We start from the raw sequence: 57,671 nt of genomic DNA, 5'->3' as shown, positions 1-57,671 counted from the left end.
GACCGCGGGCCTGATGCCCTTGAGATACTGGTCGTAGAAGGAGAGTGTCTCGTCGTACCAGCCCTCACGCCCCATGGACAGGCGCCCGTCACTGGTGCGGTCACCGCCGCGTACGTGCTCCCACTGGCCGACCCAGCCGCGCTCGGGGCCCTTGTGGTTGTCCAGGTACTCCTGCATCTCCTCGGGCTTGGTGTTGTTCTCGATGAAGCCCTGTGTGACGAAGAGCGGGGTGTCGGTTCCCCTGGCCGCCTTCGCCAGGTCCCGTGAGGTCCAGAACGCGTCCTTCTGGTCGGCGATCCGGTAACCGGCCGCATTCTGCGTCAGGCACTCCGGATGGTCCTCCTCGTAACGGGAGTTGGCCAGGTAGTGCGGGTCGTCGTCCGGCAGCTGGCCGAGCGTGGCGATGGAGTTGTAGGCGTTGGCGGTGCCGGTGACGTTCGGGCGGGGCACGCCGTTCGAGTAGATGTACTGGTACATGTCCCAGACGGGCTCCTGGGCGACGACGGCCTTGAGGGCGCGCTGGTCCAGGTTGTTGCCGATGAGACCCGTCGAGGCGTCGTAGGACTTCCCGTACAGGCCCACGGCCCCCGTGGACCAGGACTGCTTCGCGGCCCAGTCGATCGCCGCCTTCACGTCCGCCTGCTCGCCGGGGCCGCCCCAGTCGAGGCAGCCGGTGGAGCCGCCGAAGCCGCGCAGGTCCACCATGACGAAGGCGTAACCCTGGTCGAACAGGTCCGTGCCCTCGATGAAGTCCTGGAAGCGGGAGGAGGGGCCGGTGTGCGTCCAGCCCTCGGCGTCCGACTGCCCGGAGTGCCCGAAGTAGGGGCCGACCGACAGGATGACGGGCACCTTGGCCTTCTTCGGCAGCCCCTCCGGCAGCAGCACGTCGGCGTGCAGTTCGGTGCCGGAGCGGTCCGAGGACGGGAAGTAGTGCTGCGTCCAGAGGGAGCCCTCGGGGACGCGGTCGTTCTCCTGATGTGTGACGGGGTCGGGCGCGGTGGCGACCGGCCCCGTGCGGTCCTGCGCCTCGGTGGGCGCGGAGGCGGCTGCGGGACCGGCGAGTACGCCGGTCAGCGCGAGGGTGGTGACGAGGGCGGAGGCGGCCCAGGTGGCCGTGCGACGTGCTCTCACATGCTTCTCCCGGCTGGCTGGGTACGGGGTTTCGCAGTGGTGCAGGCCGAGCAGCGGCCCCGCCCGACGTGAGGAGCGCACCGGTGGTCGCGCACATCCACGCAGCTGGATCACGGACGCGGACGTGAACCGGAGCCGACGGCGGTGAAGTCTATGATCACATCGGGAATGCTTCAACAGGCACGTATGTCACGCGTGTTACTGATTCCGGGCGGACAGGCGACCCCTGCGGGCCGCGCTCACGCATCGCCCGTTCAGCGCGCCGGATCTCCCGGACCGGGAGGCGCGAGGGCGGGCGTGCTCGCCAGGCCGTTGTGGACCAGGGCCAGGAACTCCTGGTCCGTGAGGCCGAGTTCGCGCGCCCGGCCGATGAGCCCGTGCACGGCCTCGGTGAGACGGGCCTGACCCGCGGCGCCGGGCGCCGCGGTGATCACCGCGCCCCGGCCGCGGCGCAGCTCGATCAGGCTCTCGTCACGCAGGCGCTGGTAGCCGCGGAGGACGGTGTGCACGTTGACGCCCAGGGACTCGGCGACCTCGCGGGCGGGCGGCAGCCGCTCACCCGGAGCCGCCGTGCCGTTGGCGATCGCTCCCCGCACGCAGGCGGCGATCTGCTCGCCCAGGGGTACGGGCGAGCCGGGGAGCACCCGGAACAACATGGTTAGTCGAGCTCCCTTGCGTGACGTTCCGCCAGGCCGTTGAGCAGCGCGGCCGCGGTGGGCGAGTCGTCGACGGTGACGACGTACTCGCGTCCCTTCGTCGTACGGACGGAGAGTGCCTCTCCCGAACGCAGCAGCACGCCCCGCCGGTTCGGGCGTATGCGGTAGCCCCAACCGCCGAATTCTCCCACGGCGTCGACCTCGACGCTGTCGGCGCCGGTGATGCCGCCGAGCGGCAGCGCGAGCCGGGGCCGGGGCAGGACCGTCGAGGTGACCGTCAGGCCGCGGCGGTCGACGGTGACCCGGACGCCGGCGGAAGCGACGAGGACGGGGCCGAGGACGAGCGGCAGCAGTCCTGCCTGCCAGGTGCCGAGGGCCAGCGTGAAGACCCCGACGAGCGTGACGGCGCCGCCCGTCGACAGCAGCACGCGGGACACCATGGTGCGGCTCCAGGAGGCCGCTTCGCCCTCGGCCAGGGGCAGCGAGGGCGCCGGTGGCGTGGGCTCCGGCCGCGGAGCCGGGCCCATCAGCCACCAGGCCAGGGCGCCGGTGGCCACTCCCGCGCCGAGCAGCACGGCGACGTGCCACAGGGGGAGTTGTGCCTCGGCCGGGTCCTGGACGTCCGTGTTGACGAGGACGGTGAGGACCAGCGGATAGCCGACGGTGACCGCCGTACCCGCTCCGACGGCGGCATTGAGCCTCGATCCCGCACTCTCCTTGGAGGCCAGGGTCAGGACGGTGAACAGCAGCCCGAGACCGGCGAGCAGCACACACCCGAACCACAGTGCGGTGGTCCGGCTCATGTAGTCGTTCGCCCCGCCGCCCGAGGAGAAGTGGGTGGCGATCCGTCCGGGCAGCCGGTCGTGGTGCGCCAGGAAGACTCCGGCGTACGCGGCGGTGGCGACACCGAACGGCACGGCCGTCAGGGCACCCCTTCTGATGGCGGTCATCTGACTCTCCCCCGAAGTTGTTTGCATTGAAGTAGAACAATAGCAGCAAGCTTCGGTGCGTGCCCGGGAACGGGATGTCCGCCCTACCCGCTGCCCGGGGGCCGGGTGGCGTGGGTGATGCGGTCGATCCGGTAGTAGTCGGCGACGCATCCGCCGGGCCAGTAGGAGTCCTTCCGCCGGTTGAACGGCTCCAGCATCTGGCTGATCACGAGACGCTCGTACGGAAGGACCCTGGCCCCCGCGCCCGCCCCCTCGCGCAGCCGGCGGTCCTGGGCGTCCCACTTCACGGCCCGGTCGCGCATGGCCGTGTCGAGGTCGAGCAGCGCCACGGCCGGCCCGAAGCAGACCAGGACGCAGAGCACCGCGCACGCCGCCCGCAGAGGGCCGGTCCCGCGCGCCCGCTGCCGGGCAACCGACCCCAGCAGCGCTCCGGCACCGACGAGCAGGGCCACGTAGGCCAACAGGTAGTCGTTCCAGAGCCGGTTGGCGCTGGGATCACTCACCCGGTCCTGGAACACCGGATAGGTCACGACCGTGCAGAGGAAACCGGATACGAGGAGTGCGGCCACCATCGCGCAGGCCGTCGGACGCCAGTGGGCGGGCAGGACGGGCGCGCTCCCGTCCGGGCGCCGGCACAACAGCCCCAGGAGCACCCCCACCGCGACCGCCCCGGCGTACTGCCAGGTGGTGGCCACGGTCAGCGCGATCTCCGCGAATCCCCGCAACGAGGCGGCGAGCGACTCCGGCGCGACCATGGACGTCGTACCCGCCCCGAACCGCTCCCGCCGGTTGTTCGAGCCGGGTGAGGTGATCAGGACCAGGCCCCCGGCGGCGACCCCGGTGACGCCCGCCGCGCACCAGAGACGGAGGAAGGACCGGGAAGAGCCGGCGGCGGCACGGCCGCTGAGGACGAGGACGGTGACCAGCAGCACCGCCACGACGATGGCGGTCTCCTCCGAGAGGGTGCCGATGGTCAGGCCGGCGAGGAGGGCCACGGCGACCGCCACACCCCTGCCACGGCGCGAACGGGCCGCCAGGAAAGGCAGCAGCGCGGCGCAGGCCAGCACCGGTGGCATCGTGTGCGAGACCGACGCGGCCGGCCAGTAGAACGTCTTGTACGTGTTGGGCGTGGCGAACAGGAAGAGCGCGGTCGCCGTGGCCGCGATCAGCAGCGGCAGCCCGCGCGGCACGGTGAGCCGGAGGCGGCGCAGCGCGAGGACCGCCACCGCCCACAGCACCACGAGCGTCAGCACACCGGTGACAGGGCCGAACCACTGGTGGCCCGGGACCTGGAACTTCGCGTAGGCGCCGACCAGTACGGCGTTGGCGACCCGCCCGTTGTCGTCGAGGTAGAACCGGCCGACGAGACCCGTGACGCCCTCGTCCCGCACCGTCGGGAGGAAGCACCAGTCGTCCGCGCCGGGCCGGACCGACCTCCCGAACCACGCGGCAGCGGCGAGCAGGGCGAGAGGGGGGAGGGAGAGGGCGGTCAGCCAGAGCGAGGTCCGCGCATGGGGCCGGGAGCCCTTCCGCGGATGTCCGGAAGCGCCCCGTGGGTCGTGCACCGTGGCGTCCGGCCGGTCAGGCGCCGCGGATTCCGGTGTGCTGTCGGACATCGGTGCTCACCGGTCCTCGGAGGCACGCAGGGGCAGGTCGTGGACGGGCGTGCCCACGGGCCGTTCCGGAGGCGGCGCGGAGGGCCCGTCCGGGGCGGGCGTGGCACGGCGGCCCGACATGATCGCCCACCGGGCCAGCAGGAACGAGACCGGGGTGACGAGGACACCGGCGACGAGCGCGGCGAGGTTCTTGTCCATGCCGAGACCGCTGACCGCCCCGTAGAGCAGAGCACCCGACGCGACGAGATTCACGACGCTCGACACGGGATAGCGCACGAAGGCGCGCCACGTCGGCTTCGTCCGGCAGGTGACGTACGAGTTGAGCAGGAACGAGCACACGATGCTGACCGCGTATCCGAGGACATGGGCGACCAGGTAGGGGATCCATCGGTTCAGGACGGCGTAGACACCGAGGTAGACGGCCGTGTTCACGAACCCCACCAGGACGAAACTGCCGAACTGGCGCACGGTGCGGTTCCGGGGGGAGACGAGCGCGGTCACCGCGGGCGGAGGGCGGGTCGCCTGCACCGGACGGTTCTCGTCGGTCTCCCGCACCACGTACGGCGGCCGGTGCTTCGCCTCGTGGTAGATGCGCCCCACGTATTCGCCGATGACCCCGAGGGTGACCAGCTGGATACCGCTGAGGGCCACCACCGCGGTGAGCAGAGTGGCGTAACCCGGTGTGTCGGCGCCGTGCAGGACGACGGTCACCACCGTCCACACCGCATAGGCCAGGGCCGAGAGGAAGATCCAGAAGCCGGTGTAGATGGCCAGCCGCAGCGGGCGGTTGTTGAAGGAGAGGAGCCCGTCGATGCCGTAGTTCAGCAGCCGCCTGCTTCCCCATTTCGAGCGGCCGGCCGCACGTTCGCAGTTCCGGTAGCGGAAACTGACCGTGTCGAAGCCGATCCAGGAGAAGATCCCCTTGGAGAAGCGGTTGCTCTCCGGCATGGACAGGACGCTCTCCACCGCCCGCCGGGACAGCAGCCGGAAGTCCCCGGTCCCGTCGAGCAGCTCCACGTCCACGCAGCGGCGCACGACCGCGTAGTAGGCATGGCTGAGGGTGCTGCGCACCATGCCCTCGCCCGAACGGTCACGGCGCGGGACGACCTGGTCGTAGCCGTGCCGATGCAGTTCGAGCATGCGGGGGATGAGCTCGGGCGGGTGCTGGAGGTCGGCGTCCATGATCACCACGGCGGCGCCCCGGGACATGCGGAGCCCGGCGAGCATGGCGGCCTCCTTGCCGAAGTTCCGGCTGAACACTGTGTAGCGGGTCCGCTCGTCCCGGGCGGCGAACGCGTTGAGCAGCGCCCGTGTGCGGTCGTCGCTGCCGTCGTCCACGTAACAGATCTCGAAGGTGTCGTCGAGCCCTTCCAGGACGGCGACCAGCGACGCGTGGAAGGAACCGAGGCCCTCGGCCTCGTTGAAACAGGGCACGACGACCGACAGCTGAAGGCCGGTCACGCGACACCTCCGGACGTGCGGGGACCCGGAGCTCCGGCGCGCTCCGGCCCACCACAGTCGCCCATCCGGTGGTGAAGACCCCCTCATCCCGCTCCGGACGCGCGAGCCGCCGGGCTCTTTCGCACGAACGGCGCACGGTCAGGCGGGGCACGCGCCGCCGGGCGGGCGGGTCACCGGTGGCTCACCACGTTGACCACGCGGCCGTCGGGATCACGGACGAAGAACCGGCGCACGCCCCACTCCTCGTCCTGCAGGGGGTGCACGATCTCCGCGCCGCTCTCCCGCATCACCGCGTACGCCGCATCCACGTCGTCCACCTCCACGCTCATGTCGGGCACGACCGGTGCCGTCCTGTCGTGGCTCATGAAGGTGACCTGTGCCGTGGGGTTGGACGGTGAGGCCAGCGTCATGACCCAGCCGAGGTTCATGACCTCCTCGAACCCCAGGCGTCCGTAGAAGTCCCGGCTCTCCTCCATGGACTCCGACCGGATGTCCGGCATGACGCGGCGGATGGACATCGTGACCTCCTGCTGGCGGGCGAAAGCGGACGCGCGCCGATTCTGTCCGGTGGGGCGCCGCGACGCACCCACCCCGCCCGGGTCTCAGCGTCGCGTGCGGACCAGCAAGTAGAGGAAGTACGGCGCACCGATGACGGCGGTCATCAGTCCGGCGCCGAGCTGGGCCGGAGCGATCACCGTGCGTCCGGCCAGATCCGCCAGACAGACCAGCACCGCCCCGAGCAGCAGCGAGACTGGGACGACCCGTACGTGCCGCCGGCCGACGAGAGCGCGCGCCGCGTGCGGGGCGACCAGTCCGACGAATCCGATCGTTCCCGCGGCCGCGACGGCGGTGGCGCTCAGCAGGACCGCCACCACGAGGAAGCCGAGGCGCGCCCGGGGGAGACCGAGGCCGAGGAGCCGCGGGGTGTCCTCGTCGAGCGCGACGAGGTCCAGTTCCCGTCGGCGTACCACCGCCACGACGATCCCGACGGCGAGCACCAGGGCCACCGGCAGCGAGTCGGGCATGTTGCGCCCGTACGTCGAACCGGACAGCCAGGTGAGGGCCTTCGTCGTGTCGAACGGGTCGCTGAGCACGATGATCAGGCTGATCACCGCCGCCGCGGCGGAGGACACCCCGACCCCGAGCAGGACCAGCCTGTTCTGCCGGAAACCGCCCCTGGCGGCCAGCCCGAAGACGATCGTCGCGGTGACGGCCGCCCCGCCGAAAGCCGCTCCCGCGACCTCCCAGGAGCCGGGGGACTGCGCGGTGGTCACCAGCAGTACGGCGCCGAGGCCGGCACCTCCGGAGACTCCCAGGACGCCCGGTTCGGCGAGCGGATTGCGGGTCACGGCCTGAACCAGGGTGCCGGAAAGGGCCAGCGCGGCACCCGCGAGCAGTGCCGCCGTCACCCGGGGCACCCTGGTGTCGAGGACGAACGTGACGACCCGGCCGGCCCTGCCCTGCGCCCAGTTCACGACATCGCCGAGCAACAGCTTCGAGTCGCCGAGGAGCACCGCCGCGACCAGCACACCCACGAGGGCGACGGCGAGCACGACGACGGTGACGAGGAACGCGGTCCGCCCCGGGATCCGCAGCCGGTCCGGCGTCTCCGCCGCCGCGGTGTCACGGATGCGGAGCGCCATCACGACGAGGAACACCCCGCCGACCACCGTCGTGACGACGCCGGTGGGCACCTCCACGGCGGTGTCGGCGGGCACGACCGCACGCAGCAGCACGTCCGAGCTCAGCACCAGTGCGGCACCCACGAGTCCGGCCACCGGCAGGCCGATCCGTGAGCGGACGAGCCCGCGGAACCGGCGGGTGAGCGGCCTGACGAGCGCCGGCGCGCAGAGCCCGACGAAGCCGATCGGGCCCGCGAGCGTGACCGCCGCCGCCGAGAGCAGGGTGGCGAGCACGACGGTGGTCACCCGGGTCCCCCGTACGGGCACGCCCAGCCCGCGGGCGGCGTCGTCGCCCAGGGCCAGGGCGTCGACGCGCCGGGCGACGAGCAGCAGCCCGACCAGGCCGACGGCGATGACCGGGGCCATCTGGAGGACGCCGTCGAACCCGTTCTGGCCGACGCTTCCCTGGTTCCACCGGTAGAGCCCCTCGGTCTGCTGAGGGAACAGCAGGAGCAGCGCCTCGGTCACCGCGTTCAGCCCCAGCGCGAGCGCACTGCCCGCGAGGACCAGACGGACGGTGCCCCTGCCGAGCCCGGACAGCCCGAGCACGACCGCCGCGGCGGCGAGTCCGCCGACGAACGCGGCGCCGGACGAGGCGAGGAGCGGGAGGGCGGTGCCGCTGACGGCGACCACTCCGAGCGCCAGATAGGAGCCGGCGTTCACGGCGAGGGTGTCCGGCGAGGCGAGCACGTTGCGGCTCACCGCCTGGAGGGCGGCCCCGGCCATGCCGAGTGCCAGTCCGACGAGGACGGCGGCCACCATCCTCGGCAGCCTGGACGCGACGACCACGGAGGCGTCGCCCGCCCCGGCCTTTCCGGTGAGCGCGTTCCAGACCTCCGACGCCCCTACGTCGGCGGTGCCCTGGGTGATGTCGACGGCGGCGAGGACGGCTACCAGCAGCACGAGCGTGGCCGCCACGGCGACCGCGCCCGTCGTGGCCGCGGGGGTGCGGTCACGGCTCACCACGGTCCTGTCGATGACGGCCACGGCGCGCTACTTCGTCAGGGCTTCGACGAGGGAGTCGGTGTACGCCTCCATCGAGAGGGGACCGCCGAACATCCAGACGCCGTCGGGCAGCCGGTGGACGTTGCCGTCCTTCACGAAGGGCAGCGACTTCCACACCGCGTTCTTCGCGAGGGGTCCGGCGAAGGCGTCGCCGTCGGCGTCGTTCGCGACGTACGAGAACTGGACGTCGCCGAGGCCGGTGAGCCCTTCGACATCGGTGGTGGCGAGGCCGTAGCTCTCGTCCCCCTTCACGGTCCAGGCGTTCTTCAGGCCGAGCCGCTCGTTGACGGCGCCGAGCAGGGATCCGCTGGTGAATGCGCGGATGGAGACCTGGTTCGACGCGACATAGCCGTCGGCGGAGGCGATCTCGGCGCCTCCGAGGCCGGCGTCCGCAAGGGCCTTCCTGCCCTCGGCGAGGTTCGCTTCGAAGTCCTTCTTGAGCGTGTCGGCCTCGGCCTCCTTGCCGGTGGCCTTCGCTATGAGGTCGAGGCCGTCCGTCATCGTGCCGATCTGGTCGGACGCGTCGGCGGCGGTGAGCTCCACGACGGGGGCGACCTTACGGAGCTGCTTCACCACCGCCGGCGAGAGGTCGCTGGTGGCGACCACGAGGTCGGGCGCAAGGGCCGCGACGGTGTCGATGCTCGGTTCGCCGCGGGTGCCGATGTCCTTGGGGTCTCCGGTGAGCGGGGCCGCGGTGTTCCACGCGGTGTAGCCCTTCACATCGGCGACGCCCACCGGGGCGACTCCGAGGGAGACCAGGTCCTCGACCACGTTCCACTCGGTGGCGACGACCTTCGTCGCGGGGCCGTCGAGGGTCACCTTCGTGCCCTTGGCGTCGGTGAGGGTGATCTTCCCGGCGGGCTTGCCCGCAGCCGCGGAATCGTCGGAGGAGGGTTCCGTGGTTCCGCAGGCGGCCAGGGAGAGTGCGGCGACGGCGACGGTTGCCGTGGCGAGGAAGTGGCGTCTCATGGGGAGGTGCTGAGCCTTTCGGATCTGGAGTGGTGGCGGCCGACCGCGCGGGTGCGGAGCCGGCCGGTCGAGGGATCGGTGTCCACGTCGATGCGGATGCCGTAGACGTCGGACAGGAGTTCCGGTGTGAACACGTCCTCGGGCACACCGTCGGCGACGATGCGTCCCGCGTGCAGCAGGGCCACCCGGTCGGCGACGGCCGCGGCCTGGTCGAGGTCGTGGAGGACGACGCCCACGGCGATGCCGTGGGCGTCGGCGAGATCGCGGATCAGGTCGAGCAGTTCGACCTGGTAGCGGAGATCGAGGTAGGTGGTCGGTTCGTCCAGGAGCAGGACATCCGTCTCCTGCGCGAGACAGCTCGCGAGCCACACGCGCTGGAGCTGCCCGCCGGAGAGCTGTTCGACGCCCCGCCCGGCGAGATCCTCCACGCCGGTGAGGCCGAGCGCCCGGTCCACCGCCGCGGTGCCCCGGGGGTCGGGACGGCCCCAGCGGCCCCGGTGGGGGTAGCGGCCGAAGTCGACCACGTCCCGGACGGTGAGCCCGCCCGGTGTCGACCGGGACTGGGTCAGGAGCGCGACGCGGCGCGCGAACTCACGGGCGCCGAGCGCGAAGCCGTCCGTGGCCTCGTCGGTGCCCGGGCCGACCGTCAGCGAGCCGCTACGCGCGCTCTGCAGGCGGGCGAGCGTTCGCAGCAGTGTCGACTTCCCACTGCCGTTGGGGCCCACGAGGGCGGTCACCTCGGCGGGCCGCAGTGCGATGGCCGCCCCGTGCACGACGTCGACGCGGCCGTACGCCACCGTCACTCCGTCGGCGGACAGTCCGTAACCCCGCGCACGCGGTATCCGGGCAGCCACGGGGGCATCCACAGCACGGGAAGTGCTCTCACCAGCTCTCATGAACCTTAGGTTAGCCTGCCCTTATGTCGACGCCGACCACCCCCTCCCGTGACGGAGGGTGAGTGGGTGCGGGCAGGTGGACGCCCGCCCGTCCGGCCGGAGGCTTCCGGTGCCGCATGGTGCCGGGGCGGGCGGGGAGGGCGGTGACGTCAGGGACGGCTGGTCAGGTACCCGCCCATGGTGGCGAAGTACTCCGTCGCGGGCACTTCCCGGCCGTCCTCCGTGCGTACGCGCGTGATGGCCAGGCCGCGCTTGCGGCCGGTGTGGGCGTCTGCCCCGGCGACGATCACCACGCCGTCGCCCTCGCGGTAGAAGATCCGGCCGGGCGTCCCGCCGTAACGGCCCCGCGACACCACCGCGGCGAGCACCTCGATGCGCCGGCCCCGGTGGAAGGCGTAGGCGCTGGGGTACGGATCGGACTGGGCGCGGACGAGGCGTTCGAGGTCCTCCGCGGGCCAGGTCCAGTCGATGCGGATGTCCTCGGCGGACCGCTTGTGGAAGAAGGTCGCCCTGGACCGGTCCTGCCGGGTGAACTCCGTCCGCCCTGCCGCGATCAGGCCGAGTGCGCCGATGGTGACCGGACCGATGAGGTCGACGGTCTTGTGGAAGAGATCGGTGGCGGTGTCCGTCGGGCCGACCGGAACCGCCTCCTGCCGGACGATGTCGCCGGCGTCGAGTTCATCGTTCATCATGTGCGCGGTGACGCCCACTTCGGACTCGCCGTTGATCAACGCCCAGATCAGCGGGGAGAATCCGGCGTACTTCGGCAGCAGCGAGTCGTGGATGTTCAGCGTGCCGTGGCGCGGCAGGGCGAAGATGCGCGGGGGGATCCACGTCCGCCAGTTGTTGGCCACGATGATGTCCGGGTCGGCCTCCCGGAGGCGCTCGAACAGCTCGTCGTCGTCGGGACGGTTGCGGATCAGCACCGGGACGCCCCGCGCTTCGGCGAGGTCGGCGACGGAGTCGCTCCAGATCTTCTCGTACGCGTGCTCGCTCCTGGGATGCGTCACGACCAGAACCACGTCGTGCTCGGAGTCCAGGAGGGCTTGCAGGGTGCGGTGGCCCCAGGTCTGGTACCCGAACATGACGACCCGCATGAATCCTCCTTGGGGCACGGACTGGCGACAGCCCAGTAAAGCGAGGCTTACCTTAGTGCGCAACAGGGCCTCGGGGCGGCCTCGTTGACGCCTCCGCGCCCCGCGCCCTCGCTGTTGCCTATCGACAGCTCCGGGAGATGAGCTTAGGCTCACCTAAATTGCAACGGGCTCGTCCGGTTCGGCGTGCCCGCCTTCGGTTCCGCGCGCCTTCAGGCGGCCTTCCCCGCACGATGGGAGTGACATGTCACAGGTTCAGCCTGGCGACGCACCCGAGGTCCTGGACCTCATCGGCATCGGCTTCGGGCCGTCCAACGTGGCCATGGCGCTCGCGGTCAGCGAGCACAACGCCGGTGCGCAGCAGCCGGTCAGCGCCCACTTCTTCGAACAGCAGCCGCGCTTCGGCTGGCACCGCGGGATGCTCATCGACGACGCGACCATGCAGGTGTCGTTCCTCAAGGACCTGGTGACGCTCCGGAACCCGGCCAGCGAGTACAGCTTCCTCTGCTACCTCAAGAGCAGGGGACGGCTGGTCGACTTCATCAACCACAAGAACCTCTTCCCCCTCCGGGTCGAGTTCCACGACTACTTCGAGTGGGCGGCGGCCCAGGTCGCCGACATGGCTTCCTACGGCCACGAGGTCGTCGGCGTCACGCCCGTCGTGCGGGACGGAGCCGTCGAGTACCTGGACGTGACCGTCCGTTCGGGGGAGGGGCTCGTGGTCCACCGGGCCCGCAACGTCGTCATCGGGACCGGGCTGCGCCCCCTCATGCCCGAGGGCGTCGAGCGCGGCGAACGCGTCTGGCACAACTCCGAACTCCTGGCCAAGGTCGACGCGCTGGAGGGCACCTCGCCCTCGCGCTTGGTCGTCGTGGGCGCCGGACAGAGCGCCGCCGAGAACGTCGCCTATCTGCACCGCCGCTTCCCCGGCGCCGAGGTCTGCGCGGTCTTCTCCCGCTACGGCTACAGCCCCGCCGACGACAGCGGCTTCGCCAACCGGATCTTCGACCCCGGCGCTGTCGACGAGTACTTCGCCGCACCCGGAAGCGTCAAGCGCAGGCTGATGGACTACCACGGCAACACCAACTACTCCGTGGTGGACATCGACCTGATCGACGACCTGTACCGGCAGATGTACCAGGAGAAGGTCCTCGGCACCGAACGGCTGCGCTTCCTCAACGTGTCCCGGCTCGTCGCCGTCGACGAGACGCCGGAGACGGTCCACGCCACGGTGAAGTCGCTCGTCACGGGCGAGGAGACCGTCCTGGACGCCGATGTCGTGGTGTTCGCCACCGGTTACAGCCCGGTCGATCCCCTCGCCCTCCTCGGCGAGGCCGCGGACCGGTGCCTCCGCGACGAGGAGGGCCGTGTCCGGGTCGAGCGCGACTACCGCATCTCGACCGATCCCGGCCTGAACTGCGGCATCTACCTGCAGGGCGGTACGGAACACACGCACGGCATCACATCGGCCCTGCTGTCCAACACCGCGATACGCGTCGGCGAGATCCTGGACTCGCTGCTCGACCGGGGTGTCAAGACCGCCTCCGACGAGGCGCGGCTGGTGGCGGAGAGGCCCTAGACCGCCTGCCCGTGGCGGCGCTGTCGCGGGCAGGCCACTCCGGGCGCAGGACCCGACCGCCGGTGCGTTCCGTGCAGATCAAAGGGATATCGTACGTCGACATGAGCACGACTGCAGTGGAGCGTCCTGCTCCCAGGGGCACAACGGAAGCCCGCCGAAGACGAGTTGTGGGCTTGGGCGCGCTGGTGGCGGTCCTGGTGATCGGGACGGCCGCGTCGCTGGCCGTCGGGGCACGTGCGTTGAGTCCCGCAGAGGTCTGGCACGGGCTGTTCGCCGCTCCTGACGCCGACCCGCGGCTCACCGAGATCAGGCTCATCGTGCAGACCGTGCGGGTGCCCCGGACGGTGCTCGCGATCGTCGCGGGCATCGCCTTGGGGATCGGCGGCGCGCTGATCCAGGGGTACACACGCAACCCGATCGCGGACACCGGGCTGCTGGGTGTGAACTCCGGAGCCTCGTTCGCCGTGGTGACCGTGATCGCCGTCCTCGGGTTCGCCGACCCGCTCCAGTACGTCTGGTTCGGCTTCCTCGGGGCGGCGGCCGCCGGTGTCGTCGTGTTCGGGCTGTCCAGCATCGGCCGGGGGGCCGGCAATCCGCTGACGCTCGCCCTGGCCGGTCAGGGGGTCACGGTGTTCCTCGCGGCGATGACCACGGCGGTGGCGCTGTCGGACCTCCAGGCGCTGAACGCGCTGCGGTTCTGGAACGCGGGGTCCGTCGCCGGCGTCGGCTTCAAAGTGATCTGGCCGGTGGCCGCGTTCATCGCGGTCGGGGTGGTCCTGGCACTGACCACGCTGCCCTCCCTCAACCTGCTCAACCTGGGGGACGACGTGGCGCGCGGGCTGGGCGTGAACATCGCGCTGAGCCGGACCGTCGGCATCGTCGCCATCACCCTGCTCGCGGGGGCGGCGACGGCGGCCTGCGGCCCCATCGCGTTCCTCGGGCTGATGGTGGCCCACGTCGCCCGGTACCTGACCGGGCCGGACTACCGCTGGCTGGTGCCCTACGCGGGGCTCCTCGGGGCGGTCGTCCTGCTGGTCTGCGACATCGTGGGACGCGTCGTGGTGCGGCCGGGCGAGCTGGACGCGGGCGTCGTCGTCGCCCTGCTCGGCGCCCCGTTCTTCGCGGTACTCGTGTGGCGAGGAAAGTTCAGGAGCGCATGAACGGGACAGATGTGAAGCCCCAGGTGACACCTGGCGTGCGGCTCGGCCAGGTGTCGTTCGTCTGGCGGCCCTGGATGGTGTGCGTCACGCTGCTGCTGGCGGCGGCCACCTTCCTGCTGTTCTGCCTGTCCATCGGGATCGGGGACTTCCCCATCGGCCTGTCCCGGGTGATCGCCACGATCCTGGGCCGGGGCGAGCAGGTGGACGAGTTCGTCATCATGGATCTGCGGATGCCGCGGGCCCTGGCCGGGCTCCTCGTGGGCATCGCCCTGGGGGTGTCCGGCGCGATCACCCAGTCCGTGGCACGCAATCCGCTGGCCAGCCCCGACATCCTCGGGATCACGGGCGGAGCCAGTGCCACCGCGGTGTTCCTCGTGACGGTGTCGGGCGGGGCCGCCACCGCGGTCGTCAGCACCATGGGCCTGTCGGCGGCGGCGCTCGTGGGCGGCCTCGGCACCGGTCTGCTGGTGTACTTCCTGGCGTGGCAGCGCGGGGTCGACGGCTTCCGGCTCATCCTCATCGGCATCTCGGTGACCGCGGTGATGGAAGCGATCACCACCTGGCTCCTGACCAGCGCCGACATCAGGGACGTGGCGCGGGCTCAGGTGTGGCTGGTCGGCTCGCTGGACAACCGGTCGTGGGACGAGGTCCGGGTGGTGTTCTGGTGCACGCTCGTCCTCATGGTGGTCGTGGCGGGCGTCGCGTTCCAGTTCAAGCCCCTGCACCTGGGGGACGAGGTCGCCGCGGGGCTGGGTGTCCGCTTCTCCAGGGTGCGGGCGGTCCTGCTGCTGTGCGCGGTCCTGCTGGCCGCCGCGGCGGTGAGCGCCGCCGGCCCGGTCCCGTTCGTGGCACTGGTGGCGCCCCAGGTGGCGATGCGCCTGGTGAGGCACCCGACCCCTCCTCCGGTGGCCTCAGGCCTGGTGGGCGCTCTGCTGCTGATCGGCTCGGACCTCGTGGCGCGCTCGGCGTTGCCGATCACCCTTCCGGTCGGCGTGGTCACGGCTGCGATCGGCGGACCCTTCCTTGTATATCTGCTGGTGCGGGCGAACCTCAGATAGCTGACGACAACGAACGTACGAACCGGACAACGGGGGGACCTGTGGGCGCTGAACACTTCACGAAGACCGATTCGGCGGTCGGCGACGTCTCGCGGCTGGCCGCGAGGGACATCACGGTCGGCTACGGGGGCCGGACCGTCATCGACGGTCTCGACGTGACGGTCCCGACCGGCCTGATCACCACCATCATCGGTCCCAACGGCTGCGGTAAGTCCACCCTGTTGCGCACCCTGACGCGACTGCTCAAGCCCACCGCGGGGGCGGTCGTGCTGGACGGGGCGGACATCGCCGGGCTCAGGACCCGGGACGTGGCGAGGAAGCTGGGCCTTCTGCCCCAGGCCCCGGTGGCGCCGGAGGGGCTGACGGTGGCCGACCTGGTCGCCCGAGGGCGCCATCCGCACCAGAGCTGGCTGCGGCAGTGGTCGTCGGACGACGCCGCCGTCGTGGAGCGCGCGCTGACCATGACCGGGGTGTCGGATCTGGCGGACCGTCCGGTCGACTCGCTCTCCGGCGGCCAGCGTCAGCGCGTCTGGATATCGATGACGCTGGCTCAGGGCACCGATCTGCTGCTGCTGGACGAGCCGACCACGTACCTGGACCTGGCCCATGCGATCGATGTGCTCGATCTGGTCGACGACCTGCACGAGTCGGGCCGCACGGTGGTCATGGTGCTGCACGACCTCAATCTGGCCACGCGGTACAGCGACAACCTCGTCGTCATGCGCGAGGGTTCGATCCTGGCGCAGGGGCACCCGCGTGACGTGATCACGGCCGAACTCCTGCAGGAGGCATTCGGGCTGCGGGCCAAGGTGATCGATGACCCGGTGGGTGACCGTCCCCTCATCGTGCCCATCGGACGCACGCATGTGCAGCTCAACTGAGTATCGGCAAGAGGAATTTCGGCTAGTAAGGCTAGGCTAACCTCACTCGTTATGGATAAGGTTTGGCTGCCCTCAGACGGGGTGTAGCGGACAGCGCGAAAGCAGGGGATTCCGGATGCTCTTCCACAGATCCACGTTTCAGAGGCCATGGCGGCGGCTTGCGGTGACTCTCACCGCTGTGACGCTCGGCGCGGGCCTCCTCGCGGGATGCGGCTCCGACGCGGAGGAAGGGAAGAGCGACAAGGCCCCGGCCGCCTCGGGCGGTGCGTTTCCGGTGACCGTGGAGCACGCGTTCGGTTCCACGAAGATCGACAAGGCTCCGGAGCGGGTCGTCACCGTCGGCTACACGGACGACCAGGCCGTCCTGGCGTTCGGCATCAAGCCGGTCGGCATGGTCGACCAGTACCCGAACCCGACGGGTCAGTCCCCCGACATCAACACCCAGTGGCCCTGGGTGAAGGACAAGTGGGGCGACGCCCGCCCCGAGGTCGTCATGAAGAACGGCGACGCGGGCCCCAACTACGAGAAGATCGCCTCGCTGCGGCCGGACCTCATCATCGCGGTGTACTCCGAGATCGACGAGGCCGCCTACGGCAAGCTCTCCAAGATCGCTCCCACGGTGGGCCGCACCAAGGCCGAGAAGGATCTGTTCAGCGCTCCGTGGCAGGACAACGCGGTCCACATCGCCAAGGCGCTCGGCAAGGAGGACGAGGGCAAGGAGCTGGTCAAGGGCATCCAGACCAAGCTCGACGCGGCGCGTGAGGCGAACCCGGAGTTCGCGGACCAGACCGCCGTCGCGGTGTCCTGGTACAAGGACTCGATCTCGGCCTTCACCACCACCGACGTACGCGGCCGGCTGCTCACGGGCATCGGCTACAAGGGCGCGACCCAGATCGACAAGGTCGCCGGCGGCGAGTTCTCCACCGCGCTCTCGCCCGAGCGGGTCGACCTGATCGACGTCGACCGCATCTTCGTCATCAACGACAAGGCCGACACCGACGCGTTGAAGAAGTTCGAGCTCTTCAACAACCTGTCCGCGGTCAAGGACGGCAAGGTCTCGTACCTGCTGGACAGCGAGGGCCCGGCCGTCGGAGCGGCTCTGTCCCAGGGCACCCTGCTTTCCCTGCCGTACGCGATCGACGAGCTCGTCAAGTCGGTCGAGCAGTGACGCACGCCGCCCGGACACGCGCCCACGGGCCGGTCCCCGGGTGAGCAGCACCGCCACGCGCGTCGCCCCCGCCACCCTGCGCACGGCGGCCGGGGGCGAGTCCACCCGCTGGGTCGCCGCGCGCTGCCGCGAAGTGCCGTGGCTGACAGCCGCCACCGTGCTCACCACGGTGGCGGGGGCGGCGCTCCAGGTGCTCCCGGTGCTCCTCCTCGGCCGGGTGGTCGACGGCGTGGTCGACGGCGACGGGCGCTCGGTCCTGGTCACGATCGGGATCCTGATGGGAGCCGCCGCGCTGCTCGGCGCGGTGGTGACGGCGGTGTCGACGTACCTGATCGGGCGGCTGGGCGCGGACCTCCTCGCACGGCTGCGGGAAGCCGCCGTCCGGGCGGTGCTGGGCATGCCCAGTGCACGGATCGAGCAGGTCGGCCGGGGCGATGTGCTGTCCCGCGTCGGCGACGACGTGGCCGTGCTCTCCAGGGGCATCCGTACGGCCATCCCCACGGTCTTCTCCGCGGGCGTGCTGGTGGCCATCGCCACGATCGGCATGTTCGGGCTCGACTGGAGGCTCGGCCTGGCGGGCGCCGGCGCACTGCCGGCGTACGCACTCGCCCTGCGCTGGTACCTGCCCCGGTCCGCCCCGCTGTACCAGAAGCAGCGGGTGGCCCAGGCCGACCGTGCGCAGGCTCTGATCAGCGGACTGAACGGGATCGACACCGTCCGGGCCTACCGCCTGGAGGGAGCCTTCCGCGAGAAGGTCACCGACAGGTCGTGGCGTGTCCGCGATCTCGGCATCGACGTCTTCCGGATCTTCGGCCGCTTCGTCGGCCGGGAGAACCGCGCCGAGTTCATCGGGCTGGTCCTGATCCTCGTGGTGGGCTACGTCCTGCTGGAGAACGACGCCGCCACCCTGGGCGAGGTGTCGGCGGCCCCGCTCATGTTCCACCGGCTGTTCACCCCGCTGGGCGCCATCATGTTCACCTTCGACGAGGCACAGAAGTCGGGTGCGAGCCTCACCCGGCTGGTCGGGGTGCTGGGGGAGTCCGGTGACGACCGGCTCGTGGGCGACGCCTCCGTGGCGTCCGCCGGAGCGACGGAGTACGCGGTGACCGTGGAGGGGCTGACCTTCAGCTACCCCGGCGCCGAGGACCCGGTGCTACGGGACGTCAGCCTTACGATCCCGGCCGGCCGTTCCCTCGCCCTCGTGGGGGCGACGGGTGCGGGCAAGTCGACCCTGGCCGCGCTGATCGCGGGCATCGGGAGCCCGCAGGCCGGTTCGGTGCGCATCGGGGAGAACGACCTCGCCGGCATGGACGAGGCGGGCGCGCGGGCCCTGGTGAGCATCCTGACGCAGGAGACCCATGTGTTCTCCGGCCCGCTCGCCGACGACCTGCGGCTGGCCGCCCCACGGGCGACCGACGCCGAGCTGACCGACGCCCTGCGCACGGTCGGCGCCGCGGACTGGGTGTCCGCGCTGCCCGACGGCCTGGACACCATGGTCGGCGAGGGCGGCGAGCGCCTGGACGTCACGAAGGTCGCCCAGATCGCCCTGGCCCGGCTGGTGCTGAGCCGGGCACCGGTGGTGGTGCTCGACGAGTCCACCGCGGAGGCCGGGAGCGAGGGCGCCGCCGAGCTGGAGAGGTCCGTACGGGCCGCGTGCGCGGACAGGACCACGCTGTTCGTGGCACACCGCCTGACCCAGGCGATGGCGGCCGACCGGATCGCCGTACTGGACGAGGGACGCGTGGTGGAGCAGGGGAGCCACGAGGAGCTCGTGGCCCTGGGCGGACGGTACGCACGACTGTGGCGGGCCTGGCGCGAGGGCAGCTGAACATGCCTGAGTTGAGGTCGGTCCACTCTCATACGCTGGAAGGACGACGAGTCTCCGATGACGGAACCCACAGCACGCCCCGTGCTGCTCTCCCCTGCGAGCCTGGACGACGTACGCAGGCGGACCGGTGACTACTCGGACAGGACCATCGCCGAGGCCTGCGCCATCGGCCTGTCGTACTGGGCGACGGGCCGCAGCCCCGACGGCATCGATCTCACCCCGGGCACCCTCTTCGCCGACGTACTCCGGTGGGTCGACAACGGCGGTTCCGCACCCGCCGGCTGGGAGGTCGGCGCCGACGGCCGGAGCATCCACGCCCCGGCCGGCGTCGCCCACGCCGACGCGCAGCTCGCGCTGGACGACCTGGCCGACTTCCCGGACCGGACCGTCGGGACCATCGCCCCGGTCGGCGCGGAGGCGAGAATCAAGGCCCTGACCGAGTGGAACGACACCACCGCCGACCGGGTCCGCCCGACCGTCGTCGAGATGTTCCGCGAGCAGGCACGGACCAGGCCGGACGCCGTCGCGATCGTCGACGAGCACCGGTCGCTGACGTACCGTGAGGCCGCCGAACTCTCCGGCCAGCTGGCCCACCACCTGATCGAACGCGGGCTCACCGCCGAGCAGGTCGTCGGCATCTCGCTGCCCCGCTCGGCCGACATGGTGATCGGGCTGCTCGGCGTGCTCCAGGCCGGGTGCGCCTTCGTGCCGCTCGACCCGCAGTGGCCGGCCGAGCGCCGGGCCGTCGTCATCGAGGACGCCCGGGTCGTGCTCCAGCTCGACGCGGGGGGCGAGCACCGGGAGGGCGAACCGCCGGCGGTGGCGGTCGGTCTCGGAGCCTGGCGCTTCGGTTCGTACCCCGCCGAGGGACCCGAGGTCTCCGTCCCCGGAGCCGCACTGGCGTACGTCATCTTCACGTCCGGATCCACCGGCCGTCCCAAGGGCGCCATGATCCGGCACGATGCGATCAGCGAGCGGCTCCTGTGGCAGTCCGGGGAGATCCTGAACTTCGGCCACGACGACGCGTCACTCTTCAAGGCACCGCTGTCCTTCGACATCTCCATCAACGAGATCTTCCTGCCCCTGGTGCGCGGCGGCAGGCTCGTGGTCCTGCGGCCCGGTGGTGAACGCGACCCCCACCATCTGCTGAGCGTGCTCTCCGAACAGCGCGTCACCTTCACGTACCTGGTGTCGTCCATGCTCGACGTGCTGCTGGAGATGGAGGGCGGCTCCGGGCGGCTGGACAGCCTCCGGCATGTGTGGTGCGGCGGCGAGGTACTCACCCCGGAGCTGTACGAGCGCTTCCGCACCCGGCTCGGCATCCCCATGTACCACGGCTACGGCCCCGCCGAGACGACGATCGGCGTCTCGCACGTCATCTACCGCGGCGCGGCCGAGCGCCTGTCGACATCCATCGGCAAGGCCAACCCCAACACCCAGCTCTACGTCCTCGACGACGAGCTGCGCCCGGTCCCGGTCGGGGTCGGCGGGGAGCTGTACGCCGGAGGGCTCCTGCTGGGACGCGGATACGTCAACGCGCCCGGCCTGACCGCGTCCCGTTTCGTCGCCAACCCCTTCGCGTCCGACGGGTCCCGGCTGTACCGCACCGGTGACCTCGCGCGGTTCGCCCCGGACGGGTCGCTGGACTTCCTCGGCCGTGCCGACAACCAGATCAAGATCCGCGGCATGCGGCTGGAGATCGAGGACGTCGAGCTGGGGCTCGCGGAACACCCCTCCGTACGCCACACCTGCGTCGTCGCGAAGAAGAACACGGCGGGCGGCACCTACCTGGTCGGTTACGTCATCCCGGCCGCCGGCAGCGAGGAGTTGCGCGGCGACGAGGTCAAGACGTGGGCCGAAGAGCACATGGTGGAGTACATGGTGCCCACCCATGTCGTCGTCCTGGAGGAGTTCCCGCTCACCGCGAACGGCAAGGTCGACCGGGCCGCTCTGCCGGAGCCCGTGATCGGGACCGGAGTGATCGTGGCGCCCGCCACCGAGAACGAACGCCTGGTGTGCGAGGCGGTCGCTTCGGTGCTGCGGCTCGACGAGGTCGGCGTCGACCAGGACTTCTTCCGGCTCGGCGGAGACAGCATCCTGGCGATCTCGCTCCTGAGCGCACTGCGCGCCGCGGGTCTCTACGTCACGGCGCAGCAGATCTTCACCCACAGCGTCGTGGGTGCGCTGGCCGCGGTCGTGAGCCGGGAGGACGTCTCCACCGCCGAACACCACGACGAGGCCACCGGACCCGTCGTCGGATCGCCCATCGTGCAGTGGCTCGGCGGGACGACGGACGCGATCGACGGCTTCGTGCAGTCCGTCGTGCTCAACACCCCGGCGGACCTCACCGCCGACGCCCTCGACACGGTCCTCACCGCCGTGGTGCGGCGGCACGACATGCTGCGCGCCCGGCTGGTGCGCGGCGAGCGCTGGAGCTTCGACATCCTGGAGGCGGACGGAGCCGTCGTGGCCTGGGAGGAGAGCGGCCTGCCGCTCGACGCCTGCGTGGCGCTCGCCACCGAGGGGCTCGACCCGGACCACGGCGTGATGCTGCGCGCCGTCTGGCGCCGTGAGGCACGGCAGCTGGCCGTGGTCGTCCACCATGTGGTCGTCGACGGCGTGTCCTGGCGGATCCTGATGGAGGACCTGGCCACCGCCTGGCAGCGGTTCACATCCGGCCTGCCGGTCGAACTGCCCCCGGTGGGAACCTCGTTCCGGCGCTGGACACAGCTGCTGGAGAGTGCCGCGTTCACCTCGGACCGTGCCTTCCACGAGCGTCCTCTGCCGGGAGCGGACGGACCGCTGGGCAGGCGCCCGCTGACCGGAGCCGACACCGTCGCCCGGGAACGGAGCCGTACCGTCTCGGTGGGCCCCGACGCCACGGCCGCGCTGCTGGGGGAGATACCCGCGAGGTTCCACGCGGGCGTCAACGACGTACTGCTGACCGCGCTCGCCGTCGCCCTCGCCCGGTGGCGCCGCGACCTCGGCCAGGACCAGACGTTCGCGCACATCGAGCTCGAAGGACACGGCCGCGAAGGGCGGTTCGTGGCGGAGACCGCCGGCTTCGAACCGGAACTGTCGCGGACCGTCGGCTGGTTCACCACTCTGTTCCCCGTGGTCGTGGACCCCGGCGCGGCGGCCGATCCCACCACCCCCGCGTATCTGGCCGCCGCGCTCAAGGCGGTCAAGGACGACCTCGCGCGGGTGCCGGGCAACGGCCTCCCCTACGGTGTCCTGCGGTATCTGACCGGCCCCGGGCTCGATGCGCAGGCCGCCCCCCAGGTGCTGTTCAACTACCTGGGCCGCTTCGACTCCGGCACCTCCGGTGACTGGCAGTTCGCCGGATCCACGGGGCAGTTGGGCGAGAAGCGCGACCCGAGGATGCGCCTGCCGCGCGCCCTGGAGTTCAACGCGGTCGCCGAACCCGCTTCGCACGGCGAGTACGAGCTGGTCACCACACTCTCCTGGCCCGACGGGATGTTCACCGACGAGGACACCGCCACCATCGGCGCGTACCTGCGGGAGGCCCTGACCGGGCTGGCCGCACTCGACGAGGGAGGCCACTCTCCCGGCGACTTCGCCCTGGTGCCGCTCACCCAGGCCGACGTAGACGCCCTGGACGGTCCGGCGCTGCGGGACATCCTCCCCCTGACCCCGTTGCAGGAAGGCCTCTACTTCCACTCGGTCTTCGACGACGACTCGGCGGGCAGCTACGTCGAGCAGCAACTGCTCACGCTGGAGGGCGAGGTGGACGCCCGCCGGGTGGCGGCGGCGGCGACCCGGCTGCTCACCCTGTACCCGAACCTGGCCGCCCGGTTCGTGGCCCTCGCCGACGGCCGGGTGGTCTCCGTACTGGAGAGCGGGGTGGAGGCGCCCTTCGCCACGCTGGACCGCCCCGGCATCAGCGACGCCGAGATCCGCGACCTCGCCGAACGGGACCGCCGCACGGGATTCGACCTGGCCACCGGCCCGCTGATGCGATACACGCTGATCCGCGCGGGCTCCGGCAGGAACGTCCTGGTGCAGACCGTCCACCACATCATCGCCGACGGCTGGTCGGTACCTCCGATGCTCCGCGCCCTGCTGGCCGAGTACCACGCGCCGGGCGCCCGCTATCCGCTCGGCGGCTTCCCCGACTACGTACGCCGGCTCGCCGCGTTCGACGACGAGGAGAGCGACCGGGTCTGGCGCGAACAGCTCCAGGGTCTGCCCGGCCCCTCCCTGGTCGCCGAAGGGCACACCCCCTCCGACCGGTTCGCCGACATCGCCGTGGAGTCCGAGGACGACATCGACGCCGCCGTACGGTCGGCGGGCGTGCCCCTGAGCGTGGCGGTGCACAGCGCCTGGGCCGTGACACTGGGCGGCATCCTGCGGGGCAGCGACGTGGTCTTCGGTTCCACGGTGTCCGGCCGCGACGCGGAGGTGCCCGGCATCGAGGACATGGTGGGTCTGTTCATCAACACGATCCCCCTGCGCGCCCGTTGGGACGGTGACACGGCAGCCCGCGACCTGCTCACCTCGGTGCGGGAACACCAGAGCGCGGTGCTGGCACACCAGCATGTCTCCCTGGCCAGGATCGGCCGCCGGACCGGCGGCGCCCTGTTCGACACCCTGGTGGTCTTCGACGTCGCGACCGATGTGGCTGCCCTGCGGCAGCCCGGTGACGAACTGGCCGTCACCGGCATCGTCAACGAGGGAGCCCCCCACTACCCGCTGACCCTGGTCGTGGAGCGGACCCCCGCCGGCACCCCCCGCTTCAACCTGATCTACGACAGGGAACTGCTGCGCGAGGCGAGCGTCCGGGCGATCCTCGGCACGTTCACCCGTACCCTCACCGGCCTGCTCACCCGGCCCGACGCCCTCGTCGGCGACCTGGCGCCCGACGACGCCAGGCACCCCGCATGCATCGCCCCGACGACCCTGGGCGGGCTGTTCGACGCCGCCGCGGACCGGCACCCGGAGGCCACCGCCGTCACCCACTGCGCACTGGACGGCGGAACCAGGTCCCTGACGTACGCCGAACTGGCCGGCGCGAAGGACGCGCTGGCCTCGGCCCTGCGCGCGGCCGGGGTCGGGCCCGGCAGGCGAGTCGCCGTCGCCGTACCGCGTTCCCCGGAACAGATCGTCGCCCTGGTCGCGATCGTCACCGCGGGCGGCGCGTACGTACCCCTGGACCTGGCCTACCCGGACGAACGGCTGGAGTACATCCTCGCCGACGCCGCTCCGCAGGTCGTCCTCGTCGACCGTGAACAGCGGGACCGCTTCACCGGACTGCTGAGCCGTGGGACGGGCGTGCCGCCCCGCCTGCTCGTGCTGGGGGAGGAGCTACCGCAGGAGGACGGCCCCGCGCCCGCCGCTGCCCCGCCCGGATGGCACGACCCCGCGTACGTGATCTACACATCCGGATCGACCGGCAGGCCCAAGGGTGTCGTCGTCCCGCACTCCAGCGTGGTGACACTGCTCGGGAACACCCGGGCCGACATGGACTTCGGCCCGCAGGACGTGTGGGTCCAGTTCCACTCCTACTCCTTCGACTTCGCCGTCTGGGAGCTGTGGGGCGCGCTGGCGCATGGCGGCGAACTCCTCGTACCGGAGTACGCGTTGACCCGCTCCCCGGTGGACTTCCACCGGCTGGTCCGCGAGCGCGGAGTGACCGTGCTCAACCAGACCCCCTCCGCCTTCTACCGGTTCGTCGAAGCCGACCTGCACGCGGCCGGGCCACTTCCCGCGCTGCGCCGGATCATCTTCGGGGGAGAGGCGCTGGACCCCGCACGCCTGCGCGGCTGGGTGGAGCGGCACGGCACCCGCTCACCCGAGCTGGTCAACATGTACGGCATCACCGAGACCACCGTCCACGTCACCCACCGGGTGCTCACCGACGAGGACTTCGACGGCGACGTCAGCCCGATCGGCGGCCCGATCCCCGGGCTGGCCACCTATCTGCTCGACGACCGGCTCAGGCACGTGCCGCCGGGCAGGGTGGGCGCCATCTACGTCGCCGGCGACCAGGTGTCGCTCGGCTACCTGGGCAGGCCGGGGCTCACGGCGGGCCGGTTCGTGGCGAACCCGTTCGCGGGCGACGGCTCCCGCATGTACCACACGGGCGACCTCGCCCGCCGGACGCTCGACGGTGAGCTGGAGTTCGCGGGGCGCGCCGACGACCAGGTGCAGCTCAAGGGGTTCCGTATCGAGCTCGGCGAGGTGGAGTCCGCCGTCAGGGAACTCGACGGCGTGACCGATGTGGCCGTCACCGTGGCCGACAGCGGCGACCATCTGGTCGCGCACGTGGTGGGCCGGGCACCGGAGGACCTCGCCGGCCTCCTGTCCGCGAAGCTGCCCGTGCACATGGTGCCGGGCCAGGTGCTCCGCACCGACGCCCTGCCGCTGACGGTCAACGGCAAGCTGGACCGCAAGGCCCTGACCGAGCGCGCCGCCCAGGCCTCCGCCCAGGCCGTTCCTCAGGCCACCGCGAGTGGGCCCGTGCTCGCCACCCTGGTCGAGATCTTCGCCGGGACGCTGCCCGGCTCCCCGGCCGTCGGCGGCGACACCGACTTCTTCATGGCCGGGGGCGACAGCATCGTCGCCATCACCCTGATCAACCGGGCCCGGGCGCTCGGCCTGTCGATCGCGCCACGGGACGTGTTCCTGTTCAGGACCCCGCGCGCGCTCGCCGAGCACCTCGGATCGCGTAGGCCCCAGGCAGTCGCACCGGCGCCCGCCCTCCGCGAGGACGGTCCGCTGACACCCACGCCGGTCATCCTGCGCCAGCGGGAACTGGGCGGCTCGCTCGCCCGGTTCGCCCAGGCCAGGACGCTGGCGGTGGCCGAAGACAGCACGTTCGCGGACGTCGAGGCCGCCGCGAACGCGGTCGTCGCAGCACATCCGGTGCTCCGCCTCCGGCTCCAGGTGGAGCACGGGGTGTGGTCGCTGCGCACCGAGCCCGCCCGCGCGGTCACCGTGGTGCGGACGGACACCGCCGACGCGACGGCGGCGGCGAACGAGGCCGCCGGGCGGCTCGACCCCGGGTCCGGCGAGGTCATCGCGTTCTCGTGGCTGGAGCCGAGCCGCACGCTGGTGGTCACCGTCCACCACCTCGCCGTCGACGCCGTGTCCTGGCTGGTCCTCCTGGACGACCTGGCCACCGTCATGAGCGGGGCCGAGCTCCCCCCGCCGACCACGTCCTACGCCGAGTACGCCGAAGCCCTGACCTCGCGGTCCGCCCAGGTCACCGACGGCCTCGGCCACTGGATCAGCACGCTCGGGGCGCCCGCGCTGCTGCCCGCGATCGAGGGACTCCGCGAGACCACCGTCGTGCTCGCGCCCGAAGTGAGCGACCGGCTGACCCGCACCGCGCCCGCCGCGCTCGGCATCGGCCTGACCGAGCTGCTGTGCGGCGCGCTCCGGACCGCGCTGACCCACGTACAGCCGTCACCCACCGATCTCGCCGTCGAGCTGGAACGGCACGGCCGGGTACCGGCCCTGGACCACCACGACTACACCCGTACGGTTGGCTGGTTCACCTCCATCGCACCCGTGCGGCTCTCCGCCCACACCGACCCCGTGGCAGCGGCACGCGAGGTCGCCGAACGCCAGCCCGACGAGAGCGGGCACGTCGCCTACGGCAGGCTCCGGTACCTCGACCCGCAGACGGCGCCCCTGCTGACGGCCCGCCCCCAGGTGCTGTTCAACTACCTCGGCCGGGGGAGCGAGTCCCAGGCCCTGCACATCACCGGACAGGACCAGGGCAGCCCGTACGCCGTCGAGGTCAACGCCTGGACCGACGAGGCCACCGGAAGCCTGCACGCCGCGTTCACCCTCGCCGACGGTGTTCCCGACGAGGTGACCGGGCACTGGCTCGACGCGCTGGAACGCCTCGCGGACGCCTCCGCCGCGGCCGAGCGCACCGCACCGGTCACCCCGCTCCAACGGGGCCTGTTCTTCCAGGCCCAGATGGCCGGGCCGGCCGGACACTACGTCGCACAGAGCTACTTCGGCTTCGACCGGCGCCTGGACACCGACGCGCTGTCCGAGGCCATGGCGTACGTCCTGGCACGGCACCCCGCCGTGGGCGCCGGCTTCACCACCGACCAGGACGGAAGCCCGGTCCAGGTCCTCTCGGCGGGCCGGCGGGTCGACGTCCGTACGGTCGAACTGCTGACGGACGCGGAGGCCGACACCCTGCGCGCCCGTGACCGCGACACGGGGTTCGACCTGGACGATCCGCCGTTGATCCGGATGACCGTCCTGCGTCTGCCCGACGGACGCGACGGCCTGCTGCTCAGCTACCACCTGCTGCTGTGGGACGGCTGGTCCCGCGAGATCCTGCTCCGGGACCTGTTCGACGCCTACGAGGCGGTCCTGGCGGGGGAGACCCCGGCCGCGGTCCCCGCCACACCGAGCTTCGAGGAGTACGCCCGGGCCCTCGGCCTGAGAGACTCCGCGGTGTCGGAGCGCTTCTGGGCGGAGCACCTCGCGGGCCTCACGGGCCCGACGTTCCTCGCCGGCCCGCAGCCGTCCCTCACCGACGGTCTGCCACGCGCACTCGTCCACACCCTGTCGCCCGAGCAGTCGGACCTCCTCCGGGAGACCGCCAAGGCGCACGGCGTCACACTGAACACGGTGCTCACCGGTGCCTTCGGCCTCCTGCTGGGCGCACACACCGGCCGCAGCGACGCGGTCTTCGGCGTGACCGTCTCCGGCCGGGAGGGCGACGGGCTGTCCGGCATCGTCGGCGTCCTCCTCAACACCGTCCCCATGTGGACGCGGGCCCGGCCCCACGACACGGCCCAGGAGTACCTCGCGGCCGTCCAGGCGGCCAGGGTCGAGGCCATGGAGCACGAGCACCTGGGGCTCGGCGAGATCCAGCGGGCCAGTGGGCACGAGGGGCTCTTCGACAACCTGTTCGTGCTCCAGAACTTCCTGGACATGGACGCGTTCGCCGCGATGAACGCCAGGCACGGCATCGCGGAGGTGAAGGCCGACGACTCGACGCACTATCCGTTCACCTGGGTCGTCACCCCCGGTGACCGTCTCACGGTCAAGCTGGAGTACCGCGACGACGACACCGGCAAGGCCCGCCGCCTCGTCGACGACTACCTGAGCGTGCTCGACCGGCTGGCCCGGTCGACCGGACCGCTCGGGGCGCTGCGCGGCCTCGGCCCGGAACCCGAGCCCGTCGAGCGCACCGACGTCGGCACGGACACCGTCGTCGACCGGTTCGACCTGGCTGCCGGCCAGGACCCGCAGCGGATCGCCCTCGTCGCCCAGGGCGCGACCATGACCTTCGCCCGACTCCGCGACCGGAGCCGTGCGGTGGCCGGTGTGCTCGTCGGACGCGGTATCGGCCCGGAGACGACCGTCGGTCTCGCGATCCCGCGCTCCCTCGACTCGATCGTGGCCCTGTTCGCCGTACTGCGGACCGGTGCCGCCTACGTGCCGCTGGAGCTGGACCACCCGGACGAGCGCATCGCCACGATCATCGACGCCGCACGCCCGGACGTGATCCTCACCGTGAGCGCCGTGTCACCACGGCTCACCGGCGAGCTGATCGAACTCGACCGTCCCCTGCCCGACGCGGAGCCGTTCACGACGTTCGCCCCGGACGCCCCGGACCGCCTGCGCCACCCCGCGTACACGATCTACACCTCCGGGTCGACCGGGAAGCCCAAGGGCGTGGTGACCGAGTACGCCGGGCTCACCAACATGCTGATCAACCATCAGCGCCGCATCTTCGAACCGGTCCTCGCGGAACACGGCCACCGGACCTTCCGGATCGCGCACACCGTGTCGTTCGCGTTCGACATGTCCTGGGAAGAGCTGCTGTGGCTCGCCGACGGCCACGAGGTGCACGTCTGCGACGAGGAACTGCGCCGCGACGCACCGCGGCTGGTCGAGTACTGCGCCGAACACGGCATCGACGTCGTCAACGTGACCCCGACGTATGCGCAGCAGCTGGTCGCCGAGGGCCTGCTCGACGACCCCGGACGGCGCCCCGCGCTCGTGCTGCTGGGCGGGGAGGCCGTCACCCCGACGCTGTGGCAGCGGCTCGCGGAGACCGAGGGGACGGCCGGGTACAACCTGTACGGACCCACCGAGTACACGATCAACACCCTCGGCGTCGGCACCTTCGAATGCCAGGACCCGGTGGTGGGCGTGGCGATCGACAACACCGGCGTGTACGTGCTGGACCCGTGGCTGCGGCCGGTGCCGGACGGAGTACCCGGTGAGCTGTACGTCTCGGGCATCGGCATCGCGCGCGGCTATCTCGGGCAGAGCGCCCAGACCGCGGACCGGTTCGTCGCGTGCCCGTTCGACGGACCGGGCGAGCGCATGTACCGCACCGGGGACCTGGTGGTCCGGCGGCCCGACGGGAACCTGATGTACCTCGGCCGCACCGACCAGCAGGTGAAGATCCGGGGCCACCGGGTCGAACTCGGCGAGGTCGAGGCCGCGTTCGCTGCGCACCCGGCGGTGAAGTTCGCCGCCGCGGTCGCCCAGCCCGACCCACAGGTCGACGGTGCCCACAGGCTGGCCGCCTACCTGGTGCTGAGCGGCTCCGGCCTGGCGGAGGTCGCCGCCGAGGTGGGTGCCGGACTGCCGGACTTCCTGCGCCCCACGCACTACGCCCAGGTCGACGCCATCCCGCTGACAGTCAACGGGAAGGCCGACACCAAGGCGCTCCCGGAGGCCAGGCCGCTCGGCGTGCTGACCACGGGAGCCGAGCGCGCCCCGGAGACGGAGACCGAGACGACGGTCTGCGAGTTCTTCGCCGAGGCGCTGGACCTCGACGACGACGAGGTGAGCGCGGTCAGCGACTTCGTCTCCCTCGGCGGCCATTCCATGCTGGCGGTGCGCCTCGTCGGGCTGCTCCGCCGGGAGTACGGTCCTGTGGTCACGATCCGTGATCTGCTCACCCTTCGAACCCCGGAAGCGATAGCGCGCCACCTTGATGACAACACCTGACGTGCAGCGGCCCCGCCCCGGCGCCGGCATCCTCCGGACCGCCCTGCGCCGCAACGCCGGCGCGGTGGTCCGGGGCACCGTCCTCATGGGCCTCTACCAGGCGGGTGAGACCGCCTTCCCCATCGCGCTCGGCCTGATCGTCGAACACACGATGCGGGACCGGAGCCTCGGCTCGCTCGGCCTGTCCATCGCCGCGCTGGCCGTGATCATCACGACCGTCTCGCTGTCGTGGCGGTTCGGGATGCGTGTCCTGCAGAAGGCCAACACCACCGAGGCACACCACTGGCGGGTGCGGGTCGCGGCCTGCGGACTCCAGCCGGTGCCCCGGGACGTCGGCCTGAAGTCCGGCGAGGTGCTGACCATCGCCACCGAGGACGCCGACCAGACCGCGGACATCGTCGAGGTGGTGCCCCTGCTGGTCAGTTCGCTGGTCGCGGTGGTGGTCGCGTCGGTCGCGCTGGGCCTGGCCGACCTCCGGCTCGGTCTCCTGGTGGTCGTCGGGACCGTCGCGATCCTGTCCGTGCTGAGCGTGATGTCCAGAAGGATCGGCGCCAGCACCCGCGAACAGCAGGCCCGGGTGGCGAGGGCGGGTGCCAAGGTCGCCGACCTGATCACCGGCCTGCGCCCGCTGCACGGCTTCGGCGGCAACCAGGCGGCGTTCCTCTCCTACCGCAAGGTCAGCACGGAGGCGAGGCGCCAGGCCATCACCGTCGCCAAGGTGAACGGCGTGTACGCGGGCGTCGCGCTGGCACTCAACGCGGTCCTCGCCGCGGCCGTGACCCTCACGGCGGGCTGGCTGGCCTACGGGGGCCGCATCACCATCGGGGAGCTCGTCATGGCCGTGGGGCTGGCGCAGTTCATCATGGAACCGCTCAAGATGTTCTCGGAGATGCCCAAGTACGTGATGATGGCGCGCGCCTCGGCCGAACGGATGGCCCTGGTGCTGGCCGCGCCGCCGGTGACGGCCCCGGGGCAGGACACTCCCGCCGCCGGCGGAGACCTGGAGATCGACGGCGTACGGTACGGGTCCCTGCAGGAGCTCACGTTCCGGGTGCGTGCCGGGGAGTTCGTGGCGATCGCCCCCTACCAGCCGCGCGCGGCGGCCGATCTCGCCTCGGTCCTGGCGGCGAACGTCCCGCCCCAGGCGTACGGGGGAGTGGTGCGGGTCAGCGGGCGGGAGATCGCGGAGCTGTCGATCGAGGCACTGCGTGAGCACATGCTGGTGAACCCGTACGACGGCGAGATCTTCGCGGGCAGCCTCCGTACGAACATCGACCCGTCCGGCACCAGCCGCATGGTCCCCGAGGCCGTGGAGGCCTCGCTCCTGACCGATGTCGTCGCCCTGCACCGGGAAGGGCTCGACCACGGGGTACGTGACCGCGGCGCGAACCTCTCCGGGGGGCAGCGCCAGCGTCTGTCGCTGGCCCGCGCCCTCGCCGCCGACTCCGACGTCCTGGTGCTGCACGACCCGACGACCGCGGTCGACGCGGTCACCGAACAGCTGATCGCGCGTAACATCGCGAAACTGCGCAAGGGCCGCACCACCGTCGTGATCACCAGCAGCCCCGCCCTGCTGGACGCCGCCGACCGAGTCCTCGTCGTGGACGACGGCGTCGTCACGGCCGACGACACGCACCGCCGTCTCCTCGCCTCCGACGAGGACTACTGCCGGGCCGTGGCGCGATGACCGCTACCGGGCGAGCGCCCAGGCGACGTCCCTGAGCAGGGCGTGCCGCCAGCCCGCCCGGTCATGGCCCGCCGCCGACCGTGAGACGCGCACGGTCGCCCCGGCCCGCTCGGTCAGCTTCTCGGCGAGCTCGCAGTGGGGGAGCATCCGCGCCTCGTGTTCCCCCACGTCGAACGCGACCCGCAGCCCGGACAGGTCGGGACGCTCCCGCAGCCGTACGGCGACGGCCCCGCCGACCGGCCCGTCCACGAGGTCCGTCCGGTCCATGGCTCCGGGGGCCCACCAGAACGACGGGGACTGGCAGGCGACACGGGACACCAGAGCGGGGAACTCCAGTGCCGCGTACATCGCGCTCAGCCCGCCGAGGCTCTGCCCGGCGACCACCAGCCGGTCCCAGTCGGCGGTTACGCCGGACTCCGCGACCAGCGCGGGCAGTTCGTCCCGTACCGCCTCCCACAGCTCAGGCCTGCAGGCGAACTCGGCCGGCCGGTCCTTGGACGGCAGGAAGACGAGGGTGACAGCGGGCATCTCGCCGGCTGCGAACGCCGCGTCGAACGCGGTCACGGCCGGGTGGAGATACAGCCAGTCGTCGCCGTCGAGCAGCAGGACCACCGGCCCGCCGCCGCCCACCGGATGGACCCGTACGGTGCGCCGCCCGCCGAGCCGCCCGCCGGCCCAGCGGAACCTGGTGTCCGGGAGGGGCAGCACGTCGTCTGCACCGACGGCCGGCCAGTGCGGTTGGTGCGGGGCGTCCGGGGTCGCGACGATGGACCGGTCAAGACCCGCGCCGACCGGGTTGAACGGGTCGGCGTACGCCACCTCGTCCGCGAGGAACCGGTAGGTCACCCGCAGCCGTTCAGGCATGCGGACCTCGGCGTACCAGCAGTCGGTGCCGCCCCACCGGCTCAGCGGCACGGGCTTCGACCAGCTCTCGAAGTCGATGGTCGCGGGCGACCCGCGCCACAGGAACAACGTCACCCAGCCGCCGTCGTCGGCGGGCACCGAGGAGGGTGCCCGCGCCGCCGCCCAGAACACGTCGGTACCGGGCGCGCCGGGCAGCCCGAACGCGGCGAAGGGCGTGGATTCACTCATGGCCGGCTCGCCGGGCAGCTGCTGAGGGCCCTTGAGGACACGAACGCCTCCTTGGAAGAGGGAAGTTGAAAGAATGAGATCGTGATGATTAGGTGAGCCTAACCTAATCATGGTCTTCTCCTCCATCCTGAACCGTCACGGATGGAGTGATGCGGCGACGAGCCGTCGCCTGTCCGGAACCGAGGGAAGGACAAGTCTTGATCACGGTCACGCCGCGATCCGCCCCGCTGCCCCACGAGCCGCGTGCGACGGCGCTCCGGCTGCGCCCCGCCCGTGAGGAGGACGCGGCCGCACTCGCCGGCCTGGCCCGGCCGTTCGTGCGCTCGGGGGCGCTGCGCGAGCGTCCCCTCGCGCTCTACGCCGCCCGGGCCGCCGACTTCCTCGTGGCCGAGGGCCCGGGGGGTTCCCTCGAAGGCTGTGTGGGGCTGCGGGTGTACCCGGCCGAGGCGGGGGAAGGCCGGGGGCCCGCCGGTGTTCTGTACAACTTCTGCGTGGCCGGCCACCGGCAGGGATACGGAGTGGGAGCGGGGCTCCTGCGCGCCGCACTGGCCCGGGCGCGCGCCCGGTCGCTCGGGGCCCTCTTCACGGCGACGACCGGTGACGGCGGCCTGTTCCTGCGGTACGGGTTCACCCCCGCGGCCGCGCGCCCCGCCCCCCGGCAGTGGGTGCAGTCACTGGATCCCCGGCGCAACGCCCTTGTGCTCGCGCTCACTTGCTGACACGAACTCCTCGGCGCTGTCGGGCACCACGGTGGTCCCCGGGCTGTTCTCGTCGAGGGCTCCGCGCAGCACCGCGTGCGGCACGCGGCCGTCGAGCACATGAGCCCTGGGCACGCCGCCGCGAACGGCGCGCAGGCACCCTTCCATCTTGGGCAGCATCCCGCTCGCCAGCCCCGGCAGCAGCTTGTGCAGTGCGTCGGCGGTCACGCGTTCGATCACATCGGTGCTGCTCGGCCAGTCCGCGTAGAGCCCTTCCACGTCCGTGAGCATCACCAGCCGATCGGCGTCCAGGGCCACCGCCAGGGCCGACGCCGCGAGATCGGCGTTGACGTTGTAGACCTGCCCGTCCTCTCCGCGTGCCACGGGAGAGACCACCGGAATGTGCCCCTGCTCCAGGAGTATGCGCAGCATGCCGGGGTTCACGTCCACGACGTCGCCGACGAGACCGATGTCCACGGGCCTGCCGTCGACCCAGGCCTGCCGTCGGACCGCGGTCATGGTGTGCGCGTCCTCCCCCGTCATTCCGACGGCGAACGGCCCGTGCGCGTTGATGTGACCCACCAGATCTCGCTGGACCCCGCCGGTGAGCACCATGCGCACCACCTCCATGGTCTCCGGAGTGGTCACCCGCAGGCCCGCCTCGAAGCGGGTCCCGAGGCTGAGGCGGTCCAGCATCGCGTTGATCTGCGGTCCGCCGCCGTGTACGACGACGGGACGCAGGCCGGCGCGCCACATCTCCACCACGTCCTGTGCGAAGGACCGTTGCAGATCGGCGTCCACCATGGCGTGGCCGCCGAACTTGACGACGACCACGGGGCGGGACGCCCGCGTCGTCAGGTGCTGGGGTATGTGGCCGCGGAGGACGGTGCGGTCCGGCGCAGGGTGAGGATCGACGGCGGGCACGTCCATGGTCCAGTTCCTCCACTGATGACACACGCACCCTGGGTCACCACCCCGGATGTTAGGTAGCTTAGCCTAACCTAATATCGACCTCTCGGCCCATGGCGCCTGCCCGCACGGTGAGGCCGCGTCAGCCGCAGGGGCTGCTGTCCCGCCCCGCCCCGGACGTCCTCCATTGCCGGTCGAGTTCGCGTTCCGCCTCGTCCAGATCCCAGACGAGCGGTGAGGGCCAGACCCGGCCCAGGATCGGATCGCCCGGGTCGGGCGGGCGCAGGCTGCGGTCGAGCCGGGCCAGGTCGTCGGGCGGCACCGCTGCCCCGGCCAGCGACCGCAGGATCCGCTCACGGTCGACGGGGAAGTGCCCCAGCAGGTAGAGCAGGGCCAGCAGCAGCGGTTCGTCGTCCCCGGACGCCTTCACCAGGGAGAGGTACCGGTCGAGTCCGGCCCTGAGGGCAGGAAGCGGACCGGGTGTGCCGTCGGGCGCGGCGGCCTCGGCCAGCAGACCGAGGACCACCGCCAGGTAGGGGCGATGGCTCCCGTCCACCGTGTCCAGGGAGGCGACCAACTCCGGTGCCGCGCGAACCCCTTCCGGGGTCAGTCCGTCGGAATTCCAGAGAGGATTTATCAACTCCCGGTAATGGTGCTTGAGTTCGGTTCGATCAGGGCTGTTCACGGTGTGCTGTGACAAGGGTAGGAGCCCTTCCCCGGGAGCTGCCGGTGTGTGGTCGGGAAGTCTTGGTCGGCGCGGACACGGATTGTCCGCGCCCTACGCCCCGAAGCCGAGGGCCCGGCCGGGGCACAGGTCCACCGCCTCCCGTGCGGTGGCCATCAGATCGCCGGAGGGGCGCGGATCGAGGACGATCACCTGTACGTCATCCCCCTGATCGAACAGCCGGGGGGGCGGTCAGGACGCACTGCCCGGCCCCGACGCAGCGGGACCGGTCGGCGGTGATCGGCGCGGAGGCCGCCATATGGGTCGCCTCCCTCACCAGGTCACCGGGACCTCGAAGATCCCGTATGCGTCCGAGTGTTCCTTGAACGGCAGTTTCTCCACCGGCACCGCGAGCCGGAGGTCCGGGAGCCGGGCGAACAGGGTCGACAGGACGACCTCCAGCTCCAGGCGGGCCAGGTTCTGGCCCAGGCACTGGTGGACGCCGTACGCGAAGGTGACATGACCGTGGTGGCTGCGCTCGATGTCGAGCCGGTCGGGGCCGGGGAACACCGTCTCGTCCCGGTTGGCCGAGCCCAGCGCGAGGATCACCCCGTCACCGCGGCTGATACCGACCCCGTCCACCTCGATGTCCTCCACGGCCACCCGGTACACGGTGTCGAGCACCGTGAAGTAGCGCAGCAGTTCCTCGACCGCCTGCGGCGCCAGCCCGGGGTCCGCGGTGAGTGCGGCCAACTGGTCGGGGTTCTGCAGCAGGCCGACGACTCCGAGAGAGATGACGTTCGCCGTCGTCTCGTGCCCGGCGAGCTGCAGCAGCATGGCGATCCCGACCAGGGCGTCGTGGTCGAACACCTTCGTCCCGCGGTTCTTGACGATCAGCCGGCCCAGCACGTCGTCACCCGGATCCGCCTCCTTCGCCGTGACCAGCTCGCCGAAGTAGTCCCGGAGTTCCCGGATCACCCGCGAGGCGGGAGAAGCCTCAATGTTTCAGGACCAGCTGGCGTGTCACCTCGGCGAGGCGGCGCGCGGTCTCCGAGTCGAAGGTCCGCAGCGAGAGGTCGACCGGCTTGCCACGGTCGATCGCGGTGAGCGGTTCGGCCGGGGGCGCGTCGATCAGGGCGACCATCGGGGCGATCGCCTTCTCGACGGGTTTCGCGGCGATCTTGCTGAGCGCCGTGATGATGCCCTTCACCGGCTGCTTGAGGTGGGCGATTCCGCCCAGTGTCGCGGTGAAGCCCGGGTGGTAGAGCACGTAACGTGCCTTGCTGGTCGGTTCCTGGCTGAAGCCGACGCCCAGCAGGTCGTTGGCCCTGCCGCACTGGGCCTGGGCGCGCAGCACGCTGTAACGCTTCTCGGCCTGGAGGTCGTCGAAGTTCACCGAACCCACCTTGAGTCCGGGCGCGGCGAAGTTGATGATCACGGGGTGTTCGGCGGCATCGAGCTGGTCGTGCAGCCCGTGCCCGAGGAGGTACCGGCTCAGGTAGTAGAGGCTGAAGGTGAACTCCAGCCCTTCGGGCGTCTCGACCCGTGCCGGGCTCTGACGGTTCGCGCACAGGACGAGCGCGTCGACGACGGGGTGCTCGCGGCCGATCAGCTCGACCACCCGCCGCACCTCGGCGATCGACGAGAGGTCCGCCTCGACGAAGCTGAACCGGTCCGTCGCCCCCAGGCCCGCGGCCTCGCCGGCCAGGGACGCACCCTTGGCGGCGCTGCTGCCGATGGCCACGACCGTGTCACCGAGGGCGAGCCGGGCGAGCGCGACTCCTCGGCCCATACCATCTGTTCCGCCCGAAATGACCACGGTCTTGTTGCCAGGGCGTCGCTGCACCATAGGGGCTCCCGTTGTTACTGCTTGTGTCGAAGGGATTTTCCTCCGTCGTGACAACCTTGGGAAGAAGGAATTCTAATGTTGGATACGCACACCGGTGTTCCTACCGCACTGGATGTCGACCTCGGGTTACCGGTCACCCCGGAGGAGCACGGAAATTGCCCTGTGACGGACGTCCTGCGCCGGGTGGGCGACAAATGGAGCGTGCTCATCGTCGTGTTGCTGGGCCAGGGCACCCGACGCTACAACGAGTTGCACCGCTCGATCGAGGGGATCAGCCAGCGGATGCTCACCCGCACGCTGCGCAACCTTGAGAGAGACGGCCTCGTCATCCGCACCGTCTACCCCACGGTGCCCGCCACGGTCGAGTACGCGTTGAGCCCGCTGGGCTCCTCCCTGCTGGTCCCGATCTCCACCCTTGCCGAGTGGGGTGTGAAGCACGGTCAGGACATCGAGAGCGCCCGCGGTGAGTACGACGCGCAGTCCACGCGCCAGGGGTGGGATTAGGGGTTGTCGGCTGCAAAGCCGGAGGTAGTGTTCCTGTCGACGCGGAATGAGCCATTACACCGTATTCGTAGCCATGGGTCGGTTCGCCTATCTCAGCAGCTCCACCTGTCAGCCCGAGCCTGAGGAAAGCGACATCGAGATATCGGTGACGACTCCCGACGAGCTCCAGCGGGGCGAGACCCTCAACATCGAGGTCACCCTCCGCACCCTCCACCCGACCATCAAGGACCGTCCGGTCGGTGACATCAAGGGTGAGGTCACCATCGTCATCGGTGGCGCGCAGGAACAGGAGACCGTCGCCGTCGGACTGACCAACGCGAACTACGTGTTCGCCGGCAAGAACGTTCTGCTCACCGGGGGCCACGCCGAGATCACCCCCACCGAGACCGGCACCTACACCTTCGCCCCGGGCGAGATCTCGGTCTCCACCTCGGACTATCCGCTCAAGAGCGTGCCGAAGAACCCCAACCCCGCGGACAGCAAGACCACCGTCGTCTGATGCCGGGATGGGAACGGCTGAGGGCCGGTCTCGCGGGCGAGGTGGGTGCTACCGGGCGACTCCGGTTACGGAACGGCCCGCCAGCTGCAGATCGCCGAGTTCGACGCCGTACGTCCGGCGGCCGTCGTCTACTGCGAGACGACCGCCGACGTACGGACCTGCCCGGCCGAAGGGGCTGGGCGCCGATGAGCGGGCACGGCTGCTGGGGGCGCTGGTCCGTACCCATGTGGCAGCCGTCCTCGGCCATCCCGACGTGAGCGCCGGCGACGTCGACAAGGGCTTCCTCGAACTCGGCCTCGACAGTCTCACCGCCGTCGAGCTCGGACCCTCTGGCACGTCCTGTGCAGCTCCGTCCGCGCCCAGGCCGTCGAGATCGGCCGCCGGACGTGGTGTGCGCTGATCGTGGCCGGCCGTCTCCAGTGCGGCGTGCCCCTGGCCGACGCGCCTCCGCCCAGGCACCCCGATCACATGCCGCAGCCAGGGGCCGCCCCCCAGCGCCGACCAACTGGTGTTCTGGGAGCTCGTACGCGGTGCTCGCGGGGAGGACCGGCGGCGTCCGCGTTCGGCGGGAGAGGACGGGCAGCACGGCCCGTGACGCGGCTGTGTGGCGGGCAGGGACCGCCTGCCCGCCACGCCACGTTCACTGCGCGGTGATGCGCAGCACCCCGGTCACGGTGCCCTGGAGATAGGCACCGTCCGGTGCGATCGTGCCCGCCATCTGGAGGGTGTCGTACAGCGATCCCACCCCGACCTTCGTGGAGCGGGTGATCTTTCCGCTGTCGGGGTCGATCTGCACGTAGCGGTACGGGTCGAGGAGGCTCGTTCCCTTGGTGCCGGGGATCAGCGGGTCACGCACCACCGTGTGGAGCAGCCCGTCGGCCGTCGAGAGCTTCGGCACGGCCGCGGACCGCAGGGTGTTGTCCCACACGAGCGAGCAGCCCGACCCGTCGGCCCGTACGTCCACCCGGGTCAGGCCGCCCGCGAAGTCGGCGGAGGCGGGCACGCTGGTGCCTGCACCCTCGGGGACGGCGGGGTACGGGTAGCCGTAGGTTCCCGCGACGAAGACACTGCGGCCCACGCCCACCGGGGAGTTCTCACTGCCGGGGCCCTTCGCCGCACCGAGGACCGGGACCGAGCAGACGTCCGAACCATCGGCGGTGCGGTACACCTTCAGATTGGCGGCGTTGTCCGCGTTGTCGACGATGCCGAGGTACTCCGTGCCCTTGGCCGGGCCGAAGAACGTGGGGGTCGATCCGCTGCCCCAGCTCAGCAGGCCCGGCTTGCGGGCCGAGCCGCGGTCGTACGCCTTGCGCCAGAGGATCTTCGGCGTACCGCCTTCCGAGGAAAGCAGGTACGTGGCATGGGTGGTGGTCACCGCGGTGCCCTCCGGAGCCGTGGAGATGCTGTTGGCGACGCGCTCGCCCGCGGGCAGGGTGAGGGCCTTCACCGTGCCCGTCGCGTCGTCGGCGGTGCCCACCACGCCGCCGCCGGTGGCGAACCAGACGTGGCCGTCCCAGTCGGGCGCCAGCCCGGTCACCGCATCGTCCTCGGGTATGACGGAGGCCAGCGACAGGCTCCGGTCGACCCTCAGACTCCAGTCACCGTCGCCGTCCTGGTGGTGTCCGACCCGCAGCAGACTGCGGCTTCCGTCGGCGACGACCAGCCGGTCCTGGTGGTCGATGTACGCGTAGACGCCGCCCAGCAGTGAACCCTTGGTCAGTTTCAGCGAGGTCAGGGAGGACCCGTCGTCCGGATCGAGCAGATGGACCGTGGGCACCTGGCCGAAGATCGGGGTGCACAGGGCGACGGGGTAGCCGTCGGCCCCGACCAGGACGGTCGGGCAGGCCGAGGCCAGGGCGGTGCGAGAGGACGCGAGGGTGCCGGCACCGGGCCCGGCCAGCGGTGTGGTGTCGGAGGAACCCGTGTCCCCGTGCATGGTGGCGGTGCCGTCGGGACCCGCGTAGGGGTTGTGCGGAGGCGTCGGGCCGAACGACGCGGTGGAGACGGCCGAAGCGGGCCCGGCGAAGCCGAGGGCGAGGGCCGCGAGCAGAGCGCCGACGGTTCGCCGGCGAGCGGTCCGGCGTGGAGCGGGGGAGAGGGACACGGCAGAACGGTCCTTTCCGGTACGGATGCACCAGCGGGGCGGAAGGGCGCGCGTGGGGGATGCCGACCGTCCTGATCCCAGGGCGCGTCGGCATCCCCCACGGGCAGGATCGGGAGCGACGGGTACGACGACGCGCACGGGCCGGAAGAACGGCCCGCGGTCCGATGGCGTGGTCGTCGGAAGGGGCACCGGGCCGCGAGGACGCCCGCGCGTTCACGGTGGAGGAACGGCAGTGGTGAAGCGGGCGCGCGGCGGCCTGGCCGGAGGTGTCAGCCTGTACGGAGACAGAGCGCGCCGGCGGTTCGCACGAGATCGACGTGGCGTCGTCGCGTGAACTCCTGGCAGCGCTTCATGCGGGTGATCCAAGCAGCACGGCTGACACTTGGTCAAGGCCGGCCGGAGGGGGCACCCGCCGCACACGGGACCGCGGAGCCGGCATCGGACGACGCCGGAGCACGTCCGGCCGGCTGTGCCGCCGGCCCCCTGCCGGCTGACGGCGCGCGACCGCCGGGCGGCTCGGCTTCGTCACCCGTAACGGGCGCTTCCTGACCGGAGGTTGCCCCGGCGGCCGACCGTACCGGAATCATGGGTGCCGGGTGCCGCACCAGGAACACGGCCCCCGAGACGCGACCGAGAGGACCCCGTGGCCGACCCCAGGAGCTACATCATCGAGTCATTGGACACCGGGCTGCGCCTGATGCGTCTCTTCCTCACCCACGACACCCTGTCCGTCACCGACGCCGCCAGGGAACTGGAAGTGGCCCGCTCCACCGCGCACCGCGTGCTCAGCACCCTCGAATCGCGCGGCTTCGCCACCCGCGACGCCTCGGGCCGGGGCTACTCCGCGGGGCCCGAACTGGTCACGCTCGGCCGCCCGGCCGGCTACGGCCCGGAGATCCGGGCCCGCCTGCAGGTGGTGCTGGACGCGGCGGCCACGGCCACGGGCGAGACGGTCGGTACGGCCGCCCTGATCGGCGACCAGGTGATCATCACGGATGGCCGGGAATCGCCGCACGCCGTGCGCGCCGTACTGGAGACCGGCCGCGTCCACCCCGCGCACGCCACCTCGGCGGGCAAGGTACTGCTCGCCCGGCTGACCACCGAACAGGTCTGTGCCCTCTACCCGGAGGAGCGGCTGCCCGGCGTCACCAGCCACACCCTGGGATCCCGTACCGCCCTGCTCTCCGAGCTGGCCCGCATCCGCACCCTCGGCCGTGCCGACAGCGCCGGTGAGTCGGTGCGGGGGATGAACACCGTCGCCGTGCCACTGGCCGGAAACAGCTGGCGCGACCGGCTCGCCCTGATGGCGTCCATGCCGGCGGACCGCGGCAGCGAACCCGAGCTGGCCCGGCACGCCGTGGCGCTCCGGCGGGCCGCCGGACTGCTGCCGCCACCCGCCTCCTGACCCGGTCCCGTACGGGACGACCGGCGGCAGCGGGCCACGCATGGGGTTTGCGCAAGAATCTGAAAGAGCTTGCAGAAATCCTTGACGGCGGACAGACGGAGCGGCAGGCTCCACACGTTCCCCCCACGGCAGCCTGGCGCGTGGCTGCCTTCGAGGGCACAGCTGTGCCCTGTCGTCGAAGGAGCCGCACATGCAGCACCGATTCCGTCTCATCGGCGGAACACTGGCCGGAGCCGTGACCGTCGCCGGCCTCACCACCCTCGCCCCCTGGCAGTCGCAGGCGACGCCGCCCGGCGAGAAGACCGTCACCGTCACCATGTTCGAGCGCCCGTTCGCGGACGTGGCGTCCGCCTGCACCGACCAGCTCGGCCCCGCAGGTTACGGCTACGTGCAGGTGTCCCCCGCCACCGAGCACATCCAGGGCGACCAGTGGTGGACCTCCTACCAGCCGGTCGGCTACCGGATCGCGGGCCGTCTGGGAGACCGCGACGCGTTCGCCGCCATGGTGGACGCCTGTCACACCGCAGGGGTCAAGGTCGTCGCCGACGCCGTGGTCAACCACATGGCCGCCGGATCCGGGACGGGCACTGGCGGAACCGCCTACACGAAGTACGACTACCCCGGATACTTCGGGGACGCCGACTTCCACACCTGCCGCACCGCCATCAAGGACTACACCGACCGCGGCGACGTGCAGAACTGCGAACTGGTGGGACTCTCCGACCTCGACACCGGGAAGGAAGAGGTCCGCGCCACCATCGCCGCCTACCTCGACGACCTGCGCTCGATGGGGGTCGACGGCTTCCGCATCGACGCCGCCAAGCACATGGCGGCCGACGATGTCGCCGCCATCAAGGGGAAGATGAGCGATCCGGGCTTCTGGGTCTCGGAGGTCATCCAGGGAGGCGGCGAAGCCGTGCAGCCCGAGGAGTACACCGAGATCGGCGACGTGGACGAATTCCGTTACGGGGGCCACCTCAAGAGCGCCTTCCAGGGTGGCGGAATCGCGCAGCTGAAGTCCGTGGCCGACGGCAAGCTGAGCAGCGCCTCGGCCCGTACGTTCGTCGACAACTGGGACACCGAACGCAACGGCTCGACGCTGACCTACAAGGACGGCGCCGCCTACACCCTCGCCAACGTCTTCATGCTCGCCTCACCGTACGGCTCACCGAACGTGTACTCGGGCTACGAGTGGTCCGACAAGGACGCCGGCCCGCCGAGCGGCAGCGACGGCTGGACGGACACGCATGCCCAGCAGGCGATCACTGGGCTGGTCGGCTTCCGCAACGAGGTGGGCTCGGCCGAACTGACCGACTGGTGGGACAACGGCGGCAGCGCGATCGCCTTCGGCCGTGGCGACAAGGGATTCGTCGCCCTCAACGACGCGGACGCCGCCCTGGCGGAGACCTTCACGACCTCCCTGCCCGCGGGGACCTACTGCAACGTCGCGGCGGCCTCGCAGGACGACTGCGACGGCAACACCGTCACGGTCGGCGACGACGGCACCCTCCAGGCCACGGTGCCGGCCCGCGGGGCGCTGGCGCTGCACACCGGAGCCCAGGCCGGCTGACCGGCCCCGGGCAGCAGCACGGATCCACGACGCGCAGGACGGAATCCTCTCCGTCCTGCGCGTCCTGCGTGGAGCGGGCACCGTCCCGACACCCTGAACAGAGAGGCACGACCACCCTCATGAGCAAGCAGACCGACGTCCTCGTCCTGGGCGGCGCGGGTGTGGACACGATCGTCCACGTCCCCCGACTCCCGCTCCCCTTCGCCGACAGCTACATGATCCGGCCGGGCATCGAGACACGCGCCGGACAGAGCGGGGACTTCGTCGCACTCGGGCTGCACGCCCTCGGCCTGCGCACCCATCACCTCGACACGATCGGTGACGATCACGAGGGCGACCTGGTCCGCGCCCTCCACCGCGACCGGGGCATCCCGCTCACCGCGGTCCCCGCGCCGGGCGGCACCAAGCGTGCGGTCAACCTCGTCGGCCCGGACGGTCGCCGGCTCTCCCTGTACGACGCGACCCGCTCGCGGGACTCGGACCGGTTCGACGAGCCGACCGTCCGTGAGCTCGCCGCCGTCACCCGCCACGCCCACGTCGTCATCACCCAGCCGTGCGCCTCCACGCTGCCGGTGCTCCGCGAAGCCGGTGTCACCGTCTCCACTGACCTGCACGACTGGGACGGCGTCGATCCGTACCACGAAGCGTTCGCCCTCCAGGCGGACCTGGTGTTCCTGTCCACCACCGCCCTGACCGACCCCGAGCGCACCATGCGTGACATCGCCGACCGCGGAAGGGCCCGTACCGTCGTCGCCACCGCGGGCGCCGCCGGGTCGTACCTGCTGTACGACGGCGAGCTGACGCACACGCCGGTCGTCACCCCGCCCGCTCCGGTGGTGGACTCCAACGGCGCCGGCGACGCCTTCGCCTCCGCCTTCCTCCTCGGCAGGCTGAGCGGCGAACACCCCCGACGCTGCGCCCTGTACGGGGCCGTGGCCGGTGCCTACGCCTGCACCGTGCCCTCGACGCGCACCGACGCCATCGGCCGGGAGGAGCTCCTCGCCCGGGCCACCGAGGCGGAGAAGCGCACGCATCGCCCGTCCTGACCGAAAGAATCTCGAAACTTTCGAAACATCACTCCTGGAAATCCTCTCCTGGAACCTCGAATTCTTCCGACGGCTTCTGGAGTGTGAGGCCAAAGGTACTCCGGACCTGTGAATATCCCTGATCGATGAACTTTCACGAGGATCGGCAGTTTCGTAATCCATGCAGAAACTGTTGACTGTTGACGGGGACAGCTCAACACTGTCGGCATCGCCAGGGCCGTAGGGCCCACGTGCTGCCTGGCTGCCCGCAAGCCGTCACAAGGAGGAAGCATGACCAAGGACAACACCCCCATCCGGCCGGTGAGCCGCAGAGGCTTCATCGGGCGGGCCGGCGCCCTGGCGCTGGCGACGTCCGGCCTGATGCTGCCTGGCACCGCTCGCGCCGACACCGTCATCACGACGAACCAGACGGGCACCAACAACGGCTACTACTACTCGTTCTGGACCGACGGCGGCGGTTCGGTCTCCATGAACCTGGCGTCCGGCGGCAGTTACGGCACCTCGTGGACCAACTGCGGCAACTTCGTGGCCGGTAAGGGCTGGGCCAACGGCGCACGCCGGACCGTGAACTACTCCGGCAGCTTCAACCCGTCCGGCAACGCGTACCTGACTCTCTACGGGTGGACCGCCAACCCCCTCGTGGAGTACTACATCGTCGACAACTGGGGCACCTACCGGCCCACCGGGACGTACAAGGGCACGGTCACCAGCGACGGCGGTACGTACGACGTCTACCAGACGACACGGGTCAACGCCCCGTCCGTCGAAGGCACGAAGACCTTCAACCAGTACTGGAGCGTCCGCCAGTCGAAGCGGACGGGCGGGAGCATCACCGCCGGTAACCACTTCGACGCCTGGGCCCGCTACGGGATGCCTCTGGGCAGCTTCAACTACTACATGATCATGGCGACGGAGGGCTACCAGAGCAGCGGCAGCTCCAGCATCTCGGTGAGCTGACGCCCTCGTGCGCCGTCCCGGCCGGGGTGCGCGGCGTCTTGGCCGCCGTGCCCCGGCCGGTTGCCTGCCGGCCCGCCTCAGACGAGAAAGGGGCGCACCAGGCGCAGGAGTGCCTCGGGGCGGTGCAGCGGAATGATGTGGCCGCAGTCCTCGATGACGTGTCCGGTGAGTTGGTCCGCGAAGGGCCGCAGCTGGTGTTCCAGCGCCCTGCCCACCGGGCGCGCGCCGACGGCCAGGGTGGGCACCGACAGTCGGCCGGCCGCCACGGCCTGCTGGATCTGCCGGGCGCTGGTGGGCATGGCGCGGTAGTAGGAGAACGCGCAGCGCAGGGCCTCGGAGCCGGTACAGGCGCTGACGAAGGCGTCCCGGATCTCCGGGGCTATCCCCTCGCCCAGGGTGCCGGAGTCCAGGAACCAGTCGATGTAGGCGGCTTCGCCGCCGGGCAGCACGGTCTCGGCCAGACCCGGGACGGAGTGGAAGCCGAACCACCACGGCGGCCCTCCCGCAAGGAACTCCCCGGCGCCCGGCAGCGTGCCCAGGAGCGACTCCATGAGCACCAGACGGCGGACGCGCTCGGGGCTGCGCATCGCCATCAGGAAGGCGGGCGGGGTACCCGCGTCGATGCCCATCACCGACGCCGACCCCTCACCGAACGCGTCCAGGAGGGCCAGGAGATCGCCGGCGACGGTCCCCGCGTCGTAACCGTCGGCGGCATGTGCGCTGGCGCCCAGGCCCCGCAGGTCGGAGGCGATCACCCGGTGCCGTTCGGCCAGGTCGCCCAGGACGTCCGTCCAGAGTCGCCAGGTGTGCGGGAACCCGTGGACCAGGAGCAGGGCGGGTCCCGCGCCGGCGGTCGCCACGTTGAGCTCGACGCCGTTCACCGTGACGCGGTGCAGCTCGACCTGCGGTGCACGACCCGCGGAGCCCGAAAGCGAGGTGATGGTCATGGGAGACCTCCCTGTGGTTACCAATGGTGACAACCCAACGGTAGGTAACTATCCTGGGGCGGCCAAGACCGCACTTTCCCGCCAGGTGGTGAGCTTCAGGTGACCCCTTCGACAGCACGTGCGCCCAAAGGCACACGCGGTGACTTGTTCGACCCGGAGTGCCCGACGCGGCGGCTGCTCGACCGGATCGGCGGCAAGTGGACGTCGATGGCCGTCAAGGTGCTGGCGGAGGCCTCCCCGGAGGAGGTGCGCTTCGCCGAACTGCAGCGGCGCATGGCCGGCGTCTCGCAGAAGATGCTGTCGGTCACGCTGCGGGGACTGGCGCGGGACGGTCTCGTCAGCCGCCGGGTGGAGCCCAGCGTGCCGCCACGCGTGTTCTACGGACTCACCGAACTCGGCCTGTCGCTGGACGCCCCGCTGGCGGCGGTCCGCCGGTGGGCCGAGGAACACATGGCCGAGATCGACCTCGCCCAGCAGCTCGCGGACGAGCAGACCGACGGTCCCTGATGACGACCTGTCAGGCCTGACCCGTCACACCCGGCACACCTGATCTCCGGGCGCGGCAAGTGGCCGGAACACGTTCCTCGGCCGGAGCCACGGGAATGCCCACGCCGCCCGGCCACTTGGGACGGGTGCGCGGGAACCCGCCTGCGCGGGAACGGTGTCAGGAGAAGGCATGACCATTCTGGTGACCGGCGTACGGGGGCAGGTGGGCAGCGCCGTTCTGCGCGGCCTGCTCGACGCCGGGCGGTCCGTCCGGGCGGCGAGCAGTGGATCCGCGAGGGCCGTGCCGGGAGTCGATGTGGACGTCGTCCCCTTCGACCAGTCCGATCCCGCCACGCTCTCCACCGCACTCTCCGGAGTGCGCAGCGTCTTTCTCTACGCACGGCCCGAGGGCATCGAGGCGTTCGTCGACGCGGCAGGTGAGGCCGGGGTCGAGCACGTCGTGCTGCTGTCCTCGCTCGCCGCCACGCAGGCCGGGGAGGGCAACGCGATCGCCAGGTCGCACCGGGCGGTCGAGGACGCGCTCTCCGCGTCGGACCTCGCCCTGACCCTCGTCCGGCCCGGCGGATTCGCGAGCAACACCCTGCTGTGGCGCGACACGATCCGGGACGCGCGACGGGTGGATCTCGCCCACCCCGGCTCCTACAGCGAGCCCGTCCACGAGCGGGACATGGCGGAGGTCTGCGTCAGCGCCCTCCTCGATCCGGCCCACCGCGGTGCCGTCCACCACCTCACCGGTCCGGAATCGCTGACCTACGCACGGCAGGCGGAACTGATCGCCGAGGCCATCGGCAGTCCGGTCGAGGTGCGCAAGGTCAGCGCCGATCAGTACCGGGCGGGCCTCGCGGGGCGCCTGGGGGAGACCTTCGCCGACGCGGTGGTGAACGCCCAGGCCGAGAGGGACGGACAGCCTCAGCCGACGCACGACGGAGTGCGGGCCGTTCTCGGCCGTCCGGCGACGGGCTTCGCCCAGTGGGCCGCGGACCATGCCGAGGACTTCAGGTGACCTGCCACCCCGGGGGGCCGGCCGCCGCGGAGGTGACCGAGGATAGGCGGTGGATCCTCGTCCCGGATCCCTGACACCTGGAGATCCGTGTGGCCGGCCGCGCTCTTACCCTGCCCCTTCGCCGCGGGAGCGCGGCCGCCGGCGTGACGACGGGCCTCGCCTCCCTGCTCGTCGCGGGCGTAGTCGCAGGCTGCGCCGTCACCGGTGCTGCGTCCGACAGCGACCGGCCCGCGGAACGCACCAGGTCCGCCGATGTGCTCCTGCCGACGGCCGGCATGAGGTTCGACTACCAGATCGGCGGCGGGTACACCCCGCCCGACGGGGTGCGGGCGGTGTCCCGCGACCGCGAGGACGAGCCGGCCCCCGGCCGGTACAACGTCTGCTACGTCAACGCCTTTCAGACCCAGCCCGGCGCGCTGGAGTGGTGGCAGGACACCCACCCGGACCTCCTGCTGCGGGACGGGGACGGGGAACTGATCATCGACGAGGGCTGGGACGAGGTACTCCTGGACACCTCCACGGCCGCCGGCCGCACCCGCCTCGCGGAGATCGTGGGGGAGTGGATCGACGGCTGCGCGGAGAGCGGCTTCCAGGCCGTGGAACCGGACAACCTCGACTCCTTCGAACGCTCGAAGGGCAGGCTCACGAAGGATGACAACGCCGCCTTCGCCGAGGCGCTGGCCGTACGGGCGCACAGCAACGGCCTCGCGATCGGGCAGAAGAACACCACCGACCTGCTGGACCGGCACGCCGCGATCGGCTTCGACTTCGCGGTGACGGAGGAGTGCGCCCAGTTCGACGAGTGCGACGCCTACGCCGACGCGTACGACGACCGGGTCTTCGCGATCGAGTACGACGGCGAGGGCGACATGGACTTCGACGAGGCCTGCTCCGCCTGGGGCGACAGGATCTCCCTCGTCCTGCGCGACCTCGACGTGCTGCCCGCGGGCGAGAAGGGGTACGTGCACCGGACCTGCTGACCGCCGGACGATCAGCGGGCGGTGCCCCCACGCAGCGCCCGGGACAGTCCCAGCGCGGCCGTCCGAACGGCGGGAGCCAGCTGCGCCGCGCGGAAGCGGGGGACGGGGACGGCCACCGAGAGCGCGGCCACCGCCTCGCCGCCCGCGAAGACCGGCGCCGCGATGCAGCTCACGCCGAGCGTGGCCTCCTGTTCCTCGTAGGCGAGCCCGGAGACCTGGGTCTTGTCCAGGGCGGCGCGCAGCAGCGCGGGGTCGGTGATCGAGTGGGGAGTCAGCCTTCGCTGTACGCGTGCGCGTCGTGTGGGCTCACGGCCGAGGAATGGGCGCTGGACCCCTCACTGATCGCCCACTACAGCGCGACGATAAGCGCGCCAGGCGCAAGCGCCGGTAAATCCGCACCGCGCACGGGGCCAGGCTCACAGCACATCGCTGACCATCGGCTCGCGGTCGTCAGCTTCCGGAGGGATGCCCGAACAACAGGTCGTACCCCGGGGGCAGTTGCAGCAGTATGCGCTGGAGAAGGTCCTCGCCGGAGGCATCGGCCACCACGCTGAGCACGGCGCTCGTGTCCCAGGCCGCCGTCTGCTCGTTCGCGCCCTCGATCCAGGCGGAGACCGCGCGGACGAACCGCTCGGAGCTGAGCGGTTCGGCGGCCTGGAGGGGGTTGAGAAGAATGAGCGCGAACGTCTCCGGGAGCCGGGCGGCCAGCTCGTTCCGCTCCTCGCCGACCAGGTGGGCCCCCAGAAGCGCCAGCACCACGCGCGACGCCCGCTCCGCCTCCAGGCCCGATGGATAGTCGCCGCGTTCCTGGACGGCTTCCAGGAACGGCTGCCATCGCATGTACGTCACGGGTTCCCCTTCACGGAGCGCGGGCGGAGAGCGGGGCGGGGGAGGGGAAGCCCGTGCCCCGCCCTCCGCGCATCCGCCGCATGTCACCTCAATTCCGGTAGTAACACACCACCCCGGTGACGGCAAACGGAGCCCCGGCCCCCAGCCCGGGGAGCCGTGCCGCGCGTCTACTCCATGGGGTAGATGTCCCCGCTCGCCATGCCGCTGACCTGCACGCTCCGGGATTCGAGCTGGTGCGCTTCGTCCTGGAGGCGTCGGCGTTCCGCAGGATCGGTGGCCTGCTCGGCGGCCTTCTCGAGATCTTCGGCCCGGCCGCGCATCTCCTCGAGGCGGCTCCGGACGTCTTCCGACTCGCTCATGATCACTCCCTGGCGCTGGGCGGAGCGGACCCCTCCACCGAACCAGGCACCCGGGGGTGCGCGCATCTCAGCAGGGGTGCCGGAAGCGCGGAGTGACCGTGCGCGGGTGCCCTACTCGAACCGGGCGACGTCGCCGGCTCCCCGGCGTACGATCTCCAGCTCGCCCCCGGAGAAGTCGATGACGGTGGTCGGCTCGGTGCCGCAGTCGCCGGAGTCGAGCACGACGTCCACGACATGGTCGAGGCGCTCCTTGATCTCCCAGCCCTGCGTCAGCGGCTCCTCCTCGTCCGGCAGGAGCAGCGTGCTCGAGAGCAGCGGCTCACCGAGCTCGGCCAGGAGCGCCTGGGTGACGGTGTGGTCCGGGATCCGGACGCCGACCGTCTTCTTCTTGGGGTGCAGCAGTTGCCGCGGCACCTCTTTGGTGGCGGGGAGGATGAAGGTGTAACTCCCGGGCGTCGCCGCCTTGATCGCGCGGAACACGTCGTTGTCGACCTGGACGAACTGGCCGAGCTGCGCGAAGTTCTGGCACACCAGGGTGAAGTGGTGGCGGTCGTCGAGGTTCCGGATCGACCGGATGCGGTCGATCCCGTCGCGGCTGCCGAGCTGGCAGCCCAGGGCGTAGCAGGAGTCGGTCGGATACGCGACGAGGGCGCCGGACCGGATGCTCTCGGCCACGTTCGTGATGGTGCGGCGCTGGGGGTTCTCGGGGTGCACGTCGAAGTACTTGGCCATTCGGCGAGTCTACGGCCTCGGGGCGCATACGTTCCGCTTACGGAGTGCGGGGCGAGGGGCGGCCGTGCCCGTACGGCCGGGGAGACTGGAGCCATGCGCGCACACGAGGAGGAAGTGCCCCTGCGGGGAGGCCGGATGACGCCAGGAGTGGTCCGCGTGGGCGACACCGTCCGCCGGCCCGCCACGAGCGGTTCGGCCTTCGTCGCCGAACTGCTCCACCTCTACGAGCGGCGCGGGTTCACCGGCGCCCCGCGCCATCTCGGCGTCGACGGCACGGGCCGTGACGTGTTCAGTTATCTGCCCGGTCATGTGCCGCCCCGATTCCGGCCCTGGAGCGACGCCCAGGTGGCCGGGGCGGGGGTCCTGCTGCGCTTACTCCACGAGGCGAGCCGTGGCAGCCGCCTCGCGGTGGACCGGCCCGTCGTCTGTCATCACGATCCCGGTCCGAACAACACCGTGTTCAGCGGCGGCCGACCGGTGGCCTTCATCGACTTCGACACGGCGCGGCCGGGCGACCCGCTGGAAGACCTCGGATACATGGCCTGGACCTGGTGCATCTCCTCCAGGCCGCAGGCCCCGCACGTCCGTACGCAAGCGGCGCAGGTCAGGGTGCTCGCCGACGCGTACGGCCTGGACGCCTCCGCGCGGAACCGCCTCCTGGACGCCGTGCTCGACCGCCAGACCGGCAACGCCTTCTGGTGGCAGGGCCGGCTCGGTGACCCGGCGGCGCACACGGCCGACAGCGCGCGGGTCCGCGCCCGGATCGACTGGTCGCGTCGTGAACACGCGTACACGGCGGAGAACCGGTTCGTCTTCGTGAGCGCCCTGCGCTGACCTCCCGGCCGCTCACTCCTCCGCGGGGCGGACGACGATCCCCTCCAGGACCATCTGTACGAACCGGGGATTGCCGCCGCGGTCCGGCCCGGTGTTCTCCCGTACCCATGCCGCACCGCTGAGCAGGTCGAACAGCTCGACCACCGTCCTCGGCGCCGGACAGTTCCCCGGCCCGGCTGATCAGATCGGCCAGCCCCTCCCTGGTGGCCGCCTCGACCAGGGAGGCGCGGGTCGGGAAATGGCGGTAGAGCGTCCCGATGGCCACTCCCGCCTGCCCTGCGATGTCCTCCAGCGAGGCGTCCGCGCCGTGCGCCTCGGGGACGCGCTCGGCCACCGCAAGGTCTTCCTGGGCGGCATCGGCCTCGTGGCCCTCGCCTCCCTGGTGGCGGGACTCGCGCTGAACATCGAGGTCCTGCTGGCCGGCCGGGTGCTCCAAGGTGCGGGGGCGGCCGTCGCCGGGCCCACCGGACTTGCCCTGCTCGCCCTCGTGTTCGAGGGCGAGCGCCGTCGGCGCGCCTTCGGGCTCTACTCCACCGTCACCGGCCTCGGCGCGTCCGCGGGAATGAGCCTCGGCGGGGTGCTGACCTGGGCCGGTGACTGGCGCTGGAGCCTGCTCGTCAACGTACCCGTCGCGCTGGCTGTCATCCTGGTCGCCGTCCGCGCCCTCGGGGTGCGGGACGAGGCCGCCACGCGGGCGCGCTCCCTCGGGCTGCGGAGCGCCCTTCTCGTCACACTCGCCGTCACCTCCGCGGTGTACGGACTGGTCCACGCGGCCGGGAGCGGCTGGGGCGACACGGTGACCCTCGGCGCGCCGGCCGCCTCCGCCGTCCTGTGGGCCGTGCTCCCGGTGACCGACCGGCGTACCGCCGAACCGCTCCTGCCGGGCGCCGTCTTCGTGGACCGGGAGCGGGCGGGGGCCTTCGCGGGGCTGCTGCTGCTCGCCGCGGTGCTCACCGGCTTCCTCGTCTATCTGGTGCAGTACCTGCAGAACGTCCAGGGCCTCGACGCGCTGCGGGGCGGCCTGGCGATTCTTCCCTTCGGTGCCGCACTGCTGCTCACCACGCAGGGGCTGACCAGGTTCCTCTCACGCGTGGATCTCAGGATCCGTGCCGTGGGCGGGCTCGTCGTGGTCCTCGTCGGGGTCTTCCTGCTGACCTTCCTGGACGGAGACAGCACCTACGCGGCCGGGGTGCTGCCCCAGATCGTGCTCATCGGCATCGGGGTCGGCGTGGCGATCGTCCCGTTCAACATGGTCATCCTCGCCACCGTGCCGGCCGAGCACGCGGGCGTCACGGCGGGCGTCCTGCAGACGGCACTCACCGTCGGCGGTTCCGTCGGGACGGCCCTGCTGCTCATCCCCTTCGCCGGTGCGGGCGAGGGGACCACGGACGCCATCGCCTCGGTCTTCCGCTGGGCCTCCCTCGTCACCGTGGCGGCCGTCCTGGTGCCCCTCGCCCTCTGGTTCGGTCCGGGGGCCGAGAAGGACGCGCCTGCCCTGTGAGCGGCCGTTCCCGGGCCCCGGGCAGCACCGCGCCCCCGGTACCCCCTCGCGAGGAGGGGGTACCGGGGGCGCGGTAGGGCTCTCCGGCGGTCAGGCTCCCGACGCGTCCAGCATCGCCGTGCGCTCGACGACCTTGATGCGCTCACGGCCCTGCTCGGCGCCGAGCGCCTGCTCGTGGGCGTCCAGACGGTGCCAGCCCTCCTTGGTGGTGTAGCGGACACCGCGCTGCTCCAGGAAGTCGACGATCGCGTCGTCGCCCGGCTGCGTGGGGGCGGGCAGCCGACCGGCGGCGTGGTCCTCCAGCAGGCAGGCCACCGTCTCGTTCGCGTCGCCCTTGGTGTGCCCGATCAGGCCGATCGGACCGCGCTTGATCCACCCGGTGACGTACACCGAGGGCATCGGCTCGTCGCCCGCCAGGACGCGTCCGGCCGCGTGCGGGACGGTGCCGGAGGCCACGTCGAAGGGCAGCTTCGGGAGCTCCTCCGAGTAGTAGCCGACCGCGCGGTAGACGCTCTGCACGTCCCAGTCCGTGTACCGGCCGGTGCCCTTGACGTTGCCCGTGCCGTCCAGCTCCGTGCGCTCGGTGCGCAGGGCGACGACGCGGCCGTCCTCACCGACGACCTCCACAGGGGACTCGAAGAAGTGCAGGAACAGCTTGTGGGGGCGGTCACCGACGTCCCGGATCGCCCAGTTCTCCAGCGTGGAGGCGACCATGTTGGCCTGCTTGTTCTCCCGCCGGGTGGCGATCGAGCCCTCGTCGTAGTCGATGTCCTCCGGGTTGACGATGACCTCGATGTTCGGCGAGTGGTCCAGCTCGCGCAGCTCCATCGGGCTGAACTTCGCCTGCGCCGGCCCGCGCCGCCCGAAGACGTGCACCTCGAGCGCCTTGTTCGCCTTGATCCCGTCGTAGACGTTTGCGGGGATCTCCGTCGGGAGCAGCTCGTCCGCCGTCTTCGCGAGGATGCGCGCGACGTCCAGGGCCACGTTGCCGACACCGAGCACGGCGACCTTCTCGGCCTCCAGCGGCCAGGTGCGCGGGACCTCCGGGTGTCCGTCGTACCAGGCGACGAAGTCGGCGGCACCGTAGGAACCCCCGAGCTCGATCCCGGGTATGTCGAGGGCGCGGTCGGCGTCGGCGCCGGTGGAGAAGATCACGGCGTCGTAGAAGGACCGCAGGTCGTCCAGGCCGATGTCGTTGGGGTAGTCGACGTTGCCGAACAGCCGCAGCTGCGGCTTGTCCAGGACCTGGTGCAGCGCCTTGACGATGCCCTTGATCCGCGGATGGTCCGGAGCCACTCCGTACCGGATCAGACCGAAGGGGGCGGGCATGCGCTCGAACAGGTCGATCGATACGCCCGGCTCCTGGGCGGCCTCGGACTTGAGAAGCGCGTCCGCTGCGTAGATTCCGGCAGGACCGGCTCCGACGATGGCGACGCGGACGGGGCGTGTCATGGAGTGTTGTTCCTTAGGGCGGACGAGCACGGGCAGAGTGCAGCGGGGTAAGGCTTGGCTTACTCCGCTGCCCCCACGGTACGGCCTGTGCTCGGAAGCCCCTGGAGTGGGGCGAGTGGATATATCGGAAATAAATGGACGTATGGGTCCAAATGGGCCCGGTTTCTGTGAGCGGATTTCTCCTCAGCCGTCTCACGGGGTTCCAGAGAATGAGACGGCATGCGGCGGGCAGGCTGTACGCCGGTGTCCCTGCGCGCCGCCGGTCCACGACGGAGCCATGATGGACACACGACCGCAGCACTCCGACGAGAGGACACGTGTCATGCCGATCGAGGGCGAGTACGAGCCGAGCCCGACGCAGTGGGTCCGTGAGCAGGTCGAGCTCATCGAGAGCTCCGGCGGAACACAGGGGACCACGATGCGCGGCATGTCCGTCATCCTTCTGACGACGCGCGGCGCCAAGAGCGGCAAGGTCCGCAAGACCCCGCTCATGCGGGTCGAGCACGACGGGGAGTACGCCGTGGTCGCCTCCCTGGGCGGCGCCCCCAAGCACCCCGTCTGGTACTACAACGTCCAGGCCGACCCCGAGGTGGAGCTGCGGGACGGGACCGTGAAGCAGGACATGGTCGCCCGCGAGGTCACGGGGGAGGAGAAGGCCCGCTGGTGGGACCGGGCGGTCGAGGCGTTCCCCGACTACGCCGACTACCAGACCAAGACCGACCGCGAGATCCCCGTCTTCGTCCTCTCCCCGGCCGGGAAGAGCTGAACCGCTACCAGGACAGCCTGGCGACCGCGGAGGCGATCCGGCCGCGGTCCCAGGTCCCGTCGGCGACCAGCACCCGGTAGCGGCGCGTCAGGGTCGCCCCCGGGTCCAGCACCAGCTCCTCGTGGAAGGCGAACGACGGAGCGACCGCCGCGAAGGGGGAGTCGCGCACGAACCAGTGCGCCGGATGCGCACCGCCCGCACCGGTGTGGTCGTTCTCGGGGGAGTGGACGAAGACGAGCGTCGCGTGACCGTCCGCCTCGTCGTGCTCACCGCTGTACGCCAGCCAGGGGGCCTGCCGCCCCATCATCTCCGGCCCCTCGCCTTCCGGGGCGATGATCCGCCCGCCCCGGAAGGCGCGCGGGCCCCTCCAGAACAGGCCGGTGTACCCGGCGTTCGGGCGGCCGTGCGTCGTCGGGCTGCCGAACCGGAGCGGCTCCCCGCGCCGGTTGGTGACCGCGGACGACCAGGTCAGCGCCCAGCTTCCGGCCACCGCGTCGATGTCGTGCACCTCGATACGGCGCGTCTCCTCGGCCCAGAGCTCCCCGCCGCGCGGGTGCCAGGTCAGCCGCTCCGCGAGACGGACCCCGCCGTCGTGCACCGACACCTCGTCGAAGCCGGCGTGTGCCATGGAACCGACGCGCTCCGGCAGGGCGAGATACCCCTCGCCGTGCACATAGCTGTTGCCGCCCCACAGATTGGCGCCCGACAGATGCGAGGCGGTCATCTGCAGGCCCTTGTGCCAGCGGTGGTCGTTGGGCCGGTAGCCCGTGACCACCTGGCCGGAGAGCGTACGCAGGGGGTGGATGTACGGCTTCGGGGCCTCCCATGCGTCCTCGGCCCGGTAGACGTAGCGCAGCAGTTCCACCCCGCTTCCCGTCGCGGTGACGGCGAGGTGGTCGCCGTGCCGGTGGACCAGGTCCACAGCCTTCGTCATGCCGGTGCCTCCACGGACTGTTCCACGGGCTGCTCTCCCCGCTGTTGCACGGACTGTTCCACCGGCTGCGGCGCCCAGCCGGGAGCGTTGCCGTGCAGCGCGCCGTAGTACGGATCGCCGGGCCCGATCTCGCCCGCCCGTACGGTGCCCCCGGTGAAGGCCGCCTTGTAGACCGCCGCGACCAGCTCCAGGCTCTTGCGGCCGTCCGCACCGCTGCTCCGCGGCCTTCGGCCGGCCCGCAGGTCCTCCAGCAGACCCTTCAGCTGCGCCTCGTGCGAGCTGGGCACATCGGGCCCGAAGTCCCGCCAGAGGTCCACGTCTTCGGACGTGACCCCGGGGGCGGGCGTGATCCGCCAGTCCGCGTTGCGATGCCCGTACAGATGGGTGAGCTCGACCGTCGCCCGTTCGCAGTCGATCCGGATCCGGCTGACCTCGTCCGGGCTGAGCACACTGTTCACGACGGTGGCCACCGCGCCGTTCCCGAAGCGGACGAGCGCGGTGGAGACATCCTCCGTCTCCACGTCGTGCACCAGCCGCCCCGCCATCGCGCGGATCTCCGCCCACGGGCCCAGCAGGTCGAGCAGCAGATCCATCTGGTGGATGCCGTGCCCCATCGTGGGCCCGCCACCCTCGCTGCTCCAACTGCCCCGCCAGGGAACGGAGTAGTACGCCTCGTCCCGGTACCAGGTGGTCTGGCAGTGAGCCACCAGCGGCCGGCCCATGGCCTGGCCGGCGAGCAGCTCCCGGACGTGCCGGGCGCCCGAGCCGAAGCGGTGCTGGAACACGATCGCCGCGTACGGACCGTCACCGCCGGAGCCCTCAGCCGCCTCGATCGCATCGAAGTCCTCCAGCGAGGGGCAGGGCGGCTTCTCGCACCACACCCACGCCCCGGCGCGCAGCGCGGCCACGGTCTGGTCGCGGTGGAACCGGGGCGGGGTGGCGAGCGTGACCAGGTCAGGGCGCTGCTCGGCCAGCATCCGGTCGAGGTCGGTGTACGGGTGGGCGATCCCCGCGTCGCCGCAGAATTCCTCGACGGCGGCTGCGTCGACATCGACCGCGGCGACGATCTCCAGCGGCTGCCCGGCGGCGAGCGCCGTCAGCGCGGGCAGATGGCTGCCACGCGCGATCGCGCCCGTGCCGACGATCGCGACCCGCACCGGCTTCAGGTGCGAAGGATTGCTGGTCGTGACAAACACCCCTTCAGGCGGAGACGTCGGGGCGCCCACCGGATAGTAAGCGCTTTCTCCCCGGGAAACCTAGGCTCCGCGCGCGGGATGGGTCAAGGGGTCCGGGCCGCGCGTGTACGTCAGGCCTTCAGCAGCCTCGGCAGCCGTGTGAGCTGCAGGGCGTGCTGGAACGGGCCGCCGCCCTCGTGGTCGTTGAAGTCGTACACCTCGATCTCCTTCTCGGCGTGCGCGTAGGCGTTGAAGGCGGCGAACACCGTGGACGGCGGGCAGGTCAGGTCCTCCATGGCCACGGAGAACAGTGCGGGTGCCCGCCCCCGCGCGGCGAAGTGGACCCCGTCGAAGTAGGCGAGCGTCCTGGCGGTCTGCTCGGCCCGGCCCCGGTGCGTCTTGAGGTAGTCACCGATCTCGCGGTACGGCTTGCGGTCGGTCATCCGGGTCGCCCGGGGGAAGTCGCAGAGGAACGGCACGTCCGGGGCGACGGCCGCCAGGTCCGGCATCAGTCCGCCGACGGCGAGGGCGAGGCCGCCGCCCTGACTCGCG

49 protein-coding genes and 2 pseudogenes (2 of these 51 running past the window's edge) are annotated in these 57,671 nt (G+C 71.3%); 23 read left to right on the top strand and 28 right to left on the bottom strand.

Translation table 11 applies throughout. The features are described from left to right. The 10 genes from ACIRD8_RS25340 to ACIRD8_RS25295 form a co-directional block, all read right to left on the bottom strand. Positions 1-1,131, bottom strand: the 5' portion of a protein-coding gene (locus ACIRD8_RS25340; RefSeq protein WP_403995766.1) for a CocE/NonD family hydrolase. 747 nt of this gene lie to the left of the window's left edge; the window shows 1,131 of its 1,878 coding nt (coding positions 1-1,131); it begins with the start codon at positions 1,129-1,131; its stop codon lies off the left edge, out of view. Between the two features lie 254 nt (positions 1,132-1,385). Further along, on the bottom strand, positions 1,386-1,787 hold the full coding sequence (locus tag ACIRD8_RS25335) for a GntR family transcriptional regulator (RefSeq protein WP_403995763.1): 402 nt from the start codon (positions 1,785-1,787) through the stop codon (positions 1,386-1,388). Between the two features lie 2 nt (positions 1,788-1,789). Next, complete coding sequence (locus ACIRD8_RS25330; RefSeq protein WP_403995760.1) at positions 1,790-2,737, bottom strand: DUF1648 domain-containing protein; 948 nt, start codon at positions 2,735-2,737, stop codon at positions 1,790-1,792. Between the two features lie 83 nt (positions 2,738-2,820). Further along, positions 2,821-4,353, bottom strand: a complete 1,533-nt coding sequence (locus tag ACIRD8_RS25325) for a DUF6056 family protein (protein WP_403995756.1) — start codon at positions 4,351-4,353, stop codon at positions 2,821-2,823. Positions 4,354-4,359: 6 nt separating this feature from the next. Beyond that, on the bottom strand, positions 4,360-5,814 hold the full coding sequence (locus tag ACIRD8_RS25320) for a glycosyltransferase (RefSeq protein WP_403995753.1): 1,455 nt from the start codon (positions 5,812-5,814) through the stop codon (positions 4,360-4,362). Between the two features lie 170 nt (positions 5,815-5,984). Next, positions 5,985-6,332: a VOC family protein gene (locus ACIRD8_RS25315; RefSeq protein ID WP_403995750.1), complete on the bottom strand. Its 348-nt coding sequence runs from the start codon at positions 6,330-6,332 to the stop codon at positions 5,985-5,987. 84 nt (positions 6,333-6,416) lie between these two features. Then, positions 6,417-8,483 carry an iron ABC transporter permease gene (locus tag ACIRD8_RS25310; RefSeq protein WP_403995747.1) on the bottom strand — a complete coding sequence of 689 codons (2,067 nt, stop codon included), beginning with the start codon at positions 8,481-8,483 and terminating at the stop codon, positions 6,417-6,419. Positions 8,484-8,489: 6 nt separating this feature from the next. Continuing rightward, positions 8,490-9,470, bottom strand: coding sequence for an ABC transporter substrate-binding protein (locus tag ACIRD8_RS25305; RefSeq protein WP_403995745.1), 981 nt, complete (start codon positions 9,468-9,470; stop codon positions 8,490-8,492). Beyond that, complete coding sequence (locus tag ACIRD8_RS25300) at positions 9,467-10,366, bottom strand: ABC transporter ATP-binding protein (protein ID WP_403995742.1); 900 nt, start codon at positions 10,364-10,366, stop codon at positions 9,467-9,469. The genes ACIRD8_RS25305 and ACIRD8_RS25300 overlap by 4 nt, the downstream gene beginning before the upstream one ends. A gap of 149 nt (positions 10,367-10,515) precedes the next feature. Beyond that, on the bottom strand, positions 10,516-11,463 hold the full coding sequence (locus tag ACIRD8_RS25295; RefSeq protein ID WP_403995739.1) for a methionyl-tRNA formyltransferase: 948 nt from the start codon (positions 11,461-11,463) through the stop codon (positions 10,516-10,518). Between the two features lie 241 nt (positions 11,464-11,704). Between ACIRD8_RS25295 and ACIRD8_RS25290 the strand changes: the two genes are divergently transcribed. The 8 genes from ACIRD8_RS25290 to ACIRD8_RS25255 all read left to right on the top strand — a co-directional run bounded on the left by ACIRD8_RS25290 (position 11,705) and on the right by ACIRD8_RS25255 (position 31,783). After that, positions 11,705-13,039 carry a lysine N(6)-hydroxylase/L-ornithine N(5)-oxygenase family protein gene (locus tag ACIRD8_RS25290; protein WP_403995736.1) on the top strand — a complete coding sequence of 445 codons (1,335 nt, stop codon included), beginning with the start codon at positions 11,705-11,707 and terminating at the stop codon, positions 13,037-13,039. Positions 13,040-13,140: 101 nt separating this feature from the next. After that, the gene (locus tag ACIRD8_RS25285; RefSeq protein WP_403995733.1) at positions 13,141-14,199 is read left to right on the top strand and encodes a FecCD family ABC transporter permease; all 1,059 of its coding nucleotides are present in this window, start codon (positions 13,141-13,143) and stop codon (positions 14,197-14,199) included. Continuing rightward, entirely contained in the window at positions 14,196-15,257 is a 1,062-nt protein-coding gene (locus tag ACIRD8_RS25280) for a FecCD family ABC transporter permease (protein ID WP_403995730.1), read from the top strand. Before ACIRD8_RS25285 ends, ACIRD8_RS25280 begins: the two co-directional genes overlap by 4 nt. Before the next feature lie 41 nt (positions 15,258-15,298). Beyond that, a complete protein-coding gene (locus ACIRD8_RS25275) occupies positions 15,299-16,138 on the top strand; it encodes an ABC transporter ATP-binding protein (RefSeq protein WP_403995727.1) in 840 nt (279 codons plus the stop codon). A gap of 115 nt (positions 16,139-16,253) precedes the next feature. Beyond that, positions 16,254-17,306, top strand: coding sequence for an iron-siderophore ABC transporter substrate-binding protein (locus tag ACIRD8_RS25270; protein WP_403995724.1), 1,053 nt, complete (start codon positions 16,254-16,256; stop codon positions 17,304-17,306). A 40-nt stretch (positions 17,307-17,346) separates the two neighbouring features. Beyond that, positions 17,347-19,134, top strand: a complete 1,788-nt coding sequence (locus ACIRD8_RS25265) for an ABC transporter ATP-binding protein (protein WP_403995721.1) — start codon at positions 17,347-17,349, stop codon at positions 19,132-19,134. A 57-nt stretch (positions 19,135-19,191) separates the two neighbouring features. Beyond that, a complete protein-coding gene (locus ACIRD8_RS25260) occupies positions 19,192-30,096 on the top strand; it encodes an amino acid adenylation domain-containing protein (protein ID WP_403995718.1) in 10,905 nt (3,634 codons plus the stop codon). Beyond that, positions 30,083-31,783: an ABC transporter ATP-binding protein gene (locus ACIRD8_RS25255; protein WP_403995943.1), complete on the top strand. Its 1,701-nt coding sequence runs from the start codon at positions 30,083-30,085 to the stop codon at positions 31,781-31,783. Before ACIRD8_RS25260 ends, ACIRD8_RS25255 begins: the two co-directional genes overlap by 14 nt. 3 nt (positions 31,784-31,786) lie before the next feature. Here the strand turns inward: ACIRD8_RS25255 and ACIRD8_RS25250 are convergent, their stop codons facing one another. Then, a complete protein-coding gene (locus tag ACIRD8_RS25250) occupies positions 31,787-32,875 on the bottom strand; it encodes an alpha/beta hydrolase-fold protein (RefSeq protein ID WP_403995715.1) in 1,089 nt (362 codons plus the stop codon). A 197-nt stretch (positions 32,876-33,072) separates the two neighbouring features. Here ACIRD8_RS25250 and ACIRD8_RS25245 point away from each other — a divergent pair, with 197 nt between their 5' ends. Then, positions 33,073-33,594, top strand: coding sequence for a GNAT family N-acetyltransferase (locus ACIRD8_RS25245; protein WP_403995712.1), 522 nt, complete (start codon positions 33,073-33,075; stop codon positions 33,592-33,594). On the opposite strand, the gene argB is transcribed toward ACIRD8_RS25245, so the two are convergent. The 4 genes from argB to ACIRD8_RS25225 all read right to left on the bottom strand — a co-directional run bounded on the left by argB (position 33,547) and on the right by ACIRD8_RS25225 (position 36,995). Continuing rightward, complete coding sequence (argB, locus tag ACIRD8_RS25240) at positions 33,547-34,503, bottom strand: acetylglutamate kinase (protein WP_403995709.1); 957 nt, start codon at positions 34,501-34,503, stop codon at positions 33,547-33,549. The two genes, ACIRD8_RS25245 and argB, sit on opposite strands and share 48 nt — an antisense overlap. Positions 34,504-34,624: 121 nt before the next feature. Continuing rightward, on the bottom strand, positions 34,625-35,038 hold the full coding sequence (locus ACIRD8_RS25235; protein WP_403995706.1) for a hypothetical protein: 414 nt from the start codon (positions 35,036-35,038) through the stop codon (positions 34,625-34,627). Between the two features lie 441 nt (positions 35,039-35,479). Then, positions 35,480-36,124, bottom strand: coding sequence for a cytochrome P450 (locus ACIRD8_RS25230; protein ID WP_403995703.1), 645 nt, complete (start codon positions 36,122-36,124; stop codon positions 35,480-35,482). Between the two features lie 19 nt (positions 36,125-36,143). Continuing rightward, complete coding sequence (locus ACIRD8_RS25225) at positions 36,144-36,995, bottom strand: SDR family NAD(P)-dependent oxidoreductase (RefSeq protein WP_403995699.1); 852 nt, start codon at positions 36,993-36,995, stop codon at positions 36,144-36,146. Positions 36,996-37,157: 162 nt separating this feature from the next. On the opposite strand from ACIRD8_RS25225, the gene ACIRD8_RS25220 reads away from it, so the two are divergent. The 4 genes from ACIRD8_RS25220 to ACIRD8_RS25205 all read left to right on the top strand — a co-directional run bounded on the left by ACIRD8_RS25220 (position 37,158) and on the right by ACIRD8_RS25205 (position 38,398). After that, on the top strand, positions 37,158-37,499 hold the full coding sequence (locus ACIRD8_RS25220) for a winged helix-turn-helix transcriptional regulator (protein ID WP_403995696.1): 342 nt from the start codon (positions 37,158-37,160) through the stop codon (positions 37,497-37,499). Between the two features lie 145 nt (positions 37,500-37,644). Continuing rightward, complete coding sequence (locus ACIRD8_RS25215; protein WP_403995694.1) at positions 37,645-37,998, top strand: hypothetical protein; 354 nt, start codon at positions 37,645-37,647, stop codon at positions 37,996-37,998. Positions 37,999-38,043: 45 nt separating this feature from the next. Then, positions 38,044-38,187 (top strand): hypothetical protein, encoded by a 144-nt coding sequence (locus ACIRD8_RS25210; RefSeq protein ID WP_403995959.1) that lies wholly within the window; start codon positions 38,044-38,046, stop codon positions 38,185-38,187. Then, positions 38,174-38,398 carry an acyl carrier protein gene (locus tag ACIRD8_RS25205; protein WP_403995940.1) on the top strand — a complete coding sequence of 75 codons (225 nt, stop codon included), beginning with the start codon at positions 38,174-38,176 and terminating at the stop codon, positions 38,396-38,398. The genes ACIRD8_RS25210 and ACIRD8_RS25205 overlap by 14 nt, the downstream gene beginning before the upstream one ends. Before the next feature lie 240 nt (positions 38,399-38,638). Here ACIRD8_RS25205 and ACIRD8_RS25200 read toward each other — a convergent pair whose 3' ends face one another. Both ACIRD8_RS25200 and ACIRD8_RS25195 read right to left on the bottom strand, forming a co-directional pair. Continuing rightward, a complete protein-coding gene (locus tag ACIRD8_RS25200; RefSeq protein ID WP_403995691.1) occupies positions 38,639-40,102 on the bottom strand; it encodes a hypothetical protein in 1,464 nt (487 codons plus the stop codon). 269 nt (positions 40,103-40,371) lie between these two features. Continuing rightward, complete coding sequence (locus ACIRD8_RS25195; protein ID WP_360365201.1) at positions 40,372-40,455, bottom strand: putative leader peptide; 84 nt, start codon at positions 40,453-40,455, stop codon at positions 40,372-40,374. Between the two features lie 290 nt (positions 40,456-40,745). On the opposite strand from ACIRD8_RS25195, the gene ACIRD8_RS25190 reads away from it, so the two are divergent. The 4 genes from ACIRD8_RS25190 (at position 40,746) to ACIRD8_RS25175 (ending at position 45,080) form a co-directional block, all read left to right on the top strand. Next, positions 40,746-41,507: an IclR family transcriptional regulator gene (locus tag ACIRD8_RS25190; RefSeq protein ID WP_403995688.1), complete on the top strand. Its 762-nt coding sequence runs from the start codon at positions 40,746-40,748 to the stop codon at positions 41,505-41,507. A gap of 190 nt (positions 41,508-41,697) precedes the next feature. Next, complete coding sequence (locus ACIRD8_RS25185) at positions 41,698-43,077, top strand: alpha-amylase family protein (RefSeq protein ID WP_403995685.1); 1,380 nt, start codon at positions 41,698-41,700, stop codon at positions 43,075-43,077. A 119-nt stretch (positions 43,078-43,196) separates the two neighbouring features. Then, on the top strand, positions 43,197-44,123 hold the full coding sequence (locus ACIRD8_RS25180; RefSeq protein WP_403995682.1) for an adenosine kinase: 927 nt from the start codon (positions 43,197-43,199) through the stop codon (positions 44,121-44,123). A 270-nt stretch (positions 44,124-44,393) separates the two neighbouring features. Further along, positions 44,394-45,080, top strand: a complete 687-nt coding sequence (locus tag ACIRD8_RS25175) for a glycoside hydrolase family 11 protein (RefSeq protein WP_161198859.1) — start codon at positions 44,394-44,396, stop codon at positions 45,078-45,080. A gap of 77 nt (positions 45,081-45,157) precedes the next feature. Here ACIRD8_RS25175 and ACIRD8_RS25170 read toward each other — a convergent pair whose 3' ends face one another. Next, on the bottom strand, positions 45,158-46,027 hold the full coding sequence (locus tag ACIRD8_RS25170) for an alpha/beta fold hydrolase (RefSeq protein WP_403995678.1): 870 nt from the start codon (positions 46,025-46,027) through the stop codon (positions 45,158-45,160). Between the two features lie 99 nt (positions 46,028-46,126). Here ACIRD8_RS25170 and ACIRD8_RS25165 point away from each other — a divergent pair, with 99 nt between their 5' ends. From ACIRD8_RS25165 to ACIRD8_RS25155, 3 genes are all read left to right on the top strand, one after another. Beyond that, on the top strand, positions 46,127-46,534 hold the full coding sequence (locus ACIRD8_RS25165; RefSeq protein ID WP_403995675.1) for a winged helix-turn-helix transcriptional regulator: 408 nt from the start codon (positions 46,127-46,129) through the stop codon (positions 46,532-46,534). Between the two features lie 169 nt (positions 46,535-46,703). Then, a complete protein-coding gene (locus tag ACIRD8_RS25160) occupies positions 46,704-47,537 on the top strand; it encodes an NAD(P)H-binding protein (protein ID WP_403995673.1) in 834 nt (277 codons plus the stop codon). 89 nt (positions 47,538-47,626) lie between these two features. Next, a complete protein-coding gene (locus tag ACIRD8_RS25155) occupies positions 47,627-48,517 on the top strand; it encodes an endo alpha-1,4 polygalactosaminidase (RefSeq protein ID WP_403995671.1) in 891 nt (296 codons plus the stop codon). Between the two features lie 11 nt (positions 48,518-48,528). On the opposite strand, the pseudogene ACIRD8_RS25150 reads toward ACIRD8_RS25155, so the two are convergent. From ACIRD8_RS25150 to ACIRD8_RS25135, 4 genes and pseudogenes are all read right to left on the bottom strand, one after another. Continuing rightward, a pseudogene (locus ACIRD8_RS25150) lies at positions 48,529-48,795 on the bottom strand (IclR family transcriptional regulator C-terminal domain-containing protein); the annotation flags it as partial. A 172-nt stretch (positions 48,796-48,967) separates the two neighbouring features. Beyond that, a complete protein-coding gene (locus ACIRD8_RS25145; RefSeq protein ID WP_403995937.1) occupies positions 48,968-49,357 on the bottom strand; it encodes a DUF2267 domain-containing protein in 390 nt (129 codons plus the stop codon). 176 nt (positions 49,358-49,533) lie between these two features. Continuing rightward, positions 49,534-49,725, bottom strand: a complete 192-nt coding sequence (locus ACIRD8_RS25140; RefSeq protein WP_403995668.1) for a DUF6381 family protein — start codon at positions 49,723-49,725, stop codon at positions 49,534-49,536. Positions 49,726-49,836: 111 nt separating this feature from the next. Then, a complete protein-coding gene (locus ACIRD8_RS25135; protein WP_403995665.1) occupies positions 49,837-50,457 on the bottom strand; it encodes an L-threonylcarbamoyladenylate synthase in 621 nt (206 codons plus the stop codon). 93 nt (positions 50,458-50,550) lie between these two features. Between ACIRD8_RS25135 and ACIRD8_RS25130 the strand changes: the two genes are divergently transcribed. Further along, on the top strand, positions 50,551-51,291 hold the full coding sequence (locus ACIRD8_RS25130; protein WP_403995662.1) for a phosphotransferase family protein: 741 nt from the start codon (positions 50,551-50,553) through the stop codon (positions 51,289-51,291). Positions 51,292-51,303: 12 nt separating this feature from the next. Here the strand turns inward: ACIRD8_RS25130 and ACIRD8_RS25125 are convergent, their stop codons facing one another. Beyond that, a complete protein-coding gene (locus tag ACIRD8_RS25125; protein WP_403995659.1) occupies positions 51,304-51,435 on the bottom strand; it encodes a hypothetical protein in 132 nt (43 codons plus the stop codon). 121 nt (positions 51,436-51,556) lie between these two features. Beyond that, positions 51,557-51,625, bottom strand: a pseudogene (locus ACIRD8_RS25120) (hypothetical protein); the annotation flags it as partial. Here ACIRD8_RS25120 and ACIRD8_RS25115 point away from each other — a divergent pair. Further along, complete coding sequence (locus tag ACIRD8_RS25115; RefSeq protein ID WP_403995934.1) at positions 51,599-52,792, top strand: MFS transporter; 1,194 nt, start codon at positions 51,599-51,601, stop codon at positions 52,790-52,792. The pseudogene ACIRD8_RS25120 and the gene ACIRD8_RS25115 sit on opposite strands and share 27 nt — an antisense overlap. A gap of 90 nt (positions 52,793-52,882) precedes the next feature. On the opposite strand, the gene ACIRD8_RS25110 is transcribed toward ACIRD8_RS25115, so the two are convergent. After that, positions 52,883-54,244, bottom strand: a complete 1,362-nt coding sequence (locus ACIRD8_RS25110; RefSeq protein ID WP_403995656.1) for an FAD-dependent oxidoreductase — start codon at positions 54,242-54,244, stop codon at positions 52,883-52,885. Positions 54,245-54,566: 322 nt separating this feature from the next. On the opposite strand from ACIRD8_RS25110, the gene ACIRD8_RS25105 reads away from it, so the two are divergent. Then, a complete protein-coding gene (locus ACIRD8_RS25105) occupies positions 54,567-55,010 on the top strand; it encodes a nitroreductase family deazaflavin-dependent oxidoreductase (RefSeq protein WP_403995931.1) in 444 nt (147 codons plus the stop codon). Between the two features lie 4 nt (positions 55,011-55,014). Here the strand turns inward: ACIRD8_RS25105 and ACIRD8_RS25100 are convergent, their stop codons facing one another. From ACIRD8_RS25100 to ACIRD8_RS25090, 3 genes are all read right to left on the bottom strand, one after another. Beyond that, the gene (locus ACIRD8_RS25100) at positions 55,015-55,944 is read right to left on the bottom strand and encodes a PmoA family protein (protein ID WP_403995653.1); all 930 of its coding nucleotides are present in this window, start codon (positions 55,942-55,944) and stop codon (positions 55,015-55,017) included. Then, positions 55,941-57,140 carry a Gfo/Idh/MocA family protein gene (locus ACIRD8_RS25095; protein WP_403995650.1) on the bottom strand — a complete coding sequence of 400 codons (1,200 nt, stop codon included), beginning with the start codon at positions 57,138-57,140 and terminating at the stop codon, positions 55,941-55,943. The genes ACIRD8_RS25100 and ACIRD8_RS25095 overlap by 4 nt, the downstream gene beginning before the upstream one ends. A 110-nt stretch (positions 57,141-57,250) precedes the next feature. Next, positions 57,251-57,671 carry the end of an acetylxylan esterase gene (locus ACIRD8_RS25090; RefSeq protein WP_403995929.1) on the bottom strand. 554 nt of this gene lie beyond the right edge of the window, so the window shows 421 of its 975 coding nt (coding positions 555-975); its start codon lies off the right edge, out of view; it ends in the stop codon at positions 57,251-57,253.

The organism is Streptomyces sp. NPDC102451 (assembly GCF_044765485.1).
Classification (GTDB): Bacteria; Actinomycetota; Actinomycetes; order Streptomycetales; family Streptomycetaceae; genus Streptomyces.
This window is presented reverse-complemented; position numbering and strand designations above follow the sequence as displayed.

Excerpts from the sequence above, each read along its gene's own strand:
- ACIRD8_RS25270 (WP_403995724.1), top strand. The coding sequence starts at position 16,254 with ATGCTCTTCCACAGATCCACGTTTCAGAGGCCATGGCGGCGGCTTGCG.
- ACIRD8_RS25255 (WP_403995943.1), top strand. The coding sequence starts at position 30,083 with ATGACAACACCTGACGTGCAGCGGCCCCGCCCCGGCGCCGGCATCCTC.
- argB (WP_403995709.1), bottom strand. The coding sequence starts at position 34,503 with ATGGACGTGCCCGCCGTCGATCCTCACCCTGCGCCGGACCGCACCGTC.
- ACIRD8_RS25305 (WP_403995745.1), bottom strand. The coding sequence starts at position 9,470 with ATGAGACGCCACTTCCTCGCCACGGCAACCGTCGCCGTCGCCGCACTC.
- ACIRD8_RS25185 (WP_403995685.1), top strand. The coding sequence starts at position 41,698 with ATGCAGCACCGATTCCGTCTCATCGGCGGAACACTGGCCGGAGCCGTG.
- ACIRD8_RS25290 (WP_403995736.1), top strand. The coding sequence starts at position 11,705 with ATGTCACAGGTTCAGCCTGGCGACGCACCCGAGGTCCTGGACCTCATC.
- ACIRD8_RS25325 (WP_403995756.1), bottom strand. The coding sequence starts at position 4,353 with ATGTCCGACAGCACACCGGAATCCGCGGCGCCTGACCGGCCGGACGCC.
- ACIRD8_RS25160 (WP_403995673.1), top strand. The coding sequence starts at position 46,704 with ATGACCATTCTGGTGACCGGCGTACGGGGGCAGGTGGGCAGCGCCGTT.
- ACIRD8_RS25110 (WP_403995656.1), bottom strand. The coding sequence starts at position 54,244 with ATGACACGCCCCGTCCGCGTCGCCATCGTCGGAGCCGGTCCTGCCGGA.
- ACIRD8_RS25140 (WP_403995668.1), bottom strand. The coding sequence starts at position 49,725 with ATGAGCGAGTCGGAAGACGTCCGGAGCCGCCTCGAGGAGATGCGCGGC.
- ACIRD8_RS25100 (WP_403995653.1), bottom strand. The coding sequence starts at position 55,944 with ATGACGAAGGCTGTGGACCTGGTCCACCGGCACGGCGACCACCTCGCC.
- ACIRD8_RS25300 (WP_403995742.1), bottom strand. The coding sequence starts at position 10,366 with ATGAGAGCTGGTGAGAGCACTTCCCGTGCTGTGGATGCCCCCGTGGCT.
- ACIRD8_RS25180 (WP_403995682.1), top strand. The coding sequence starts at position 43,197 with ATGAGCAAGCAGACCGACGTCCTCGTCCTGGGCGGCGCGGGTGTGGAC.
- ACIRD8_RS25285 (WP_403995733.1), top strand. The coding sequence starts at position 13,141 with ATGAGCACGACTGCAGTGGAGCGTCCTGCTCCCAGGGGCACAACGGAA.
- ACIRD8_RS25225 (WP_403995699.1), bottom strand. The coding sequence starts at position 36,995 with ATGGTGCAGCGACGCCCTGGCAACAAGACCGTGGTCATTTCGGGCGGA.
- ACIRD8_RS25330 (WP_403995760.1), bottom strand. The coding sequence starts at position 2,737 with ATGACCGCCATCAGAAGGGGTGCCCTGACGGCCGTGCCGTTCGGTGTC.
- ACIRD8_RS25130 (WP_403995662.1), top strand. The coding sequence starts at position 50,551 with ATGCGCGCACACGAGGAGGAAGTGCCCCTGCGGGGAGGCCGGATGACG.
- ACIRD8_RS25105 (WP_403995931.1), top strand. The coding sequence starts at position 54,567 with ATGCCGATCGAGGGCGAGTACGAGCCGAGCCCGACGCAGTGGGTCCGT.
- ACIRD8_RS25250 (WP_403995715.1), bottom strand. The coding sequence starts at position 32,875 with ATGAGTGAATCCACGCCCTTCGCCGCGTTCGGGCTGCCCGGCGCGCCC.
- ACIRD8_RS25260 (WP_403995718.1), top strand. The coding sequence starts at position 19,192 with ATGACGGAACCCACAGCACGCCCCGTGCTGCTCTCCCCTGCGAGCCTG.
- ACIRD8_RS25170 (WP_403995678.1), bottom strand. The coding sequence starts at position 46,027 with ATGACCATCACCTCGCTTTCGGGCTCCGCGGGTCGTGCACCGCAGGTC.
- ACIRD8_RS25195 (WP_360365201.1), bottom strand. The coding sequence starts at position 40,455 with ATGAAGCGCTGCCAGGAGTTCACGCGACGACGCCACGTCGATCTCGTG.
- ACIRD8_RS25335 (WP_403995763.1), bottom strand. The coding sequence starts at position 1,787 with ATGTTGTTCCGGGTGCTCCCCGGCTCGCCCGTACCCCTGGGCGAGCAG.
- ACIRD8_RS25295 (WP_403995739.1), bottom strand. The coding sequence starts at position 11,463 with ATGCGGGTCGTCATGTTCGGGTACCAGACCTGGGGCCACCGCACCCTG.
- ACIRD8_RS25175 (WP_161198859.1), top strand. The coding sequence starts at position 44,394 with ATGACCAAGGACAACACCCCCATCCGGCCGGTGAGCCGCAGAGGCTTC.
- ACIRD8_RS25315 (WP_403995750.1), bottom strand. The coding sequence starts at position 6,332 with ATGTCCATCCGCCGCGTCATGCCGGACATCCGGTCGGAGTCCATGGAG.
- ACIRD8_RS25135 (WP_403995665.1), bottom strand. The coding sequence starts at position 50,457 with ATGGCCAAGTACTTCGACGTGCACCCCGAGAACCCCCAGCGCCGCACC.
- ACIRD8_RS25280 (WP_403995730.1), top strand. The coding sequence starts at position 14,196 with ATGAACGGGACAGATGTGAAGCCCCAGGTGACACCTGGCGTGCGGCTC.
- ACIRD8_RS25145 (WP_403995937.1), bottom strand. The coding sequence starts at position 49,357 with ATGCGATGGCAGCCGTTCCTGGAAGCCGTCCAGGAACGCGGCGACTAT.